Annotated in this window: 57 protein-coding genes and 2 tRNA genes (1 of these 59 running past the window's edge); 33 read left to right on the top strand and 26 right to left on the bottom strand. The window is 59.8% G+C overall.

The genetic code is table 11. The features are described from left to right. On the top strand, positions 1-287 hold the 3' portion of the coding sequence (locus tag CKW37_RS26725) for a phage portal protein (RefSeq protein ID WP_095159197.1). 751 nt of this gene lie to the left of the window's left edge; the window shows 287 of its 1,038 coding nt (coding positions 752-1,038); the start codon falls outside the window, past its left edge; the stop codon is at positions 285-287. Positions 288-315: 28 nt separating this feature from the next. Here CKW37_RS26725 and CKW37_RS33830 read toward each other — a convergent pair whose 3' ends face one another. The 6 genes from CKW37_RS33830 to CKW37_RS33075 all read right to left on the bottom strand — a co-directional run bounded on the left by CKW37_RS33830 (position 316) and on the right by CKW37_RS33075 (position 3,284). Then, on the bottom strand, positions 316-1,281 hold the full coding sequence (locus tag CKW37_RS33830; RefSeq protein ID WP_095159198.1) for a tyrosine-type recombinase/integrase: 966 nt from the start codon (positions 1,279-1,281) through the stop codon (positions 316-318). Positions 1,282-1,337: 56 nt separating this feature from the next. Next, positions 1,338-1,414: transfer RNA gene (locus CKW37_RS26735), tRNA-Arg, on the bottom strand. A 38-nt stretch (positions 1,415-1,452) separates the two neighbouring features. Continuing rightward, positions 1,453-1,827 carry a hypothetical protein gene (locus tag CKW37_RS26740; RefSeq protein ID WP_095159199.1) on the bottom strand — a complete coding sequence of 125 codons (375 nt, stop codon included), beginning with the start codon at positions 1,825-1,827 and terminating at the stop codon, positions 1,453-1,455. Continuing rightward, positions 1,824-2,282, bottom strand: coding sequence for a hypothetical protein (locus CKW37_RS26745; RefSeq protein WP_095159200.1), 459 nt, complete (start codon positions 2,280-2,282; stop codon positions 1,824-1,826). The genes CKW37_RS26740 and CKW37_RS26745 overlap by 4 nt, the downstream gene beginning before the upstream one ends. Before the next feature lie 200 nt (positions 2,283-2,482). Further along, on the bottom strand, positions 2,483-2,824 hold the full coding sequence (locus CKW37_RS26750) for a hypothetical protein (protein WP_095159201.1): 342 nt from the start codon (positions 2,822-2,824) through the stop codon (positions 2,483-2,485). A 247-nt stretch (positions 2,825-3,071) separates the two neighbouring features. Further along, complete coding sequence (locus CKW37_RS33075) at positions 3,072-3,284, bottom strand: hypothetical protein (RefSeq protein WP_095159202.1); 213 nt, start codon at positions 3,282-3,284, stop codon at positions 3,072-3,074. Positions 3,285-4,032: 748 nt separating this feature from the next. Here CKW37_RS33075 and CKW37_RS26760 point away from each other — a divergent pair. The 7 genes from CKW37_RS26760 (at position 4,033) to CKW37_RS26790 (ending at position 13,061) form a co-directional block, all read left to right on the top strand. Next, positions 4,033-4,338, top strand: a complete 306-nt coding sequence (locus CKW37_RS26760) for a DUF6388 family protein (RefSeq protein WP_095159203.1) — start codon at positions 4,033-4,035, stop codon at positions 4,336-4,338. Between the two features lie 252 nt (positions 4,339-4,590). Further along, the gene (gene tig / locus CKW37_RS26765; protein ID WP_095159204.1) at positions 4,591-5,904 is read left to right on the top strand and encodes a trigger factor; all 1,314 of its coding nucleotides are present in this window, start codon (positions 4,591-4,593) and stop codon (positions 5,902-5,904) included. 90 nt (positions 5,905-5,994) lie between these two features. Further along, positions 5,995-6,636, top strand: coding sequence for an ATP-dependent Clp endopeptidase proteolytic subunit ClpP (gene clpP, locus CKW37_RS26770; RefSeq protein ID WP_095159205.1), 642 nt, complete (start codon positions 5,995-5,997; stop codon positions 6,634-6,636). A gap of 109 nt (positions 6,637-6,745) precedes the next feature. Next, a complete protein-coding gene (clpX, locus tag CKW37_RS26775; RefSeq protein ID WP_095159206.1) occupies positions 6,746-8,029 on the top strand; it encodes an ATP-dependent Clp protease ATP-binding subunit ClpX in 1,284 nt (427 codons plus the stop codon). Positions 8,030-8,181: 152 nt separating this feature from the next. Next, entirely contained in the window at positions 8,182-10,578 is a 2,397-nt protein-coding gene (gene lon, locus CKW37_RS26780) for an endopeptidase La (RefSeq protein WP_095159207.1), read from the top strand. 147 nt (positions 10,579-10,725) lie between these two features. Continuing rightward, the gene (locus CKW37_RS26785) at positions 10,726-10,998 is read left to right on the top strand and encodes an HU family DNA-binding protein (protein ID WP_095159208.1); all 273 of its coding nucleotides are present in this window, start codon (positions 10,726-10,728) and stop codon (positions 10,996-10,998) included. A 191-nt stretch (positions 10,999-11,189) separates the two neighbouring features. Continuing rightward, entirely contained in the window at positions 11,190-13,061 is a 1,872-nt protein-coding gene (locus CKW37_RS26790; protein ID WP_095159209.1) for a SurA N-terminal domain-containing protein, read from the top strand. Between the two features lie 134 nt (positions 13,062-13,195). Here the strand turns inward: CKW37_RS26790 and fabI are convergent, their stop codons facing one another. From fabI to gloB, 8 genes are all read right to left on the bottom strand, one after another. Further along, positions 13,196-13,990 (bottom strand): enoyl-ACP reductase FabI, encoded by a 795-nt coding sequence (gene fabI / locus CKW37_RS26795; protein ID WP_095159210.1) that lies wholly within the window; start codon positions 13,988-13,990, stop codon positions 13,196-13,198. A 14-nt stretch (positions 13,991-14,004) separates the two neighbouring features. Next, positions 14,005-15,621 carry an ABC transporter ATP-binding protein gene (locus tag CKW37_RS26800; RefSeq protein ID WP_095159211.1) on the bottom strand — a complete coding sequence of 539 codons (1,617 nt, stop codon included), beginning with the start codon at positions 15,619-15,621 and terminating at the stop codon, positions 14,005-14,007. 1 nt (position 15,622) lies between these two features. Further along, positions 15,623-16,642: an ABC transporter permease gene (locus CKW37_RS26805; protein WP_095159212.1), complete on the bottom strand. Its 1,020-nt coding sequence runs from the start codon at positions 16,640-16,642 to the stop codon at positions 15,623-15,625. 1 nt (position 16,643) lies between these two features. Further along, entirely contained in the window at positions 16,644-17,717 is a 1,074-nt protein-coding gene (locus tag CKW37_RS26810; protein ID WP_095159213.1) for a microcin C ABC transporter permease YejB, read from the bottom strand. 1 nt (position 17,718) lies between these two features. Further along, positions 17,719-19,572 carry an extracellular solute-binding protein gene (locus CKW37_RS26815; protein WP_095159214.1) on the bottom strand — a complete coding sequence of 618 codons (1,854 nt, stop codon included), beginning with the start codon at positions 19,570-19,572 and terminating at the stop codon, positions 17,719-17,721. Beyond that, positions 19,569-21,398 (bottom strand): extracellular solute-binding protein, encoded by a 1,830-nt coding sequence (locus CKW37_RS26820; RefSeq protein ID WP_177454485.1) that lies wholly within the window; start codon positions 21,396-21,398, stop codon positions 19,569-19,571. The genes CKW37_RS26815 and CKW37_RS26820 overlap by 4 nt, the downstream gene beginning before the upstream one ends. 119 nt (positions 21,399-21,517) lie before the next feature. After that, complete coding sequence (locus CKW37_RS26825) at positions 21,518-22,948, bottom strand: transglycosylase SLT domain-containing protein (protein ID WP_095159215.1); 1,431 nt, start codon at positions 22,946-22,948, stop codon at positions 21,518-21,520. A 100-nt stretch (positions 22,949-23,048) separates the two neighbouring features. Then, positions 23,049-23,828 carry a hydroxyacylglutathione hydrolase gene (gloB, locus tag CKW37_RS26830; RefSeq protein WP_095159216.1) on the bottom strand — a complete coding sequence of 260 codons (780 nt, stop codon included), beginning with the start codon at positions 23,826-23,828 and terminating at the stop codon, positions 23,049-23,051. 79 nt (positions 23,829-23,907) lie between these two features. Between gloB and CKW37_RS26835 the strand changes: the two genes are divergently transcribed. From CKW37_RS26835 to CKW37_RS26860, 6 genes are all read left to right on the top strand, one after another. Next, positions 23,908-24,690 (top strand): class I SAM-dependent methyltransferase, encoded by a 783-nt coding sequence (locus tag CKW37_RS26835; protein ID WP_095159217.1) that lies wholly within the window; start codon positions 23,908-23,910, stop codon positions 24,688-24,690. Positions 24,691-24,698: 8 nt separating this feature from the next. After that, complete coding sequence (gene rnhA / locus CKW37_RS26840; protein ID WP_095159218.1) at positions 24,699-25,145, top strand: ribonuclease HI; 447 nt, start codon at positions 24,699-24,701, stop codon at positions 25,143-25,145. Between the two features lie 91 nt (positions 25,146-25,236). Next, positions 25,237-25,977 carry a DNA polymerase III subunit epsilon gene (gene dnaQ / locus CKW37_RS26845; RefSeq protein WP_256587880.1) on the top strand — a complete coding sequence of 247 codons (741 nt, stop codon included), beginning with the start codon at positions 25,237-25,239 and terminating at the stop codon, positions 25,975-25,977. Positions 25,978-26,064: 87 nt separating this feature from the next. Beyond that, entirely contained in the window at positions 26,065-28,314 is a 2,250-nt protein-coding gene (locus CKW37_RS26850) for an Orn/Lys/Arg decarboxylase N-terminal domain-containing protein (RefSeq protein ID WP_095159220.1), read from the top strand. A 58-nt stretch (positions 28,315-28,372) separates the two neighbouring features. After that, positions 28,373-28,942 carry an SPOR domain-containing protein gene (locus CKW37_RS26855; protein WP_095159221.1) on the top strand — a complete coding sequence of 190 codons (570 nt, stop codon included), beginning with the start codon at positions 28,373-28,375 and terminating at the stop codon, positions 28,940-28,942. 102 nt (positions 28,943-29,044) lie between these two features. Next, positions 29,045-29,470: a GTP pyrophosphokinase gene (locus tag CKW37_RS26860; RefSeq protein WP_095159222.1), complete on the top strand. Its 426-nt coding sequence runs from the start codon at positions 29,045-29,047 to the stop codon at positions 29,468-29,470. Between the two features lie 3 nt (positions 29,471-29,473). Here the strand turns inward: CKW37_RS26860 and CKW37_RS26865 are convergent, their stop codons facing one another. The 3 genes from CKW37_RS26865 to CKW37_RS32650 form a co-directional block, all read right to left on the bottom strand. After that, positions 29,474-30,163 carry an endonuclease gene (locus CKW37_RS26865; RefSeq protein WP_095159223.1) on the bottom strand — a complete coding sequence of 230 codons (690 nt, stop codon included), beginning with the start codon at positions 30,161-30,163 and terminating at the stop codon, positions 29,474-29,476. A 5-nt stretch (positions 30,164-30,168) separates the two neighbouring features. Continuing rightward, a complete protein-coding gene (locus tag CKW37_RS26870; RefSeq protein ID WP_095159224.1) occupies positions 30,169-30,393 on the bottom strand; it encodes a DUF1654 domain-containing protein in 225 nt (74 codons plus the stop codon). 94 nt (positions 30,394-30,487) lie between these two features. Continuing rightward, complete coding sequence (locus CKW37_RS32650) at positions 30,488-30,751, bottom strand: hypothetical protein (protein ID WP_143502145.1); 264 nt, start codon at positions 30,749-30,751, stop codon at positions 30,488-30,490. 87 nt (positions 30,752-30,838) lie between these two features. On the opposite strand from CKW37_RS32650, the gene CKW37_RS26875 reads away from it, so the two are divergent. Together CKW37_RS26875 and rbsK are read left to right on the top strand one after the other, a co-directional pair. Then, on the top strand, positions 30,839-31,855 hold the full coding sequence (locus CKW37_RS26875) for a LacI family DNA-binding transcriptional regulator (protein ID WP_095159225.1): 1,017 nt from the start codon (positions 30,839-30,841) through the stop codon (positions 31,853-31,855). Positions 31,856-31,864: 9 nt separating this feature from the next. Then, entirely contained in the window at positions 31,865-32,776 is a 912-nt protein-coding gene (gene rbsK, locus CKW37_RS26880; protein ID WP_095159226.1) for a ribokinase, read from the top strand. A 6-nt stretch (positions 32,777-32,782) separates the two neighbouring features. On the opposite strand, the gene CKW37_RS26885 is transcribed toward rbsK, so the two are convergent. Next, positions 32,783-32,983 carry a hypothetical protein gene (locus tag CKW37_RS26885; protein WP_095159227.1) on the bottom strand — a complete coding sequence of 67 codons (201 nt, stop codon included), beginning with the start codon at positions 32,981-32,983 and terminating at the stop codon, positions 32,783-32,785. Between the two features lie 176 nt (positions 32,984-33,159). Between CKW37_RS26885 and CKW37_RS26890 the strand changes: the two genes are divergently transcribed. Beyond that, positions 33,160-33,462 carry a hypothetical protein gene (locus CKW37_RS26890; protein ID WP_095159228.1) on the top strand — a complete coding sequence of 101 codons (303 nt, stop codon included), beginning with the start codon at positions 33,160-33,162 and terminating at the stop codon, positions 33,460-33,462. Positions 33,463-33,600: 138 nt separating this feature from the next. Continuing rightward, positions 33,601-33,921: an I78 family peptidase inhibitor gene (locus CKW37_RS26895; RefSeq protein WP_095159229.1), complete on the top strand. Its 321-nt coding sequence runs from the start codon at positions 33,601-33,603 to the stop codon at positions 33,919-33,921. 62 nt (positions 33,922-33,983) lie between these two features. On the opposite strand, the gene CKW37_RS26900 is transcribed toward CKW37_RS26895, so the two are convergent. Both CKW37_RS26900 and CKW37_RS26905 read right to left on the bottom strand, forming a co-directional pair. Continuing rightward, entirely contained in the window at positions 33,984-34,196 is a 213-nt protein-coding gene (locus CKW37_RS26900) for a cold-shock protein (RefSeq protein ID WP_003179963.1), read from the bottom strand. 156 nt (positions 34,197-34,352) lie between these two features. Continuing rightward, a complete protein-coding gene (locus tag CKW37_RS26905; protein WP_095159230.1) occupies positions 34,353-34,655 on the bottom strand; it encodes a hypothetical protein in 303 nt (100 codons plus the stop codon). A gap of 357 nt (positions 34,656-35,012) precedes the next feature. Here CKW37_RS26905 and thrS point away from each other — a divergent pair, with 357 nt between their 5' ends. The 9 genes from thrS (at position 35,013) to CKW37_RS26950 (ending at position 42,483) form a co-directional block, all read left to right on the top strand. After that, the gene (gene thrS, locus CKW37_RS26910; RefSeq protein ID WP_095159231.1) at positions 35,013-36,935 is read left to right on the top strand and encodes a threonine--tRNA ligase; all 1,923 of its coding nucleotides are present in this window, start codon (positions 35,013-35,015) and stop codon (positions 36,933-36,935) included. Next, a complete protein-coding gene (gene infC, locus CKW37_RS26915; protein ID WP_175651949.1) occupies positions 36,935-37,486 on the top strand; it encodes a translation initiation factor IF-3 in 552 nt (183 codons plus the stop codon). Before thrS ends, infC begins: the two co-directional genes overlap by 1 nt. A gap of 60 nt (positions 37,487-37,546) precedes the next feature. Next, positions 37,547-37,741 carry a 50S ribosomal protein L35 gene (rpmI, locus tag CKW37_RS26920; RefSeq protein ID WP_009394045.1) on the top strand — a complete coding sequence of 65 codons (195 nt, stop codon included), beginning with the start codon at positions 37,547-37,549 and terminating at the stop codon, positions 37,739-37,741. 28 nt (positions 37,742-37,769) lie between these two features. Continuing rightward, on the top strand, positions 37,770-38,126 hold the full coding sequence (rplT, locus tag CKW37_RS26925; protein ID WP_095159233.1) for a 50S ribosomal protein L20: 357 nt from the start codon (positions 37,770-37,772) through the stop codon (positions 38,124-38,126). Between the two features lie 107 nt (positions 38,127-38,233). Further along, a complete protein-coding gene (pheS, locus tag CKW37_RS26930) occupies positions 38,234-39,250 on the top strand; it encodes a phenylalanine--tRNA ligase subunit alpha (protein ID WP_095159234.1) in 1,017 nt (338 codons plus the stop codon). Between the two features lie 36 nt (positions 39,251-39,286). Beyond that, entirely contained in the window at positions 39,287-41,662 is a 2,376-nt protein-coding gene (gene pheT, locus CKW37_RS26935; protein WP_095159235.1) for a phenylalanine--tRNA ligase subunit beta, read from the top strand. Positions 41,663-41,665: 3 nt separating this feature from the next. Next, complete coding sequence (gene ihfA / locus CKW37_RS26940) at positions 41,666-41,968, top strand: integration host factor subunit alpha (protein ID WP_009394049.1); 303 nt, start codon at positions 41,666-41,668, stop codon at positions 41,966-41,968. Next, complete coding sequence (locus tag CKW37_RS26945) at positions 41,949-42,305, top strand: MerR family transcriptional regulator (protein ID WP_043213594.1); 357 nt, start codon at positions 41,949-41,951, stop codon at positions 42,303-42,305. The genes ihfA and CKW37_RS26945 overlap by 20 nt, the downstream gene beginning before the upstream one ends. A 101-nt stretch (positions 42,306-42,406) precedes the next feature. After that, a tRNA-Pro gene (locus CKW37_RS26950) sits at positions 42,407-42,483 on the top strand. Between the two features lie 82 nt (positions 42,484-42,565). Here the strand turns inward: CKW37_RS26950 and CKW37_RS26955 are convergent. Both CKW37_RS26955 and CKW37_RS26960 read right to left on the bottom strand, forming a co-directional pair. After that, positions 42,566-44,740, bottom strand: coding sequence for a DNA/RNA helicase domain-containing protein (locus CKW37_RS26955; protein WP_095159236.1), 2,175 nt, complete (start codon positions 44,738-44,740; stop codon positions 42,566-42,568). After that, complete coding sequence (locus CKW37_RS26960; protein WP_095159237.1) at positions 44,737-45,057, bottom strand: nucleotide pyrophosphohydrolase; 321 nt, start codon at positions 45,055-45,057, stop codon at positions 44,737-44,739. The genes CKW37_RS26955 and CKW37_RS26960 overlap by 4 nt, the downstream gene beginning before the upstream one ends. A gap of 213 nt (positions 45,058-45,270) precedes the next feature. Here CKW37_RS26960 and feaR point away from each other — a divergent pair, with 213 nt between their 5' ends. The 6 genes from feaR to CKW37_RS26990 all read left to right on the top strand — a co-directional run bounded on the left by feaR (position 45,271) and on the right by CKW37_RS26990 (position 53,237). Further along, positions 45,271-46,203 carry a transcriptional regulator FeaR gene (gene feaR / locus CKW37_RS26965; protein ID WP_095159238.1) on the top strand — a complete coding sequence of 311 codons (933 nt, stop codon included), beginning with the start codon at positions 45,271-45,273 and terminating at the stop codon, positions 46,201-46,203. A gap of 176 nt (positions 46,204-46,379) precedes the next feature. Next, positions 46,380-48,491 (top strand): PQQ-dependent dehydrogenase, methanol/ethanol family, encoded by a 2,112-nt coding sequence (locus CKW37_RS26970; RefSeq protein ID WP_095159239.1) that lies wholly within the window; start codon positions 46,380-46,382, stop codon positions 48,489-48,491. A 90-nt stretch (positions 48,492-48,581) separates the two neighbouring features. After that, on the top strand, positions 48,582-49,442 hold the full coding sequence (locus CKW37_RS26975) for a transporter (protein ID WP_095159240.1): 861 nt from the start codon (positions 48,582-48,584) through the stop codon (positions 49,440-49,442). Positions 49,443-49,650: 208 nt separating this feature from the next. Next, a complete protein-coding gene (locus tag CKW37_RS26980) occupies positions 49,651-51,669 on the top strand; it encodes a TonB-dependent receptor (protein WP_095159241.1) in 2,019 nt (672 codons plus the stop codon). 83 nt (positions 51,670-51,752) lie between these two features. Then, positions 51,753-52,193 (top strand): lysozyme, encoded by a 441-nt coding sequence (locus CKW37_RS26985; RefSeq protein WP_095159242.1) that lies wholly within the window; start codon positions 51,753-51,755, stop codon positions 52,191-52,193. Positions 52,194-52,361: 168 nt separating this feature from the next. Next, on the top strand, positions 52,362-53,237 hold the full coding sequence (locus CKW37_RS26990) for a LysR substrate-binding domain-containing protein (protein ID WP_095159243.1): 876 nt from the start codon (positions 52,362-52,364) through the stop codon (positions 53,235-53,237). On the opposite strand, the gene CKW37_RS26995 is transcribed toward CKW37_RS26990, so the two are convergent. The 4 genes from CKW37_RS26995 to CKW37_RS27010 form a co-directional block, all read right to left on the bottom strand. Next, complete coding sequence (locus CKW37_RS26995) at positions 53,228-53,533, bottom strand: type II toxin-antitoxin system RelE/ParE family toxin (protein ID WP_095159244.1); 306 nt, start codon at positions 53,531-53,533, stop codon at positions 53,228-53,230. The two genes, CKW37_RS26990 and CKW37_RS26995, sit on opposite strands and share 10 nt — an antisense overlap. Beyond that, on the bottom strand, positions 53,523-53,768 hold the full coding sequence (locus CKW37_RS27000) for a type II toxin-antitoxin system prevent-host-death family antitoxin (protein ID WP_095159245.1): 246 nt from the start codon (positions 53,766-53,768) through the stop codon (positions 53,523-53,525). Before CKW37_RS27000 ends, CKW37_RS26995 begins: the two co-directional genes overlap by 11 nt. A 128-nt stretch (positions 53,769-53,896) precedes the next feature. Beyond that, positions 53,897-54,730, bottom strand: coding sequence for a bifunctional allantoicase/(S)-ureidoglycine aminohydrolase (locus CKW37_RS27005; protein ID WP_095159246.1), 834 nt, complete (start codon positions 54,728-54,730; stop codon positions 53,897-53,899). Positions 54,731-54,862: 132 nt separating this feature from the next. Beyond that, positions 54,863-55,510 carry an START domain-containing protein gene (locus tag CKW37_RS27010; protein ID WP_095159247.1) on the bottom strand — a complete coding sequence of 216 codons (648 nt, stop codon included), beginning with the start codon at positions 55,508-55,510 and terminating at the stop codon, positions 54,863-54,865. Positions 55,511-55,521 lie beyond the last annotated feature (11 nt).

Consider the following 55,521-nt stretch of genomic DNA (forward strand, 5'->3'; position numbering starts at 1 on the left):
AGGACGGCATCCAGTTGCTGCCGATCAGTGAGGTGGCGGCGAAGGATGACTTTGCGGCGATCAAGAACATCAGCCGGGACGACCTGCTGGCTGCGCTGCGGATTCCGCCGCAGTTGATGGGGGTGGTGCCGCAGAACGCTGGGGGGTTTGGCTCGATTCGAGAGGCGACCGTGATTTGGGCGATCAACGAGCTGGAGCCGATCCAGGCGAGGTTGGCCCAGGTTAATGATTGGCTGGGGGAGGAGGTGGTGAGCTTTCAACCATTTGAGGTGCCGCCGAAGGAGTAAGCCAGCCGAAACCAGCGGCACAGGTTGGCTACGCTTCAATTGACGCTTTGATGTGAGCAATTAGCTTTCGGCGGCCGGGTATTGGGACAACCTTGAACATCGTCTGGCCGCTGTCCCGATTATCGTTGTAAAGGTCGGTGGTGCTCTGGCGCTTGTGGCCAAGGAGGGCTTTCGTATCCTGGCCTTGATCTCTGTACATGCGTTCAGAGAGTGAGCGGATTTCATGAAAGGTAGCAGGCATCTTGCCATCGCCCCAGGTCGACCTTGGCAGCGCCGAATCACGATCCGACGAGAATGCCGATGTTAGATAGTTCTTGTGGTATGCCTTTCCACAGCGTTTGGACACCAAGAGGTCGTTCCCCTCTTTGCCTGAGGCACATCGCTCAACGATCCTTCGAAGCGTAACCCGTGCAGCGTCAAGTCGGAGGTCCAAAGGTATGGCTTGGCGGACCCCTGTTTTCTGTTGGGTCACCAACAAATGGCCATCCACGACATGAGAAACCCTGAGCCTCACGATGTCGCCGATTCTTAGTCCTGTTACCAGAGCAATGTCGATCGCGTCTACGAGCCAAGACCGTCCACGCCTGATGCACACCCGGCGGATCTGGTGGAGTTGTTCGTAGGTGAGCCTTGATCGCCGCACCCGTGGGCGGGGGCGTTTGAGGTGCGTGACGGGGTTCAGTCCGACATGGCCAGCAATGATGGCCTCATTGAACATGTCATCCGCTTCAATGTGTAGGCGCAAAGCCAGGTGTTCCTTCCCCGAATCGAATACGGATCGAATTGCCGTGGCTACATCTACTGGGCGGATGGTCGAGATTTGGCGCTGGGCCCCACCAAGGATATCAACGAGCTTGGCTACCTGATGGAGCCGCCCCGATAGTGTCTTGGCCTTCAAAGTCCGAGTCGAGATTAGTTGGCTGAACTCTATTGCCCAATCGCTAAGCGTTAGCCGTGATGATGGAAGTGCAGAACAGCAATGGTGGCACAGCATGCAGCTACTCCGTCTATGAGTGAGCTGCCTATGCGGCAGTTGAGGTGCAGGGGATATGGTCTGTGCGGCAGGACTCGAACCCGCGGCCGTCCGCTTAGAAGGCGGATGCTCTATCCAACTGAGCTACGCACAGTTTGCAACTGGTGGGTCTACCAGTGGGCAGCCCTTAAATCATTCACTCGTTGGGTTGACGGGTCTGATGTTCAGACCTTCGCCTTGGGTCCACCCGAGGTTCTGGGCCATATCGGAATAGTCGACATACCCGAACTGAAAGGCAGCCTCATCCAGTGCGGCATTCATGCTGACGGCCTTAACTTTCAGCCCGTTGCTTTCCTCGCTGTCCTTCCAGACGTAGAACGTGTCCATGCTGTTCTTGGCTTTAGAGACAGCCCATGCGAGGGCCTTCTTTCCGCTGCCATCAAACTGTCTTCTGAGGTATTCCCAATCTGCAGCAAGCTCCGATTCTGTTGTGGGGTTAATCAGTGCCTGCACTTGGATTTGTTTGGCTCTGTAGCTTGCGGTAGCTGCTTTCTGCGCCTTACTCATGCTTTCGCCAATTCAGTTTCGTAGCCCAGCATGTCGATCATGTACGAAGTGCCTTGTTCGTCACTGACCGCTACGCCACGGAATCCGAGAATCTTTGCGGCGCGAGCGGCGAAGTGCTGCACCTCCCACGAAACGTCAGCCATGTCCTCTGGCTCGATCCTTTCCAGGTCAAAGACCTTGGCCTTCTCAGCAATCAGATCTTCTGCAGTGTCGGGATCTACTTCCAGGCGATCAGCCAGCTCAGCCACCAGACCATCCAACTTCTGGGCATCCTCATGGAAAAATAGGCGATCAGCATCAATGACCTCATCAGTATTAATGCTGATGGCATACGTGACATGGCTACCAGCCGTCATGACATAAACATGGCTAGCAAAGAACAGAAACTCACCGAAGCGACCGTGTTTGTCGATCGCGGTGATTTCGGTTGGACTGGTGTGATAGAGGTCGATCATCGCCGTTTCTCCTTGGCTCTGATCTCAGCTTATCCATATCATATGATATATGCAAGCTTGTAGATTCTGCCCTCTTCAATAGCAGGCTTTTGATGTCTGGCGGGGGTTAAAATTTATCGGTTTGGTATATGGAAAATCCCAGTTAATCCTACCTTTTTTGACGATGTCAAGCTACAGATTTCCACCGTTTTGCCCAGCATTTACGGGGGATTTCGCAGCGTTTCAGCACTCTCAGCAATTGCCGCCAAGACCTCCTCAGTGCTTGGCATTTTCATGCCCCACGTCGGCACGCTACCTGGGTGCATTCCCTGACAATCTGTGCTCACACCAACCACATTGGCCTCATTCAACTGGCGCCGCAGGTCGATGATCTGACGGTTCAGCCTCTCGTTGATTTCAATCAGTCGCTGGATGTCTTCATTCGCTTTGGCCAGGCGAAGCCAAACGTCCTCGCGTTCGTGTTTCAGAAGCACCACCTGGTGTCTGATCATCTCCTCGCGCGTGGGCACACCCAGTTCGAACCCTTTGTCATCAATCAGCACGGCCCGTTTCTCTCAATACTGTATGTCCAAACAGTATCAGCGATTTGACCGGTTCGCGAATCCGGCCGACGACCGACCACGGGTCAGGAATTTTAACCCGGCGCGCGCCGAACTCCCCCCGCCGCGCCGGCGGTCTAAATGTCCCGTTATTTCTGCACCCCTGCGCTCCAGTGAGGCCCTTGCGGGCTGTGGGTGATCTTGGGGGGGGGCAGGCGGTAGCATCCCTGCGGAACCCTGCGCAGGACGACTATTTGTGACCATTGTTCAGGACTTGAAAATGGTATGTCTGCACAGCCTCGAATAGGGACTCTGCCTCCACTCGAAGCCGTTCCACTTCCTCGGGATCAAGCACTCCTATCGCTTCTCTATATTTGCGTAGGCCGTTGATTGCCTTGGTCGCCAGTCGCTCGCTTTGCTTAGATAGCTCTTGAAGCTCTTGTTTCGTGTAGGGCTTTGTCATGGCGCTATCTCCCAAAGATGAGCACAGCATAGCTGCGAGCTGTGGGGGGATTTCAGGAAGGCCTTTCAAAAAAGGTAATTTCGGTTAGGAGGGGAGCGGTCTGGTGCTCAAGCCCTTTATCCGCAAGGCTTCCAGCGATTACCTCAAAAGGTAATTTGAGGTAAGGGGAAAGGTAATTTTTTCATAAGAGACTGATTTTAAAGGATTTTATTTTTCATCCTTACAACCCTCTTTAGAGGTAATCCAATTACCTTTCAATTACCTAAAAATTACCTTTTTCAAAATCGCTGGAGCCCCTGATTTACGTGGCTTCCAGAGCATTTTGAAAAACAAATTACCAAAATTACCTTTTTTTGATGGGTCAACATGAAACGGCGATTTCCTACCAACAGGGCGCCCGAGCAGTGACGCCCATGCACAGACTGGGAACAACCTGGGAACAAAAATGCTTGCACGGACCTCCTGCAAGCCCCTAGGATCGCGGCCCTCAAGCGATGCTGCTATTAGTTGATGAGTTCGAGTCTCTTCGTCCGCACCATCTTTAGTTTCGCCGCCTTCCGCTGAATGCCGCGAAACTTCAAAAAAAGGCCGCCTTGAGCGGCCTTTTTCTTTTTCCGTCCTTCGCTTCCTTTATTACTGCTGTTTGTTGCGGTTCCTGCCGGGTCCCATGACTAGCAAGACCTGAACAAAAGCTGATAGATTTCAGCCGGTTGACAAAATGCCGGTGAGTCGGCGGGCGGATGGAAAGATGATTGCGAAAGAGTCCCGGCAGGCGGTTGCGCTGGAGCGCTTCATTCAGGCCAATCCACAGTTGCTGGCGGAGATTGCCGCGCTGAGCGAGTCCGAGCAGCAGCAACAGATCCAGTGGGCATTTGAAGATGAAGCCCAAGAGCAGGGTATCGAGCCTTGGGAGCTGACCTTGCGTCTTATCGCCGAGTCGCCAGAAGAACTTCAGGTCATGCGCCTGGAAGTTCATCGCGAGGTGGCCGAGGCGTTGGGAATGAGCTGGGAAGAGTACTGCGATTTCAACGAGATCGATGGTCCTGCTTCCTGATACGTTGAATTGTTTCGCCGGAGAGTTGACGCAGATCCGCACAGCGCTCGCGAGTGGGGTGGAGAATCCTTGTTTCGCGGGCGTTGCAGGTCTGTTCCGCCGCTGTCCGGCCATTGTCGAAAATCATGAGAGCCGGCGCCATTTGCCTCCGGGTCGAACAGGGTGACTTCTGGTGTGTGAGCTACTAGAATGCTTGCCCTTGATTCTGGAGTCGGGTTTCGCCGGCTAACGTCTGTGCAACGAGGAATATCCATGCAAGTTTCTGTTGAAAATACTTCCGCTCTCGAGCGCCGCATGACCATCGGCGTTCCAGCCGAGCGCATCGAGACCGAAGTCAACAAGCGTCTGCAACAGACTGCCCGTCGCGCCAAGGTCCCAGGTTTCCGTCCTGGCAAGGTGCCAATGAGCGTGATCCGTCAGCGCTACGAAGATGCAGCCCGTCAGGAAGCCCTGGGCGACCTGATCCAGGCCACCTTCTATGAAGCTGTTGTCGAGCAGAAGCTGAACCCGGCTGGCGCCCCTGCCGTCGAGCCAAAAGTCTTCGAAAAAGGCAAGGACCTGGAATACGTCGCCACTTTCGAAGTCTTCCCTGAGTTCACTGTTGCCGGTTTCGACTCGATCGCTGTCGAGCGCCTGAGCGCCGATGTGACCGACGCCGACCTGGACAACATGCTGGAAGTGCTGCGCAAGCAGAACACCCGTTTTGAAGTGGCCGAGCGCGCTGCCCAGAACGAAGACCAGCTGACCATCGATTTCGTTGGCAAGATCGACGGCGAAGCCTTCGCTGGCGGTTCGGCCCAGGGTACCCAGCTGGTTCTGGGTTCCGGCCGCATGATCCCGGGCTTCGAAGAAGGTCTGGTTGGCGCCAAGGCTGGTGAAGAGCGTGTGCTCAACCTGACCTTCCCTGAGGACTATCAGAACCTGGACCTGGCTGGCAAAACCGCCGAGTTCACTGTTACCGTCAACAGCGTTTCCGAGCCGAAGCTGCCTGAGCTGACCGAAGAGTTCTTCGCTCAGTTCGGTATCAAGGAAACCGGTCTGGAAGGTTTCCGCACCGAAGTTCGCAAGAACATGGAGCGTGAACTGCGTCAGGCCATCAAGACCAAGGTCAAGAACCAGGTAATGGACGGCCTGCTGGCTGCCAACCCGGTCGAAGTGCCGAAAGCCCTGCTGGAAAACGAAGTGAACCGCCTGCGCGTTCAAGCCGTACAGCAGTTCGGTGGCAACATCAAACCTGAGCAACTGCCGGCCGAGCTGTTCGAAGAGCAAGCCAAGCGCCGCGTCGTGCTGGGTCTGATCGTCGCTGAAGTGGTCAAGCAGAACGAGCTGAAGCCAGACGAAGATCGCGTTCGCGAGCTGATCCAGGAAATGGCTTCGGCCTACCAGGAGCCTGAGCAGGTCGTGGCTTGGTACTACAAGAACGACCAGCAACTGAACGAAGTTCGTTCGGTTGTGCTGGAAGAACAAGTTGTAGATACTGTCCTGCAGAAAGCGACTGTGACCGACAAATCGGTCTCGTACGAAGAGGCCGTCAAACCAGCACAGGCACCTGCCGACGCTGAGTGATTTCCTCCTTCGTAGGAAAACCCCACAAGCCAGCCTTCGCGCTGGCTTGTGCGTATTCAAGCCACGACTATTTGGGAGTGAGTGCAGGACATGTCCCGCAATTCTTATATTCAGCAGAGCTCTGACATCCAGGCCGCAGGCGGCCTGGTCCCGATGGTTATCGAGCAGTCCGCCCGTGGCGAACGCGCCTATGACATTTACTCGCGCCTGTTGAAGGAGCGTGTGATCTTCCTGGTGGGTCCTGTAGAGGACTACATGGCCAACCTGGTTGTGGCGCAACTGCTGTTCCTTGAAGCGGAAAACCCGGACAAGGATATCCATCTCTACATCAACTCCCCAGGCGGGTCGGTGACTGCCGGTATGTCGATCTACGACACCATGCAGTTCATCAAGCCGGACGTCTCGACTATCTGCATTGGCCAGGCCTGCAGCATGGGCGCCTTCCTGTTGGCGGCCGGTGCCGCTGGCAAGCGCCACTGCCTGCCAAACTCGCGGGTGATGATTCACCAGCCGCTGGGCGGCTTCCAGGGTCAGGCGACCGATATCGAGATCCACGCCCAGGAAATTCTCAGCATCAAGGCGCGCCTGAATGAGCTGCTGGCTCATCACACGGGCCAGGAGCTGGAAACCATCAAGCGTGATACCGAGCGCGACAACTTCATGAGCGCCTCGCGCGCAGCCGAGTACGGCCTGATCGACTCGGTCTACGACAAGCGGCAACTGGTGTCCTGATCCCGGGTCCCCAGAGCAGGTAGGCGCGGAAAGCGCCTACCTGCGGACTTGAAAAAGCCCGCAATTGCCTTCATCTTGTGTTGCAAGCCTACCGGATTGGATCGATCGAATGACTGACACCCGTAACGGCGAGGACAACGGCAAATTGCTCTATTGCTCCTTCTGCGGCAAAAGCCAGCATGAAGTGCGCAAGTTGATTGCCGGCCCCTCGGTATTTATCTGCGACGAGTGCGTCGACCTGTGCAATGACATCATCCGTGAGGAGGTGCAGGAAGCCCAGGCCGAAAGCAGTGCGCATAAATTGCCTTCGCCGAAAGAAATCAGCGGCATCCTGGACCAGTACGTCATTGGTCAGGAGCGTGCGAAAAAGGTTCTGGCTGTAGCGGTATACAACCACTACAAGCGCCTGAATCAACGTGACAAAAAGGGCGACGAGGTTGAATTGGGCAAGAGCAACATCCTGCTCATCGGCCCAACGGGTTCGGGCAAGACCTTGCTCGCTGAAACCCTCGCTCGTCTGCTGAATGTGCCCTTCACCATCGCTGACGCTACCACGCTGACCGAAGCCGGTTATGTGGGCGAAGACGTTGAGAACATCATTCAGAAGTTGCTGCAAAAGTGTGATTACGACGTAGAGAAAGCCCAGATGGGTATTGTCTACATCGATGAAATCGACAAGATTTCGCGCAAGTCCGATAACCCGTCGATTACTCGTGATGTTTCGGGTGAAGGCGTGCAGCAGGCCTTGCTCAAGCTGATCGAAGGCACCGTTGCTTCGGTTCCACCACAAGGTGGCCGCAAGCATCCGCAGCAGGAATTCCTGCAGGTCGATACGCGCAACATCCTGTTCATCTGTGGTGGTGCATTCTCCGGTCTGGAGAAGGTCATCCAGCAGCGCTCTACTCGCGGCGGTATCGGCTTTGGTGCTGAAGTCCGTAGCAAGGAAGAGGGCAAGAAGGTTGGCGAGTCGCTGCGTGAAGTCGAGCCGGACGATCTGGTCAAGTTCGGTCTGATTCCTGAGTTCGTGGGTCGTCTGCCGGTCCTGGCAACGCTTGACGAGCTGGATGAAGCCGCATTGATGCAGATTCTGACCGAGCCGAAGAACGCCTTGACCAAGCAATATGGCAAGTTGTTCGAGATGGAAGGTGTGGACCTCGAGTTCCGCAGCGATGCGCTCAAATCGGTTGCCCGCAAGGCACTGGAGCGCAAGACCGGTGCTCGTGGCCTGCGTTCGATCCTGGAAGGCATTCTGCTCGACACCATGTACGAGATTCCTTCGCAGAAGGATGTCAGCAAGGTGGTTATCGATGAGAGCGTCATCGAGGGTACTTCGCAGCCGCTGCTGATCTACGAGAACAGCGAGCCGCAAGCCAAAGCCGCGCCAGACGCCTGAGTCCGGCAACGCAGCGAAACATGCAAGGGGCCTACGGGCCCCTTTGCTTTTCCTGTTGCAGAGCTTGTTTTTTTCCGGGGCTGCCCCCACATTAACCCCAAGCTCAAATTTCCATCGGATTACGGCCATATGGCCGCTGTAGAGGCGAAATCATGAAGACAACCCTCGACTTGCCTCTTTTGCCATTGCGCGATGTCGTTGTTTACCCGCACATGGTCATCCCGCTGTTCGTGGGACGTGAAAAGTCGATCGAGGCCCTTGAGGCCGCGATGACAGGTGAGAAGCAAATCCTTTTGCTGGCTCAGAAGAACCCCGCCGATGATGATCCGGGTGAAGACGCCCTCTATCGCGTCGGCACCATCGCTACCGTCCTCCAGTTGCTGAAACTGCCCGATGGCACCGTCAAGGTGCTGGTCGAAGGCGAGCAGCGTGGTTCGGTCGAGCGCTTTGTCGAGGTAGACGGTCATATCCGCGCTGATGTCGCCCTGATCGATGAGGTCGATGCGGCTGATCGCGAGTCCGAAGTTTTCGTCCGCAGTCTGCTTTCCCAGTTCGAACAATATGTGCAGTTGGGCAAGAAGGTCCCGGCTGAAGTACTGTCGTCGCTCAACAGCATCGATGAGCCGGGCCGCCTGGTCGATACCATGGCCGCCCACATGGCGCTGAAGATCGAGCAGAAGCAGGAAATTCTCGAAATCATCGACCTGGCCGCCCGCGTTGAGCATGTGCTCGCGTTGCTGGATGCCGAGATCGATCTGCTGCAGGTCGAGAAGCGCATTCGTGGCCGCGTCAAGAAACAGATGGAGCGTAGCCAGCGCGAGTACTACCTGAATGAGCAGATGAAGGCCATTCAGAAAGAGCTGGGTGATGGTGACGAAGGCCACAATGAAATCGAGGAACTGAAGAAGCGCCTCGAGGCTGCTGGCCTGCCGAAAGACGCGTACACCAAGGCTCAGGCCGAGCTGAACAAGCTCAAGCAGATGTCGCCGATGTCGGCTGAGGCTACCGTGGTGCGTTCGTACCTCGACTGGCTGGTGCAAGTGCCGTGGAAGGCCCAGAGCAAGGTCCGTCTTGATCTGGCCAAGGCCGAAGAAATTCTCGATGCCGACCACTACGGGCTGGATGAGGTCAAGGAGCGCATCCTTGAGTACCTCGCCGTGCAGAAGCGCGTGAAGAAAATTCGCGGTCCTGTGCTGTGCCTGGTGGGTCCGCCCGGTGTCGGCAAGACATCCCTGGCTGAGTCCATTGCCAGCGCCACCAACCGCAAGTTCGTGCGCATGGCCCTGGGTGGCGTGCGTGACGAGGCTGAAATTCGTGGTCACCGTCGCACCTATATCGGTTCGATGCCGGGCCGCCTGATCCAGAAGATGACCAAGGTTGGCGTACGCAACCCACTGTTCCTGCTCGATGAAATCGACAAGATGGGCAGCGACATGCGTGGCGATCCGGCCTCCGCCTTGCTGGAAGTGCTCGATCCCGAGCAGAACCACAACTTCAACGACCACTATCTGGAAGTCGACTACGACCTTTCCGATGTGATGTTCCTGTGCACGTCCAACTCGATGAACATCCCGCCGGCGCTGCTCGACCGGATGGAAGTGATCCGTCTGCCGGGCTACACCGAAGACGAGAAGATCAACATCGCGGTCAAGTACCTGCTGCCGAAGCAGATCAAGGCCAACGGTCTGAAGAAGGCCGAGCTGGAAGTCGACGTGGCGGCGATCCGCGACATCGTTCGCTACTACACCCGTGAAGCCGGTGTGCGTGGCCTGGAGCGCCAGATTGCCAAGATCTGCCGCAAGGTGGTCAAGGAGCACGCAGGGCAGAAACAGGTTGGGGTCAAGGTCGGTAGTGACCGCCTGGAACACTTCCTGGGTGTGCGCAAGTTCCGTTACGGCCTTGCCGAGCAGCAGGATCAGGTAGGGCAGGTCACCGGGCTGGCCTGGACCCAGGTGGGCGGCGAGTTGCTGACTATCGAAGCTGCCGTGGTACCGGGCAAAGGTCAGCTGATCAAGACCGGTTCGCTGGGTGATGTGATGGTCGAGTCGATCACCGCCGCGCAAACCGTGGTTCGCAGCCGGGCGAAGAGCCTGGGGATTCCCGCGGACTTCCACGAGAAGCGCGACACCCATATCCACATGCCTGAAGGTGCGACGCCCAAAGATGGTCCGAGTGCTGGTGTCGGCATGTGCACGGCCCTGGTTTCCGCGCTGACGCAGATTCCGGTGCGTGCTGATGTCGCCATGACAGGTGAAATCACGCTGCGTGGTCAGGTGCTGGCGATTGGTGGTTTGAAGGAGAAATTGCTCGCTGCTCACCGTGGTGGAATCAAGACAGTGATCATTCCGGAAGAGAACGTTCGTGATCTGAAAGAAATTCCTGACAATATTAAGCAGGATCTTCAGATTAAACCTGTCAAATGGATTGACGAAGTCCTCCAAATTGCGCTGCAATACGCCCCGGAGCCCTTGCCGGATGTGGCTCCTGAGATTGTCGCCAAGGATGAAAAACGCGACAGTGATTCCAAGGAACGAATCAGCACACATTAGTAAGTATTTAGCGGGGTGGCCTCGCTGACCGTTTTCAAGGTCCTTGTCGTAAAAGGCACTTAAGTGTCACAGGCCACTCGGCAGTTGTTTAAGCTTTTCCATTACATAGTTAGAAACAAACTCAATAGAGATATAAGGGGACTTAGAGTGAACAAGTCGGAACTGATTGACGCTATCGCTGCATCTGCTGATATCCCGAAAGCTGTTGCCGGCCGTGCGCTGGATGCAGTCATCGAATCTGTCACTGGCGCCCTGAAGGACGGTGACTCGGTGGTTCTGGTAGGTTTCGGTACCTTCTCGGTAACCGATCGTCCTGCTCGTACCGGCCGCAACCCGCAAACCGGCAAGACTCTGGAAATCCCTGCTGCCAAGAAGCCTGGCTTCAAGGCCGGCAAGGCGCTGAAAGAAGCCGTCAACTAAGACGTTCTCTTCAGGTTTTCGCCTGGCTGGAATGGCCCTCGCGGCCAGCCCGCTTGTGAAGCACGAGCGATCAACAATTCGCCTGCTTCGCGCGTTACGAGAAGGCGCATCCCCGGATGCGCCTTTCTTCTATCAGGACTCTACCCACGCTCCGCGGTTGTGCTTTTGACACAGCCGTTTCTGGGGGACGCATGCTGCAGAATATCAGGGACAATTCACAAGGTTGGATTGCCAAGACCATCATCGGTGTCATCGTGGTACTGATGGCGCTGACCGGCTTTGACGCCATCTTCCAGGCCGTCAACCACAACAAGGATGCTGCCAAGGTCAACGGTGACACCATCAGCCAGAACGAGCTGAGCCAGGCTGTCGACACGCAACGTCGGCAACTGATGCAACGACTGGGCAAGGACTTCGACGCCTCCCTGCTTGACGACAAGATGCTGCGCGAAGCTGCGCTCAAGGGCTTGATCGAGCGGCAACTGCTGCTTCAGGGCGCCCGCGATGCCAAGTTCTCCTTCTCCGAAGCCGCGCTGGATCAGGTGATCCTGCAAACGCCCGAGTTCCAGGCGGACGGCAAGTTCAGCCCCGAGCGTTTCGACCAGGTCATTCGTCAACTGGGCTATGGCCGTCTGCAGTTCCGCGAAATGCTCGCTCAGGAAATGCTGATTGGCCAACTGCGCGCTGGTCTGGCGGGCAGTGGTTTCGTTACCGACTCGCAAGTTGAAGCGTTCGCTCGCCTCGAAAAGCAGACCCGTGATTTCGCTTCGCTGACCTTCAAGGCCGACCCTGCAGCGAGCAAGGTCACCGATGAACAGATCAAGGCGCATTACGACGAGCACGCCAAGGAGTTCATGAGCCCGGACCAGGTGGTCATCGACTACATCGAGCTGAAGAAGTCCGCGTACTTCGACCAGGTCAATGTCGACGAAAACGAGCTTCAGGATCTGTACCAGAAAGAAATCGCCAACCTCGCCGAACAGCGCCATGCCGCGCACATTCTGGTGGAAGTCAACGACAAGCAGGACGAGGCCAAGGCCAAGGCCCGCATCGAAGAAATCCAGCAGCGTCTGGCCAAGGGTGAAGACTTCGCGGCGCTGGCCAAGGAGTTCTCGCAGGATCCTGGCTCGGCCAACAGCGGTGGTGACCTGGGTTACGCCGGCAAGGGCGTCTACGATCCAGCCTTCGAAGACGCGCTGTATGCGTTGAACAAGGGTCAGGTTTCCGCGCCTGTGCGTACCGAGTTCGGCTTCCACCTGATCAAGCTGGTGGATGTGCAGGCGCCAGAAGTGCCGACCTTCGCCAGTCTGAAGGACAAGCTGAGCCGCGAGCTGAAGACCCAGCAGGTCGAGCAGCGCTTTGTTGAAGTCACCAAGCAACTGGAAGACTCGGCGTTCGAAGCCTCTGACCTGGCCCAACCGGCCCAGGACCTGGGCTTGAAAGTGCAGACCTCGCAGCCTTTCGGCCGTGAAGGTGGCGACGGCATTGCTGCCAATCGTCAAGTGATCCAGGCAGCGTTCAGCCCGGAAGTGCTGGACGAGGGCTCCAACAGCTCGGCTATCGAGCTGGACCCGGAAACCATTGTGGTTATCCGTGCCAAGGAGCATCGCAAGCCTGAGCAACTGCCATTGGAAGCCGTTTCCGATGCCATCCGTGCTCACCTGGCTCGCGAGCAGGCCACTGCCGCGCTGAAAGCCAAGACCGAGGCCCTGATGGCTGGCCTGAGCGATGGCAAGATCGCTTACCAGCCGGTGCAGGACGGTCAGGCGTGGAAGGTCCAGGAAGCGGTCTCCCGCAGCCAGGACGGTATCGATCCGGTTGCTCTGCAGGCGCTGTTCCGCATGAGCAAGCCTGAGGCCAAGGACAAGCCGGTTTACTCCAGCGTCATCCTGGCTGACGGTAGTGTCGTTGTGCTGCGCCTGAACGGCGTCAACGAAGGCACTGCGGCGAGCGAAGAGGAGAAGGGCCAGTACCGCCGCTACCTCGCTTCCCGTGCCGGCCAGCAGGACTTCGCGGCTTACCGCAAGCAGCTGGAAGCCAACGCGGAAATCACGCGTTACTGAGTGCTGTTGCGCTATTGAAAAAGGCCGCTGATGCGGCCTTTTTCATGTCTGCGGAACATGCAGCGCGTGCCCCGATTGGTTATTTACGGGCAAAAGAAAAGGCCGCATCAGCGGCCTTTTCCGTTCCCGGAGAATTACTCCGAGATGTCGCCCATGGCGGTGGTGTTGAAGCCACCGTCCACGTACATGATTTCACCGCTGACACCCGACGCCAGGTCGGAGCAGAGGAACGCGCCGGCGTTGCCGACTTCCTCGATGGTGACATTGCGGCGCAGTGGGGTCTGCGCTTCGTTGGCGGCCAGCATTTTGCGGAAGCTCTTGATGCCGGAAGCCGCCAGGGTGCGGATCGGGCCGGCGGAAATGGCGTTGACGCGTGTGCCTTCCGGGCCGAGGCTGCCGGCCAGGTAGCGTACACCGGCTTCCAGGCTGGCTTTGGCCATGCCCATGACGTTGTAGTTCGGCATGGTGCGCTCGGCGCCCAGGTACGACAGGGTCAGCAGGCTGCCATTGCGGCCTTTCATCAGTTCACGACCGGCCTTGGCCAGGGCGACGAAGCTGTAGGCGCTGATATCGTGGGCGATGCGGAAGCCTTCGCGGGTGGTGACTTCGGTGAAGTCGCCGTTGAGCTGGTCGCCCGGCGCGAAGCCTACGGAGTGCACGATGCAGTCCAGGCCGTCCCACTTCTTGCTCAGAGCTTCGAAGACGCTGGCGATGTCGTCATCGTTGGCAACGTCACAAGGGAAGCACAGCTCTGGGTTGGAGCCCCAACCAGCGGCGAACTCTTCGACGCGGGCCTTGAGCTTTTCGTTCTGGTAGGTGAAGGCGAGTTCTGCACCCTCGCGATGCATGGCGGCAGCGATGCCGGATGCGATGGACAGCTTGCTTGCGACACCGACGATCAGTACGCGCTTACCAGCGAGAAAACCCATGTGTTGTTCCTCATTCAGGTTATATCGACAGCTGTGGGAGCCAGGAAAGCGGCCTCCAGCAACTGCTGTGTGTAGGGATGTTGTGGTTCGGCGAAAATACCCGCAGCCGGACCTTGTTCCACCACCTGACCCTGCTTGACCACCATCAGTTGGTGGCTCAGCACCTTGACCACCGCCAGATCGTGGCTGATGAACAGGTAAGTCAGGTTGTACTTGGTCTGCAGCGCACGCAGCAGTTCCACCACCTGGCGCTGAACGGTCCGGTCGAGCGCCGAAGTGGGCTCGTCCAGCAGTATCAGCGCCGGTTTCAATACCAGTGCACGGGCAATGGCAATCCTTTGTCGCTGGCCTCCGGAAAACTCGTGAGGGTAGCGGTGCCGGGTTTCCGGGTCCAGACCTACTTCCCTCAGTGCCTCCATGATGGCTTCTTCCTGTTCCGCCTCCGTGCCTATCCGATGAATGCGCAGGCCCTCTCCGACGATGTCACCCACGCACATGCGCGGGCTCAGGCTGCCGAAGGGGTCCTGGAAGACCACCTGCATCTGCCGCCGCAGCGGCCGCACCTGTTGTTGCGTCATACAGTCCAAGGCCTGGCCCTCGAAGCGGATGGCGCCCTTGCTGGCGATCAACCGCAGGATTGCCAGACCCAGCGTAGACTTGCCGGAACCACTTTCGCCCACGATGCCCAGGGTCTGACCCTGAGGCAGGCTGAAGTTGATGCCGTCCACTGCCTTGACGTAATCGACGGTCTTGCGCAGGAACCCCTTCTTGATCGGGAACCAGACGCGCAGGTCCTCGACCTCCAGCAGCGGCGGGCCAACCGGGTTGGCGGCAGGCGTGCCGCTAGGCTCGGCGCCGAGCAGCATTTGCGTATACGGATGCTGCGGAGCGCGAAACAGTTCGTCACACGACGCCTGTTCGACGATGCAACCGCGCTGCATGACACATACGCGGTGTGCAATTCTTTTCACCAGGTTCAAATCGTGACTGATCAGTAACAGCGCCATGCCCAGCTTTGCCTGCAAACGCTTGAGCAATTCGAGGATTTTCAGTTGGACGGTGACGTCCAGGGCAGTGGTCGGCTCATCGGCGATCAGCAGTTCCGGCTCGTTGGCCAGGGCCATGGCGATCATCACCCGTTGCCGCTGGCCACCGGACAGCTCGTGGGGCAGGGCCTTGAGGCGCTTGGCCGGCTCGGGAATGCCGACCAGCTCCAGCAATTCCAGGGTCCGCGCGGTCGCTTCCTTGCCACGCAGCCCCTTGTGCAGCATGAGCACTTCGTTGATCTGCTTCTCGATGTTGTGCAGCGGGTTCAGCGAGGTCATCGGTTCCTGGAAGATCATCGCGATGCGGTTGCCACGGATGTGGCGCATCTTCTTCTCATCCAGGTGCAGCAGGTCTTGGCCCTCGTAACGAATGCTGCCGGAGGGGTGGCGTGCCAGCGGGTATGGCAGCAGGCGCAGGATCGAGTGCGCGGTGACCGACTTGCCCGAGCCGCTTTCGCCGACCAGGGCAAGGGTCTCGCCGCGGCGGATATCGAAGCTGATGTTTTCCACCACTCGTTGCTGCTGCGAGCCGGTGACGAACTCGACGGCAAGGTCGCGTACTTCGATCAAGGTGTCCTTGTTCATTTCATTTCCTCGGGTCGAAGGCATCGCGGGCGGACTCGCCGATGAATACCAGCAGGCTGAGCATCACGGCCAGGACGGCGAAGGCGCTGATACCGAGCCAGGGCGCCTGCAGGTTGGACTTGCCCTGGGATACCAACTCGCCCAGGGATGGCGAGCCGGCCGGCAGGCCGAAGCCGAGGAAGTCCAGTGCGGTCAGGGTGCCAATGGCGCCAGTGAGAATGAAGGGCATGAAGGTCATGGTCGAGACCATGGCGTTCGGCAGGATGTGCCGGTACATGATTGCGGCGTTCTGCATGCCCAGCGCCCGCGCGGCGCGGACATATTCCAGGTTGCGTCCGCGCAGGAACTCGGCGCGGACCACGTCCACCAGGCTCATCCAGGAGAACAGCAGCATGATCCCCAGCAACCACCAGAAGTTGGGCTGGACGAAGCTGGCGAGAATGATCAGCAGGTAGAGCACCGGCAGGCCTGACCAGATTTCCAGGAAGCGCTGCCCGGCTAGGTCCACCCAGCCGCCATAGAAGCCCTGCAATGCACCGGCAATCACGCCGATGATGGAGCTGAGAATGGTCAGGGTCAGGGCGAACAGCACCGAGATGCGGAAGCCGTAGATCACTCGCGCCAGCACATCGCGGCCCTGGTCGTCGGTGCCCAGCCAGTTCTGCGCGGACGGCGGGGCGGGCGCCGGGACTTTCAGGTCGTAGTTGATGCTCTGGTAGCTGAACGGGATCGGAGCCCAAAGCACCCAGCTCTGCTTCTTCTCCAGCAGGTCGCGGATGTACGGGCTCTTGTAGTTGGCTTCCAGCGGGAATTCGCCGCCGAAGGTGGTTTCCGGGTAGCGCTTGAACGCCGGGAAATAGAACTCGCCGTCGTAGCGCACGACCAGCGGTTTGTCGTTGGCGATCAGCTCGGCGCCGAGGCTCAGTCCGAACAGGATCAGGAACAGCCACAGTGACCACCAGCCGCGGCGGTTGGCCTTGAAGCGCTCGAAGCGGCGGCGATTGAGAGGGGACAGGTTCATCTCATTGCTCCCGGCTTTCGAAGTCGATACGTGGGTCGACCAGGGTGTACGTCAGGTCGCCGATCAGTTTCACCACCAGGCCGAGCAGGGTGAAGATGAACAGTGTGCCGAACACCACCGGGTAATCGCGGTTGATAGCGGCCTCGAAGCTCATCAGGCCCAGGCCGTCGAGGGAGAAGATCACCTCGACCAGCAGCGAGCCGGTGAAGAAGATGCCGATGAAGGCCGAAGGGAAGCCGGCGATCACCAGCAGCATGGCGTTGCGGAACACATGGCCATAGAGCACGCGGTTCGGCGTCAGGCCCTTGGCCTTGGCGGTGACCACGTACTGCTTGTTGATCTCGTCGAGGAAGCTGTTCTTGGTCAGCAGGGTCATGGTGGCGAAGTTGCCGATGACCAGCGCAGTGACCGGCAGTGCCAGGTGCCAGAAGTAATCGATGATCTTGCCGGTGGTGCTCAGCTCGTCGAAGTTGCTCGACGTCAGCCCCCGTAGCGGGAACCAGTCCAGGTAGCTGCCGCCGGCGAACACGACGATCAGCAGGATGGCGAACAGGAACGCGGGAATGGCGTAGCCGACGATGATCGCCGAACTGGTCCAGACGTCGAAGTGGCTGCCGTGGCGGGTGGCCTTGGCGATGCCCAGAGGGATCGACACCAGGTACATGATCAGCGTGCTCCACAGCCCGAGGGAAATGGACACCGGCATCTTCTCGGCGATCAGGTCGACCACCTTGGCGTCGCGGAAGAAGCTGTCGCCGAAGTCCAGGCGGGCGTAGTTCTTGATCATGATCCACAGGCGTTCCGGCGCCGGCTTGTCGAAGCCGTACATGCGCTCGATTTCCTGGATCAGGGCCGGGTCGAGGCCCTGCGCGCCGCGGTAGTTGGAGCCGGCAACCGAGACTTCCGCACCGCCGCCGGCGATGCGGCTGGTGGCGCCCTCGAAGCCTTCGAGCTTGGCGATCATCTGTTCCACCGGGCCGCCGGGTGCGGCCTGGATGATGACGAAGTTGATGATCAGGATGCCGAGCAGGGTGGGAATGATCAGCAGCAGGCGCCGCAGGATGTAAGCCAGCATGTCACTGCTCCCCGTTCGCGGATGCCGCATCACTCGGCGGTGTGACCGGGATGGCCGGCTTCACCTCTGGCTTGATCCACCAGGTCGTGATGCCGATATCGTACTTGGGCGGCGTTTCCGGGTGGCCGATGTGGTTCCAGTAGGCCACGCGCCAGGTCTTGATGTGCCAGTTGGGGACAACGTAGAAGCCCCACAGCAGCACGCGATCAAGGGCGCGGGTGTGGGCCACCAGGCTCTGCCGCGAGTCGGCGTTGATCAGCGATTCCACCAGGCTGTCGACGGCCGGGTCCTTGAGCCCCATGAAGTTGCGGCTGCCGGGGTTGTCGGCGCTGCTGCTCTGCCAGAACTCACGCTGTTCGTTGCCCGGCGAGTTGGACTGCGGGAAGCCGCCGACGATCATGTCGAAGTCCCGCGAGCGCAGGCGGTTGATGTATTCCGCGACGTCGACCCGGCGGATGTTCAGGGTGATGCCGAGGTCGGCGAGATTGCGTTTGTAGGGCAGCAGGATCCGTTCGAACTCGGTCTGCGCCAACAGGAATTCGATGGTCAGCGGCTTGCCCTGGGCATCGACCATCTTGTCGTTCTCGATACGCCAGCCGGCCTCCTGCAGCAGCTTGTAGGCCTGGCGCTGCTGTTCGCGGATCATCCCACTGCCGTCGGTTACCGGGTTTTTGAAGGCTTCGCTGAACACCTGTTCGGGGACTTTCCCACGCAACGGCTCAAGGATTTTCAGCTCTTCCGGGCCCGGCAGGCCGCTGGCGGCCATTTCGGAGTTCTCGAAGTAGCTGCCGGTGCGGGTGTAGGCGCCGTTGAACAGTTGCTTGTTGGTCCACTCGAAGTCGAGCAGCAGGCTCAGTGCCTGACGAACCCGCACATCCTGGAATACCGGGCGGCGCAGGTTGAAGACGAAGCCTTGCATGCCGGTCGGAGTGCCGTTGAGGATTTCTTCGCGGATCAGGCGTTTTTCCCGCACCGCCGGAATGTTGTAGGCGGTGGCCCAGTTCTTCGCGCTGGTTTCGAACCAGTAGTCGAACTGGCCGGCCTTGAGCGCTTCGAGGGCGACGGTGTTGTCGCGGAAGTAGTCGACGGTGATGGTGTCGAAATTGTAGAAGCCGCGGTTGATGGGCAGGTCCTTGCCCCAGTAGTCCTTGTCGCGCACAAGGCGGATCGTGCGGCCGGCTTTTACGTCGGCGACACGGTACGGACCGCTGCCGACCGGGACTTCCAGGCCGCTCTTGGTGAAGTCACGGCCTTCCCACCAGTGTTTCGGCAGGACGGGCAGTTGGCCGAGGATCAGCGGCAGCTCGCGGTTGTTGCTGTGCTTGAACTTGAACAGCACCCGCAGCGGGTCTTCGGCGACGACTTCGGCCACGTCGGCGTAATAGCCGCGATACATGGGGGCGCCGTTCTTGATCAGGGTGTTGAAGGTGAACACGACATCTTCCGCGCGGATCGGCTTGCCGTCGTGAAAGCGCGCTTCGGGGCGCAGGTAGAAGCGTACCCAACTGTTGTCCGGGGCTTTCTCGATCTGTCGTGCGACCAGTCCGTATTCGGTGAAGGGTTCGTCGAGGCTGGCGCGGGCGAGGGTGTCGTAGATCAGCTCGATGTTGTCTGCCGGGACGCCCTTGCTGATGAACGGATTGAGGCTGTCGAAGCCGCCAAAGCCGTTCTGGCGGAACGTGCCGCCTTTGGGTGCGTCGGGGTTTACGTAGTCGAAATGCTTGAAGTTGGCCGGGTACTTCGGCGCTTCGTTGTACAGGGTCACGGCGTGCTGCGGCGCGGCCAGGGTCGACAGGCTCAGGCTGGCCAGCAGCAGGCCGCCGAGCAACTGGCGCAGACGAGGCATTGGCATCATTGGGCGTTCTCCGAAGGCGTGAGCCACCAACTATTCAGCCCGAGGGTGTAGGGCGGCGTGGCGACGAAGGCGAACCGGTTGCGGTAGGCCAGGCGGTGATAGTCGAGGTACCAGTTGGGAATCATGTAGTGCTGCCAGAGCAGTACGCGGTCCAGGGCGCGGGCGGCGGCCACCTGGTCATCGCGGCTCTGGGCGGCGAGCAGGGCTTCGAGCAGGTGGTCGACCACCGGGCTGCTCACGCCAGCGTAGTTCTTGCTGCCTTTGGTCGTCGCCTGGCTGGAGTGAAAGTACTGCCACTGTTCCAGGCCCGGGCTGAGGGTCTGGGTCAGGGTCATCAGGATCATGTCGAAGTCGAACTGATCCAGTCGCTGTTTGTACTGGGCGCGGTCGACCGTGCGCAGGCGTGCGTCGATGCCGATGCTGGCGAGGTTTTCCACGTAGGGCTGGAGGATGCGTTCCAGGTTCGGGTTGACCAGCAGGATTTCAATTTTCAGTGGTTGGCCGTTGCTGTTGAGCAGGCGCTGCCCGGACAGCTTCCAGCCCGCCTGGCCGAGTAGCTCCAGGGCCTGGCGCAGGTTGTCGCGGCCGATGCCTCGGCCGTCGGTGCGGCTGACGCTGTAGGGTTGGGTCAGCAGTGCGGCGGGAAGCTGGTCGCGGTAGGGCGCCAGCAGCAGCCACTCCTTGCCCACAGGCAGGCCTTCGGCGCTGAATTCGCTGTTGGGGTAGAAGCTGGTGGCGCGTCGATAGGCGTTGCTGAACAGCGCGCGGTTGGTCCATTCGAAATCCAGCATCAGGCCCAGCGCCTGGCGCACGCGGCGGTCGGCGAAGGCGGCGCGGCGGCTGTTCATGAACAGGCCTTGGGTCTGGGTCGGGATCTGGTGCTTGATCTGCGCCTGGATGACCTCGCCACGGCGCACGGCCGGGAAGTTGTAACCGTTGGCCCAGTTTTTCGCCTGGTGCTCGATGTAGATATCGAATTCGCCGGCCTTGAAGGCTTCGAAGGCCACATCGCTATCGCGGTAGAACTCGTACTCCACGCGGTCGAAGTTGTACTTGCCGCGGTTGACGGCGAGGTCCTTGCCCCACCAGTCCTTGGCCCGCTCGAACACCAGGCGTCGCCCCGGCTGCACCTGGGTGATGCGATAGGGGCCGCTGCCCAGCGGCGGCTCGAAGGTAGTGGCCTTGAAGTCGCGGCCGTTCCAATAGTGCTGGGCGAGCACCGGCATCTCGCCCAGGCGCAGGATCAGCAAGGGGTTGCCGGCGCGCTTGAAGACGAAGCGAATGCGCTGCGGGTTGAGAATGTCGACCCGCTGCACTTCCTGAAGGTTGGTGCGGTAGATCGGGTGACCGTCCTTGAGCAGGGTGCGGTAGGAGAACGCGACGTCCGCCGCGGTGATGGGGCTGCCATCGTGAAAACGGGCTTCGGGGCGCAGGTTGAACACCACCCAACTGCGGTCCTCGCTGTACTCCACCGAGCGGGCGATCAGGCCGTAGCTGGACGTCGCCTCATCGCCGGAGGGGTCGTACTGGCCGGTGCCGACCATAAGGGTTTCGTTGAGCTCACTGACCCCGTACTGCAGGAAGTTCGGCGTGGTTACCGGACTGCTGCCCTTGAAGGTGTAGGGGTTGAGGGTATCGAAGGTGCCGAATGCCATGGCCCGCAAGGTGCCTCCCTTGGGAGCTTGCGGGTTGACCCAGTCGAAGTGGGTGAATCTGGCAGGGTACTTGAGCGTGCCGAACTGGGCGTAACCGTGACTTTCGGTGATGGTCGCGCCCGCGGGAAAGCTCAAGGCCAGGCTGAGTGACAGCAGGAGGGGACGTATCAAGTCGGCGATCCGATCCAGGCGGCTTGGGCTTTATTGTCCCTACAGTAACAGCTTGTATCAGCAGGAAAAAGGGCGCATCCCCAGACGTCAACGCACCGCTCCATGGCGGTGCGTTCCACTTAATGAGGCAGATAGACAGTGAGGGTCTGGCCGGGCTTCAGCGCCTGGCCGCTGCGCGGGTTCCAACGCTTGAGGTGCTGCATTTCCACGTTGAAGCGTTTGGCGACCAGATACAGCGAGTCACCCTTGCGAACCTTGTACTGGGTTGCGCGTTTTTTCGCATCAGCGGCGGAGAGTGAGGCGACCGTGGTGGCGGGCTGAACGCTTTGCATGACCAGGGTCTGGCCGGGCTTGAGGCGGTTGCCGCTGAGCTTGTTCCAGCGCTGCAGGTCGTTGACGCTGACGCGGTTGGCCTTGGCGATGCTGCCCAGGCTGTCGCCGCGCTTGACCCGGTAGCGGGTGCTGCGGGCCGGTGCCGAGGCTTCCGCCAGGGCGGCTTCGAACACTGCGGATTTCGGCCGCAGGGTGAGCAGTTCTTCGGGTCTCATGTTCGACAGGCTGGTGGTGAGCAACTGCGCCTTGGCAGTGGGCACCAGCAGTTGCTGCGGACCGTCCACGGTCATGCGCTTCTTGAAGGCCGGGTTGAGCTGGAACAGTTCGTCTTCGTCGATCTCGGCCAGGGCCGCGACCCGGGACAGGTCAACACGGTCCTTGATCGCGACGGCTTCGAAATAGGGTTCGTTGGCGATCGGGTTGAGGTTCACTCCGTAGGCCTGCGGGGTCAGGACCACTTGCGACAGGGCCAGCAGCTTGGGCACGTAGTCGCGGGTTTCCTGAGGCAGGGGCAGGTTCCAGTAGTCGGTGGGCAGGCCGAGGCGCTCGTTGCGCTCGATGGCCCGGCTGACGGTGCCTTCACCCGCGTTGTAGGCCGCCAGAGCCAGCAGCCAGTCACCGTTGAACATGTCGTGCAGGCGGCCCAGGTAGTCGAGGGCGGCGTTGGTCGACGCGGTGATGTCGCGACGGCCGTCGTAGAAGTTGGTTTGACGCAGGTTGTAGTGGCGGCCGGTGGACGGGATGAACTGCCACAGCCCGACGGCGTGGGCGCGAGAGTAGGCCATGGGGTTGTAGGCGCTCTCGATGGCCGGCAGCAGTGCCAGTTCCAGCGGCATGTCGCGCTCTTCGAGGCGTTCGACGATGTAGTGGATGTACAGGCTGCCGCGATCACCCGCGGTTTCGAGGAAGGTCGGGTTGCTGGCGAACCACAGGCGCTGCTGCTCGATACGCGGGTTGACGTTGATGTCGTCCTGCAACTGGAAGCCCTGGCGAATGCGCTCCCAGACGTCCTGCGGCGCCTGCTCGACCGGCTTGGCCTGGACGAACACAGGCTTCTGCTTGATACGAGGCTGGACGTGCATGCGAACGCTTTCGGCGTCGCCCATTTGACTGGTGCTCTGGCAGCCCACGAGAGTGGCTGACAGGCCGAGCGCGATGGCCTGTGCCAGGCGCGTCAGGGCGACGGATTTGAAGGTTCTGCGGCAAGTGGACGACATTGGCTGGGATAAAGTTCCGGGCGAAAATGTCGGGCGATTCTAGAAAGCGCCCCACACTCGGTCAACCTTTCAGAACTGCACGGTCATCAAGCGGCAATCCTTAGAACGTATCCTTCCAGGCCCGCAAGCCAGCAAAAACAGCACTTGGCGTAGGGTTTATAGCCCCTGTCCGTTCGTCTGCTTTTTCTTTAACGGATGTTTCCCCGGTGCGTAAAAAGGGGTTGGTGAGCCTTTCCAGCGCGATGGTTGATGGCAACGTGATGCGATTTTCCGCACGCAAGCGGGTAACTTCCTCGAATCGCTGGGCAACATGCGGGTTTTCCGGCTCAACGGCGCGAGCGAAGCGCAGGTTGCTCAAGGTGTATTCATGAGCGCAGAAGACGAGGGTCGCCTCAGGCAGCGCCGCCAGCCGTTGCAGCGAGCCGTGCATTTGCACCGGCGTGCCTTCGAACATCCGGCCGCAGCCGGCGGCGAATAGCGTGTCGCCGCTGAACAGAAGGGGCGTTGGCGTGCGCTCGGTGAAATAGGCAATGTGTCCGAGGGTGTGGCCGGGTACCGCGAATACCTGGAAGTCCACGCCCAGCACCTGGACCTCGGCATTGTCCTCCAGGGCCACGTCGCGGGCCGGGATCTGCTCGTGGGCCGGGCCGCAGACCCGCGCGCCAGTGGCGGCCTTCAGCGCTTCGACACCGCCGACATGGTCATGGTGATGGTGGGTGATGAGGATGTCCTCGAGGCGCCAGTCCGGGTGGTTTTCCAGCCAGGCCAGCACGGGTGCCGCGTCGCCCGGGTCGACCACCGCGCAGCGACGACTGGCGGGATCCTGCAACAACCAGATGTAGTTGTCGCTGAAAGCGGGCAAGGCTTCTATCTGTATCATCGAGCGATTCGCCAAACGTGGGACAAGGGTGCATCTTAGTAGCTATGTGCTCTGTCGAGAACCTTCCAGGGAGATTGCAATGACCGATCAAGCCTTCGCCCAGGCCGATCCGGAGTGGCTCGAACTGATCAGCCAAGCCCGTGACTGGTTCGCCGGGCCCTTGGGACAACTGATGCTCAAGGAGGAGCAACGTCTGCTGGAGGAAGAACTGGGGCGCTATTTCGGTGGCTACCTGGTGCATTACGGGCCCAGTGCCGAGCCGCCGCCGACTGCGCCGCAGGTGCAGCGTAATGTCCGTCTCGGCGCGCCGTTGCCCGGAGTGGAGATCGTCTGTGAGGAGCAGGCCTGGCCGCTCAGCGAGCATGCCGCCGATGTTGTCGTGTTGCAGCACGGGCTGGATTTCTGTCTGTCGCCCCACGGCCTGCTGCGTGAAGCGGCGAGCAGCGTGCGTCCTGGCGGTCACTTGCTGATCGTCGGGATCAATCCCTGGAGCAGTTGGGGCATGCGCCGGGTGTTCGCTCATGATGCGTTACGCAAGGCGCGCTGCATCTCGCCTTCGCGGGTCGGCGACTGGCTTAACCTGCTGGGTTTCGCGCTGGAGAAACGCCGTTTCGGGTGCTATCGTCCGCCGCTTGCTTCGCCGGCCTGGCAAACCCGGTTGGCGGGGTGGGAACGCGTTGCCGGGCGCTGGCAGAGTGCCGGTGGCGGGGTCTATCTGCTCGTGGCGCGCAAGATGGTGGTCGGCCTGCGGCCCCTGCGCCAGGCGCGTCGCGAACCGATGGGCAAGCTGCTGCCGCTGCCGCTGGCCAAGGTCAACCGCCAGTCTCCCCACCCCGAAGGCAGAACCTTCAACGATGAATAAGGCTGTACATGAGCGATAGCGTCGAGATCTACACCGATGGCGCCTGCAAGGGCAATCCTGGCCCTGGCGGCTGGGGCGTCCTGATGGTTTGCAAGGGCGTCGAGAAAGAGCTCTGGGGTGGCGAGCGCGACACCACCAACAACCGCATGGAGTTGATGGCGGCGATCAAGGGCCTGGAGGCATTGAATCGTGAATGCGAGGTGCGGCTGGTAACCGACTCGCAGTACGTCATGAAGGGCATCACCGAGTGGATGACCAACTGGAAGAAGCGCGGCTGGAAGACCGCCGCCAAGGAGCCGGTGAAGAACGCCGACCTCTGGAAGCTTCTCGATGAGCAGGTCAACCGGCATAAGGTCACGTGGCAATGGGTTCGCGGGCATATCGGCCATCACGGCAACGAGCGTGCCGATCAGTTGGCCAACCGCGGCGTTGACGAGGTACGCGGCGTTCGCTGACAAGCGCCGCCGATGAATCCGGGACGCGACGGCGAAGGTGGGGTAAGATTCGCCGCTTTGAGCAACACGGCAGGAGATCACCGACGTGGATTTGCAAAACAACAGGTCGGTCGTCCTCGATACCGAGACCACCGGTATGCCGGTCACCGACGGTCACCGGATCATCGAGATCGGCTGCGTCGAACTGGTTGGCCGGCGGCTGACGGGGCGTCACTTCCACGTTTACCTGCAGGGGGACCGTGACAGCGACGAGGGCGCCATCGGCGTCCACGGCATCACCGACGAATTCCTCAAGGACAAGCCGCGCTTCGCCGAAGTCGCCGACGAATTCTTCGAGTTCATCCAGGGTGCGCGGCTGATCATCCACAACGCGGCGTTCGACGTTGGCTTCATCAACAACGAATTCGCCCTGCTCGGCCAGCAAGACCGCGCCGACATTTCCCAGCATTGCGAAATCCTCGACACCCTGGTGATGGCGCGTGGTCGCCACCCGGGCCAGCGCAACAGCCTCGACGCGCTTTGCAAACGCTACGGCGTCGACAACTCGGGCCGTGAACTGCACGGCGCGTTGCTCGACTCCGAGTTGCTCGCCGATGTCTTCCTGACCATGACCGGTGGCCAGACCAGCCTTTCGCTGGCGGGCCACGATGGTGAAGGCGAGGGCGGGTCTGACCAGGGCAGCGAGATTCGCCGTTTGCCGGCCACACGCCAGGCGGGACGAATCATCCGCGCCAGCGCCGCTGAGCTGGAAGGCCACGTGGCGCGTCTTGGCGCCGTCGCTAAGTCAGCGGGCGGCCCCGCCCTCTGGCAGCAACTGGCCGAGGCCAACTGAGGCATTTTCCGCGCGCCATGGCGGCAACCTTCTACCCTGAGATGAACGGCCCACGGGGCCTGTCGCAGGAAGAAGGTAGCGCCGCCCATGTACAAGGACCTCAAGTTCCCCGTTCTTATCGTTCATCGTGACATCAAGGCCGACACCGTGGCCGGCGACCGCGTGCGCGGCATCGCTCAAGAACTCGCGCAAGACGGTTTCACTATCCTCAGCGCTACCGATTACGCCGAAGGCCGGCTGGTTGCCGCGACTCATCATGGCCTCGCTTGCATGCTGATCGCCGCCGAAGGGGCTGGCGAAAACACCCACCTGCTGCAGAACATGGTCGAACTGATCCGCCTGGCGCGCTCACGTGCGCCGCATTTGCCGATTTTCGCCCTCGGTGAGCAGGTCACCCTGGAAAATGCCCCGGCCGATGCCATGAGCGAACTGAACCAGTTGCGCGGCATTCTCTACTTGTTCGAAGACACCGTGCCCTTTCTCGCCCGCCAGGTCGCGCGGGCGGCACACAATTATCTGGACGGTCTGCTGCCGCCGTTTTTCAAGGCGCTGGTGCAACACACTGCCCAGTCCAATTATTCCTGGCATACCCCGGGGCACGGTGGCGGGGTGGCTTACCGCAAGAGTCCGGTGGGGCAGGCGTTTCATCAGTTCTTTGGGGAAAATACCCTGCGCTCGGACCTCTCGGTATCGGTGCCGGAGCTGGGTTCCCTGCTGGATCACACCGGCCCCTTGGCGGAAGCGGAGGCCCGCGCGGCACGCAATTTCGGCGCCGACCATACCTTCTTCGTAATCAACGGCACCTCGACCGCGAACAAAATCGTCTGGCATTCCATGGTCGGTCGCGACGATCTGGTGCTGGTGGACCGCAACTGCCACAAGTCGGTGTTGCACGCGATCATCATGACCGGCGCCATTCCGTTGTACTTGTGCCCGGAGCGCAATGAACTGGGCATCATCGGGCCAATTCCGCTCAGCGAGTTCAGCGCCGAGTCGATCCGCGCGAAGATTCTCGCCAACCCGCTGGCCCGTGGGCGCGAGCCGCGGGTGAAGATGGCGGTGGTGACCAACTCCACCTATGACGGCCTGTGCTACAACGCCGAACTGATCAAGCAGACGCTTGGCAAAAGCGTTGATGTGCTGCACTTCGACGAGGCCTGGTACGCCTATGCGGCCTTCCATGAATTCTTTGCCGGGCGCTACGCCATGGGTACATCGCGCGGCGCTGACAGCCCGCTGGTGTTCAGCACCCACTCAACCCACAAGCTGCTGGCGGCTTTCAGCCAGGCGTCGATGATCCATGTGCAGAATGGCGGCAGCCGGCAACTGGATCGGGATCGCTTCAACGAAGCCTTCATGATGCATATCTCTACCTCGCCGCAATACAGCATCCTCGCCTCGCTGGATGTGTCCTCGGCAATGATGGAGGGGCCAGCGGGCCGTTCGCTGCTCCAGGAAATGTTCGACGAGGCGCTGAGTTTTCGTCGGGCCCTGGCCAACCTGCGTGAGCACATTGATGTGCAGGATTGGTGGTTCAGTGTCTGGCAGCCGCCGCGGGTCGAGGGGATTCACCGCATCGCCACCGAGGACTGGTTGCTCGAACCCCAGGCGCAGTGGCACGGGTTTGGCGACGTCAGCGAGGACTATGTGCTGCTCGATCCGATCAAGGTAACGCTGGTCATGCCTGGCCTGGATGCGGGCGGCAGCCTTGATCGCCAGGGTATTCCCGCTGCGGTGGTCAGCAAGTTTCTCTGGGAGCGTGGGTTGGTGGTGGAGAAGACCGGGCTGTATTCCTTTCTGGTGCTGTTCTCGATGGGCATCACCAAGGGCAAGTGGAGCACGCTGCTCACTGAGCTGCTGGAGTTCAAGCGCAACTACGACGCCAACACCGACCTGCTGCAAAGCCTGCCCTGTGTCGCCGCTCAGGATACGCAGCGCTACCGCGGCATGGGCCTGCGTGACCTCTGCGATCAACTGCACGCCTGCTACCGCAGCAACGCCACCGCCAAACAGCTCAAGCGCCTCTACACCCGTCTGCCGGAGGTGGCGATGAAGCCCGCCGACGCCTACGACAAGCTGGTTCGCGGAGACGTCGAGGCGGTGCCCATCGATCAATTGTTAGGGCGTATTGCTGCGGTGATGCTGGTGCCTTATCCGCCGGGCATTCCGCTGATCATGCCGGGCGAGCGTTTCACCGAAGAAACCCGCTCGATCGTCGACTATCTGGCCTTTGCCCGGGCGTTCGACAGCGGTTTTCCCGGCTTCGTTGCCGATGTGCACGGCTTGCAGCAACAGGAAGAGGGGCGCGTCTACACCGTGGACTGCGTCAAGGAGTAGCGGACCCTGGCAACGGCCAGATGCTAGAATCCGCCGCTTGAATTCAGGAGGTAGACGCGTGCGCAAAGTGGCGATGGTAATGGCGGTGCTGGCCCTGGCCGGTTGTGACAACGATGCCGAGCGAGTGCACAAGCAGGTCGCCGAGCATCTGCAGAACCCCAAGACGGCCAAGTTCGCCAACGTGCGCTTCAACAAACAGGGCGATATCTGTGGCCAGTTCCGCGGCAAGGACGACACCGGTACCTTCCTGCCGTATCGCAGTTATGTGGCGATCAAGGAAGGCACGGACTACCGCATCATCATTGACGAAACCGGCAGCGACCTGCGTATTCGTGAGATCTGCGGCGGCGCCGACCTTCAGCGCCGTGCCGATGCCCTGGCCGCCGAACCTGCTCCGCAAGGCTGGGACGTGGAAATCATTCAGGGCCCGAACATGGGTGCGCTCAGCGACATGACCGCGCGCCTGATCGAGAAGGGCATTCCTTCCTCGGTGGTCTACCGCGACGGCAAGCCAGTGGTGCTGTTGGGGCCTTTCGCAGACAAGGCCGAGGCTGAAGCCAGCAAAAACGATGTCATGGCACGCCTGGGTACCGATTCGGTGGTCATCCAGCACGACGCTCCTCGCTGAATCGCTATTGCGGCGCTCTGCGACCGGTACTTGCGCGTTTGTCGGGCTATGCTCTGGAAGAGGGGTTCCATCGACGAATGCAGCAACGGTGAGGAGGGGGCCATGTCCACGCTGGAGCGAGCCATTACGGTTGCAGCCCGGGCCCATGAAGGGCATTGGGATAAAGGGGGCGCCGCATACATCCTGCATCCATTGCGGGTGATGCTGCGGGTATCGACCACTGAACAGCGGATCGTCGCGGTGCTGCACGAAGTCCTGCAGGAGTCGCCCATGACCCTGTCGGATCTGGCGCGCGAGGGCTTCGCCCTGAAGATCCTTGCGGCGGTCCAGGCCCTTAGCCAGCGTAGCGACGAAAGCTATGAAGATTTCGTCGTCAGGGTCGGCTCCGATCCGCTGGCGCGGACGGTGAAGCTGGCGGATCTGGCCGACGAGAGCGATGCCTCGCGGATTGCCATCCCTGGCCCCGCCGACATCGCTCGTTTGCAGCGTTACCAGCAGGCCAGCGCCTACCTGCAGGCGCTGAACTGAGTTTCAGCCGCAGGCCTTGAGGTTCACCGGGCCGACGAACTCGTTGCCGCGGCCCATCACGCAGGCCACGCGCTGGTTGCGCTGAAGCTCCCAGGCCTGGGCGGGGTAGGTCTTGTTCCAGGCTTCATACAACTGCCGGTCCTGCTTGGACAGGCGCAGGTTGTACTGCTTGCTCATGTAGAAATAAGTACGCGCGATCATTCCGCGAATGGAAGGCCGCGGCATGACCTTTTTCGCTTTGAAATCGACCTGGGTCAGGCATGAGCCATATTGCCCGGCCTGCTCCGGCAGCCAGCCGAAGCTGAAGTTGCTGCGGTCGCCATTCACCTCGCCGATGCTCGGCACCAGGTTGTGCAGGTCGGCCTCGGCGCGCTGATAGACCGTATCGTTGCGTGAGCAATTCTTGCGCCCGCCATCCTGCCAGCATTGGCGCTGATGGCCGATCTGCCAGGCCGGAACGATATGTTCCCATTCAATGCGTGATGCCCGGTTGGCGTTCTTGCGCGGTACATAACCACAGCCGGCCAGGTCGACTTTGTTGCCGGTGTACTTGCAGCCGCAATAGAACTCGGTGGACTGCGGCGCATACAGGCGCCAGGCGACTTTCTTGGCTTCGGTAAAGGTGCGTGGTGCGTCGGCTTGGGCGCTGATACTGAACAACAGGCAGGTAGCTGCCAATACAGTGAATCTCATCCGGGTCAGTCTTCCTTCGGCACAGTCCAGAACAACTGCACACCGCCGTCATCACGGTGGGCGAGGGTAACGTTGTCGTTCTCGGCAATTTCTTCGAGCAGGGTTTCCCAGTCGGAGGTCGATTCATGTTCGAGGCGGAAGATCAGTGCGGCCCTGGCGCGCTGCGCGGTAGGTGCGTTGATGATTTTCTGGATCCGGACGCCCAGTTGCTCATAGCTGCTGACAGACATGGATGCTGAGGATGAGGTGGCCACGAAAGTGTTTCCCTTGTTTTTGCTGTATGCGCATACAGTATTTTACTGTAAGGCATTTCGCAACAGATCGTCAGTTAAAGAGCGCATGTGACCGCGCCGCGCCATGTTTGCTGCGCAGTGGTGAAAATAAATTCAGAGGGTTTTCGAGGGTCGGCTGTTCTTCGCGGAACTGGCCTTCGGATGGCTTCTTTGCGGGGTTGGAACTCGGCTTCAGTTTCGGAAAGCCGAACGCTTGTAACAAATTGTTCGGTTTTCCGACAGGGTTGAGCGACAATTCCGAAACTCTCGTGCCTGCCTCACGCGTTTCGGCGAATTTGACAAGGCCATATTGCATTCGCATAGTTGGCTATCGCAAACGTTTGCTATCTCATAAAAATCACGACTTATCGCAGCCGGTGTGCAGACCGGCGGAACTGAAAGCATGGCAACCATTAAAGATGTAGCGGCGCTGGCCGGTATTTCCTACACCACCGTGTCCCACGTGCTGAACAAGACCCGGCCGGTCAGCGAACCTGTACGGCTGAAAGTCGAAGCGGCAATCGCCGAGCTCGATTACGTGCCCAGCGCCGTGGCGCGCTCACTCAAGGCCCGGAGCACGGCCACCATCGGCCTGCTGGTGCCCAATAGCGTCAACCCGTATTTTGCCGAGCTTGCCCGTGGCATCGAGGATGCCTGCGAGCGTAACGGTTATTGCGTGATCCTCTGCAACTCCGATGACAACCCGCAAAAGCAGCGCAGCTACCTCCGCGTGTTGCTGGAAAAACGCGTCGACGGCCTGGTCGTCGCTTCAGTGGGCGAGGAGCGTGACCTGCTCGACAGCCTGGCCTCCGTGCGCACGCCAATGGTGATCGTTGACCGCGCGCTGGACGGCGTGGATGCCGATCTGGTGCGGATCGATCATGAGCAGGGCGCTTATCTGGCGACTCGCCATCTGCTTGATTTGGGGCATGTAGATATTGCCTGTATCAATGGCCCGGCCAATACCAGCGTCGCCAAATTGCGCCTTGCGGGTTTTCGTCGAGCCCTGCGGGAGGCGGGTGTAGGGCTGCGTGACGGGCGGGTACTGGATGGTGACTTCACCAGTCTTGGCGGGTATGAGGCCGCGGCCCAATTGCTGAGTCGGGACCGGCCTACTGCCATTTTCGCCGCTAACGATTTGATGGGTATAGGTGTGTTGCGAGCAGCCGCGGAGCGCAGCATCAGTGTCCCCGGCGAGCTGTCGGTGATTGGATTCGACGATATCCAGATGTGCCCGTACGTGTATCCGGCACTGACCACTGTCGGGCAGTCCATTCGCGAGCTGGGGGAAATGGCTGCGGCGTTACTGCTGCGGCGTATTGTTGGGTCGGGTTCTGCGGCATTGGAGCAGCGCATCATTGCGCCGAAAATCGTTCTGCGCGAGTCGACCGGGCCGAGTCCGGACTTGTTCAGTGGTTGAGGGCTTGTCATGCACGCGAAGGTAGTAGTGGTCGGAAGTCTCAACATGGATCTGGTCACGCGTGCTGAGCGCCTGCCGCGAGCGGGCGAGACGCTGGCGGGGGAGTCGTTCGAGACGGTGCCAGGCGGCAAGGGCGCCAATCAGGCGGTAGCGGCGGCGCGGCTGGGTGCGTCGGTGGCGATGGTCGGTTGTGTTGGTGACGATGCCTATGGCCAACAGTTGCGCGGTGCGTTGCTGACGGAGGGCATTGACTGTCTGGCGGTGGAGGTGGCGGCCGGTGTGTCCAGTGGTGTTGCCCTGATCATGGTGGATGCGGCCAGCCAGAACACCATTGTTGTTATCGCTGGGGGCAATGGCCGGCTGCTGCCGGCCTCGGTCCAGCGTTTCGAGGCTTTATTACGCGACGCTGAGGTGATTGTTTGCCAGATGGAGGTCCCGCCGCAGACGGTTGAGTATGTGCTGGCGCGCGGGCGTGCATTGGGGAAGGCGGTGATTCTCAATCCGGCTCCGGTCAAAGGCCCCTTGCCGGTGGAGTGGTTCGCCACTATCGACTACCTGATTCCGAATGAAAGCGAGGCGTCGGCGTTGACCGGCTTGCCGGTGGACGACCTGCCGTCGGCACAAGCGGCGGCCGATCACCTTATCGCGCTCGGCGCGGGCAAGGTCATCGTCACTCTTGGGGCGCAGGGTGCGCTGCTCGTCAGCGGGGAGGGCAGTGAGCATTTTCCCGCCCCGGTCGTGGCGGCGGTGGATACCACAGCGGCGGGGGATACCTTCGTTGGTGGTTTTGCCGCGGCATTGGCGCAGGGGCGGAGCGAGCGCGAGGCGATTGTCTTCGGTCAGCGGGCCGCAGCGATTTCCGTCACTCGTCCCGGCGCGCAACCGTCGATTCCTTCGCTGGCTGAGGTCGGGAATTTGTAACCTGGGTTACGGGTGCCCGGCAGCGGTGTCATGCCGGTAGCGTTCGAACACTTGGTCGACGAACCCGCGGGCGGCGTCGCTGCCCATTTCCTTGACCAGCAGGTCGAGTGCAATGAGGGTCAATTCTTCCGCTGTGCCCGGGCTGTAGGCGCTCTGGCCTTCGGGCCATTTCACCTTGATGTCGGCATCGATGCTGTGGCTGGTCATGGAGTTCTCGAAACGGCCCGTACTGTTGAGGGGGGAAACGCTGGGCCACTGGCGTTTCGGCAAGGCATGGTCGCAAGCCTTCAGTTAATCATGTCCGCTCGCGCGCGGCTCTGCGACTTAGGCATAACGATGGCGGCGTGGCAAACTAACGGTATTTTCGTTGGCAGGAAAGCACTATGCAGATCGACCTGAACGACCCGAACCAGTTCACTCTGGAGCAGGTGCGCCAATTGATCGCCAGTGGCAACGGCGCGATCCACAATCAACTGCGGGTCGATCGTGCCGGGCATGCCTGGCTCTCCAATGTGGTGGGTGGCGCGCAACTTGATGGTCTGTTGTTTCGTCTGGAAACCTGGTCCGCCGGATCGGGTTGCGTAGGAAGTGTGGCTGCGGAGGACGAGCGTTGGGTTCAGCAGGTATTCAAGGCGCTGCGGGACAACTGGCCTACGCCCGCAAGCGACTACATCGACCTGTACTGAGAGCTGTCATGGCGCAAAATCCGGACACTATTGGCATTTCCCCTTCAAGAACGAGTCAGGCAGACTGACCCGCTTTGCAACAACTGGCATCAAGTGCTGTCGGATCCGGCAGCATTCCCGTATCCCTAAGGAGGATTCATGTTCCCCATGCGTGCATCATTGGTGAGCCTGCTGGCTGCCGTCATTCTGGTCGGTTGCAGCAGTGGTGGTACTGCGTCGAAAGCGCCTGAAGTTGCTGCTGCACCTAATCAGGACGGTCGTTGTGAGGCCAGTGGCGCAGCATTCGCCGTGGGCAAGCCGGCTTCTGCCGAGCTGCTGGAGCAGGCGCGCAAGGCGAGCGGCGCGCAGTTGGCCCGCGTGCTCAAGCCGGACGATGCCGTGACGCTTGAGTACCGCTCCGAGCGCTTGAACCTTCACGCTGATGAAAAAGGGGTGATTGCTCGCGTCAATTGCGGCTGATCCCGAATTGCGGACACAAAAAACCCGTCGCAAGCGACGGGTTTTTCAATTCGGCAGAGTTATTACTCTGGACGAACCTGTGCAGCCTGCATGCCCTTCTGGCCTTTTTCGGCTACGAAGGATACGGTCTGACCTTCTTTCAGCGACTTGAAGCCGTCGCTTTCGATGGCCTTGAAGTGTACGAACAAGTCGTCGCCGCCACCTTGTGGAGTGATGAAGCCGAAGCCTTTTTCATCGTTGAACCATTTGACAGTGCCGGTTTGGCGATTGGACATGGGTGTATCTCCAGGAATCTTGATTTTTTTCAGTAGTGCGGTGTCGCCGAGAGCCACAGGGTGCACCCCGACATCATAGTCTAATTCTCAGCGTGTGGTGACTTTTAGCTTCAGCTAATGCTGATCTGGCGCAAATATTTGAAAGAATCGGCCTCATTACTTCGGCGCGCATGCCGTTTTCACGGCGTTTTGGGCGCGGCTGATCAATTGCGGGTCCACGCCAGTCTTGCTATCCAGTTGCAGGATTTCCTCGGTGGTAAAGTTCTTCTCGATGGCATTTGCGCCACATTTGCAGTGCTGATCGGCTTGCGTGAGGCTGACTCCCTGCCCTTTAGCAGCCTCTACGCATTGGTCCATGTAGTCGCCTTTCTTGCCAGCGGGCCACGAACCGGCATTGGCCCCCACAGGAAGCATCATGGCTCCGGCGGCAGCCAGGGCCAGAAGAGTCTGAAATCGCATAACCAGGCACTCCTTGGTAATCGGGTCTCATGAAGAGTAGGTCGCTTCAGTCACTCTGAGCGGAAAAAATCCGCAGGAGTTCACTCCCGAGGTCTTTTTCCAAATATTTCCGCTTGTTGGCTGTCCAGTCCGTCGTCTGCGCTGATGCTTGTGCTAGCATGCCGGGCGCGGGATAGCTGAACGCTTGCCCCGCATTTATTTCTGTTCCAGTCACTCTGGTTCGTTCCCCTGGCAGGCATCCGACTTCTGCCACTGTGAGGCAGGCTTTCCGTCAGGAAAGACAGGGGCGAATCGCGTACTGGCTCATCCCAACCCACGTGACCTTTGGTAGGGGTCACCACTAGGAGAGGAGGCGCCATGCCCGTAATTACTCTTCCCGATGGCAGTCAACGTACGTTCGACAAGGCGGTTACCGTCGCTGAGGTCGCCGCATCCATTGGTGCCGGTCTGGCCAAGGCTACTGTGGCCGGCAAGGTCGACGGCAAGCTGGTCGACGCGTGCGACCTGATCGAACACGATGCCCGTCTGCAAATCATTACGCCCAAGGACGAAGAGGGGCTGGAAATCATTCGCCACTCGTGCGCCCACCTGGTCGGCCATGCGGTCAAGCAGTTGTACCCGACGGCAAAAATGGTGATCGGTCCGGTCATCGACGAAGGCTTCTATTACGACATTGCGTACGAGCGTCCCTTCACGCCTGAAGATATGGCGGCGATCGAACAGCGTATGCAGCAGTTGATCGACACCGACTACGACGTCATCAAGAGGGTCACCCCGCGTGCCGAGGTGATCGAAGTGTTCAAGGCTCGCGGCGAAGACTACAAGCTGCGCCTGGTCGAGGACATGCCGAATGAACAGGCCATGGGCCTGTACTACCACGAAGAATACGTCGACATGTGCCGTGGCCCGCACGTGCCGAATACCCGCTTCCTCAAGTCGTTCAAGCTGACCAAGCTGTCTGGCGCCTACTGGCGCGGTGATGCCAAGAACGAACAGCTGCAGCGCGTCTATGGCACTGCCTGGGCGGACAAGAAGCAGCTGGCGGCGTACATCCAGCGTATTGAAGAAGCCGAAAAGCGCGATCACCGCAAGATCGGCAAGCGCCTCGGCTTGTTCCATCTCCAGGAAGAAGCGCCGGGCATGGTGTTCTGGCACCCGAACGGCTGGACCCTGTACCAGGTTCTGGAGCAGTACATGCGCCAGATCCAGCGTGAAAACGGTTATCTGGAGATCAAGACGCCGCAAGTGGTTGATCGCAGCCTGTGGGAAAAGTCCGGTCACTGGGCCAACTACGCCGACAACATGTTCACCACTCAGTCGGAAAACCGCGATTACGCGGTCAAGCCGATGAACTGCCCGTGCCACGTGCAGGTGTTCAACCAGGGTCTGAAAAGCTACCGTGAGCTGCCGCTGCGCCTGGCCGAATTCGGTGCTTGCCACCGTAACGAGCCCTCGGGTGCACTGCATGGCATCATGCGCGTGCGTGGCTTTACCCAGGATGACGCGCATATTTTCTGCACCGAAGAGCAGATGCAGACCGAATCGGCGGCATTCATCAAGCTGACGATGGACGTCTATTCCGACTTCGGCTTCCAGGACATTCAGCTCAAGCTGTCCACTCGTCCGGAAAAACGTGTTGGCTCCGACGAGCTGTGGGATCGTGCCGAGGCTGCGCTGGCCGCCGCGCTGGACAACGCTGGTCTGCCGTTTGATCTGCAGCCGGGCGAAGGTGCTTTCTACGGTCCGAAGATCGAGTTCTCGCTCAAGGATTGCCTGGGTCGTGTCTGGCAGTGCGGTACGCTGCAACTGGACTTCAACCTGCCGATCCGCTTGGGCGCGGAGTACGTTTCCGAAGACAACGGTCGCAAACATCCCGTCATGTTGCACCGAGCCATTCTCGGTTCGTTCGAGCGCTTCGTCGGTATTCTCATCGAGCACTATGAAGGTGCGTTCCCGGCTTGGCTCGCGCCAACCCAGGCGGTGATCATGAACATCACCGACAAGCAGGCCGAATTCGCTCAAAAAGTGGAAAAAACCCTCACTGAAAGCGGATTCCGTGCCAAGTCTGACTTGAGAAATGAGAAGATCGGCTTTAAAATCCGCGAGCATACCTTGCTCAAGGTTCCCTATCTCTTGGTTATCGGAGATCGGGAAGTCGAAACGCAAACTGTCGCTGTGCGTACCCGTGAAGGTGCTGACCTGGGCTCTATGCCCGTCGCACAGTTCGCGGACTTGCTTGCGCAAGCGGTTTCCCGGCGTGGTCGCCAAGATTCGGAGTAATTACTATTAAGCGTGAAATGAGACAGGATAAACGAACTGCACCGAAGGCCCCGATCAACGAGAATATCTCGGCACGCGAGGTTCGGTTAATTGGTGCTGACGGCGAGCAGATTGGCATCGTCTCGATTGATGAAGCGCTTCGTATCGCTGAAGAAGCGAAGCTGGATCTGGTAGAAATTTCTGCAGACGCGGTACCGCCCGTCTGCAAGGTCATGGACTACGGCAAGCACCTCTTCGAGAAGAAGAAGCAAGCCAACGAGGCCAAGAAAAACCAGAAGCAGATTCAGATTAAAGAAATCAAGTTTCGTCCAGGGACGGAAGAAGGGGATTACCAGGTAAAACTACGCAACCTGGTACGTTTCCTTAGTGATGGGGACAAGGCCAAGATTTCCTTGAGATTTCGTGGTCGTGAGATGGCTCACCAGGAGCTGGGCATGGAACTGTTGAAGCGGGTCGAGGTTGACCTTGCCGAATACGGTACCGTTGAGCAGCATCCGAAGATGGAAGGACGCCAACTTATGATGGTCATCGCCCCCAAGAAAAAGAAATAACCACCAGGGCACGGCAGGCCTTGCGGTTATGTTTATCCACTGAATGCGGAGTATCCGAACATGCCAAAAATGAAAACCAAAAGCGGTGCCGCGAAGCGTTTCCTGAAAACTGCTTCCGGCTTCAAGCACAAGCACGCTTTCAAGAGCCACATCCTGACCAAAATGTCGACCAAGCGTAAACGTCAACTGCGTGGTAGCAGCTTGCTGCACCCGTCGGACGTTGCAAAAGTCGAGCGCATGCTGCGCGTACGTTAATTTCGGTCAAAGATAGAGGAAGTTACTCATGGCTCGTGTAAAGCGTGGCGTCATCGCTCGTAAGCGTCACAAGAAAATTCTGAAACTGGCTAAAGGTTACTACGGTGCACGCTCGCGCGTATTCCGTGTTGCCAAGCAAGCGGTCATCAAGGCGGGCCAATACGCCTACCGCGACCGTCGTCAGAAAAAACGTCAGTTCCGCGCTCTGTGGATCGCCCGTATCAACGCTGGTGCTCGTATCAACGGTCTGTCCTACAGCCGTCTGATCGCCGGTCTGAAAAAGGCGTCCATCGAGATCGACCGTAAGGTTCTGGCTGATCTGGCAGTGAACGAAAAAGCGGCGTTTGCTGCGATTGTCGAGAAAGCTAAAGCCGTTCTGGCTTAAGTACCCACGACAATCATTCGCCGCTGAATCCGGCGGCGAATGTTAAACGTCATAAATAGGGGAAGAGCCTGTAAGCTCTTCCCCTATTTCGTATCTGGAGTCTGTACATGGAAAACCTGGATGCGCTGGTCTCTCAAGCCCTGGAGGCTGTGGAGCGCGCCGAAGACATCAATGCCCTGGAGCAGATCCGGGTTCAATTCCTTGGCAAGAAAGGCGAGCTGACCCAGGTGATGAAGACCCTGGGCAACCTGCCTGCTGAAGAGCGTCCGAAAGTCGGCGCCCTGATCAACGATGCCAAGGAACGCGTTACCGAAGTGCTCAATGCGCGCAAGACCGCCTTCGAAGAAGCCGAGCTCAGCGCTCGCCTGGCGGCTGAGTGCATTGACGTGACCTTGCCGGGCCGTGGCCAGACCTCCGGTGGTTTGCACCCGATCACCCGTACCCTCGAGCGCATCGAGCAGTTCTTCACCCATATCGGCTACGGCATTGCCGAAGGCCCTGAGGTCGAAGACGACTATCACAACTTCGAAGCGCTCAACATTCCCGGCCACCACCCGGCGCGGGCAATGCATGACACCTTCTATTTCAATGCGAACATGCTGCTGCGTACCCACACCTCGCCGGTGCAGGTGCGGACCATGGAGTCCTCGCAGCCGCCAATTCGTATCGTCTGCCCGGGCCGCGTCTATCGTTGCGACTCGGACCTGACGCACTCGCCGATGTTCCACCAGGTCGAAGGCCTGCTGGTCGATCGCGACATCAATTTCGCCGACCTCAAAGGCACCATCGAAGAGTTCCTGCGGGTGTTCTTCGAAAAAGAACTGGCGGTACGTTTCCGTCCTTCGTTCTTCCCCTTCACCGAGCCTTCGGCTGAAGTCGATATCCAGTGTGTGATGTGCAGTGGCAAAGGCTGCCGCGTCTGCAAGCAGACCGGCTGGCTGGAAGTCATGGGCTGCGGCATGGTTCACCCGAACGTGCTGCGCATGTCTGGCATCGACCCCGAAGAGTTCTCGGGCTTCGCCTTCGGCATGGGCGCCGAGCGCCTGGCCATGCTGCGTTACGGCGTCAACGATTTGCGCCTGTTCTTCGACAACGACTTGCGGTTCCTTGCGCAATTTCGCTAGGTCGCGCACCCGTAACGAATCTTTCAGGAGAGCAGGATGAAATTCAGTGAAAAATGGCTGCGCGGTTGGGTCAACCCGCAGGTTTCCCGTGACGAGCTGGTAGCTCGCCTGTCGATGGCCGGACTTGAGGTCGACAGCGTGACTCCGGCCGCTGGCCAATTCAGCGGTATCGTGGTGGGCGAGGTGCTGAGCACCGAGCAGCATCCAGATGCCGACAAGCTGCGCGTTTGCCAGGTGAGCAACGGCAGTGAAACCTTCCAGGTCGTGTGTGGTGCACCAAACGTGCGCCCAGGCCTGAAAATCCCGTTCGCCATGATCGGCGCCGAACTGCCTGGCGACTTCAAGATCAAGAAGGCCAAACTGCGCGGCGTCGAGTCCAACGGCATGCTGTGCTCGGCTTCCGAACTGCAGATCAGCGACGACAATGACGGTCTGCTGGAACTGGCGGCTGATGCTCCGGTTGGTCAGGACATTCGTGAATACCTGGACCTGGATGACGCCAGCATCGAGGTCGACCTGACCCCGAACCGTGGTGATTGTCTTTCCCTGGCGGGTCTGGCACGTGAAGTTGGCGCGCTGTATGCCGCTCCGGTCACCCGTCCAGTCGTTCCTGTTGTGGCGGCGGTCCATGATGAGGTCCGTCCGGTCGACGTGCTGGCGCCAGCCGCTTGCCCACGTTACCTGGGGCGAGTGATTCGCAACGTCGACCTGTCGCGTCCGACCCCGCTGTGGATGATTGAACGCCTGCGTCGCGCCGACGTTCGCAGCATCGACGCCGCTGTCGACATCACCAACTACGTGATGCTCGAGCTGGGTCAGCCGCTGCACGCTTTCGATCTCGCCGAAATCAACGGTGGCATTCGCGTGCGCATGGCTGAAGAGGGTGAGAAGCTGGTTCTGCTGGATGGTCAGGAAGTCACCTTGCGTGCCGACACCCTGGTCATCGCAGACCACAGCCGTGCCCTGGCCATTGCGGGTGTGATGGGTGGCGAGCACAGCGGCGTGTCCGCTACAACGCGTGACATTTTCCTGGAAAGTGCGTTCTTCGAGCCGATTTCGGTTGCTGGCAAGGCTCGTTCCTACGGCCTGCACACCGATGCCTCGCACCGTTACGAGCGCGGCGTTGACTCGCAACTGGCTCGCGAAGCCATGGAGCGTGCGACTGGCCTGCTGCTTGAAATCGTCGGTGGTGAAGCCGGCCCGGTCATCGAGACACTGAGCGAGCAGCACCTGCCACAGGTTGCGCCGATCACTCTGCGTGCCGAGCGGGTGACCCAGATGCTGGGCATGGAAATGCCTGATGCTGAAGTTGAGCAACTGCTCAACGCGCTGGGCCTGAAAACCACCGCCGGAGAAGGGCAGTGGCAGGTCGAAGTGCCAAGTCACCGCTTTGATATCAGCCTGGAAGTCGACCTGATCGAAGAGCTGGGTCGCCTGTACGGTTACAACCGCCTGCCGGTTCGCTACCCGCAAGCGCGTCTTGCTCCGCAGGCTCGCGCGGAGTCCCGCAGCGAGCTGCCAATCTTGCGCCGTCTGTTGGTTGCCCGTGGCTATCAAGAAGCGATCACCTATAGCTTCATCGATCCGAAGCTGTTCGAACTTTTCAGCCCTGGCGTCGAGCCGCTGCTGCTGGCCAACCCGATCTCCAACGACATGGCGGCCATGCGTGCGTCCCTGTGGCCGGGTCTGGTCAAGGCGTTGCAGCACAACCTGAACCGCCAGCAGGATCGCGTGCGTCTGTTCGAGAGCGGTCTGCGTTTCGTTGGTCAGCTCGACGGTCTGCAACAGCAGCCGATGCTGGCAGGTGTGGTGTGCGGTAGTCGCCTGCCGGAAGGTTGGGCAAATGGTCGCGATGGCATCGATTTCTTCGACGTGAAAGCGGATGTGGAAGCGCTGCTGAGCTCGTCGGGTTCGTTGGGTGACTTCACCTTCGTTGCCGGCAAGCATCCTGCGCTGCATCCTGGCCAGACCGCACGCATCGAGCGCAATGGTCATGAAGTGGGTTATCTGGGTGCGCTGCATCCTGAGCTGGTCAAGACTCTCGGCCTGGACCGTACTGTCTACGTCTTCGAGCTGGTGCTGGATGAAGTAGTGGAAGGGCGACTGCCGAAATTCCACGAACTGTCCAAGTTCCCGGAAGTGCGTCGTGACTTGGCCCTGGTGGCAGGTCGTGATGTGGCGTCGAACACCGTCCTGGAAGTTATCCGTGATAACGCGGGTGAGTGGCTCACGGACCTCAGGCTGTTTGATGTCTATCAGGGAAAAGGCATTGATCCTGATAGAAAAAGCCTGGCCGTCGGCTTGACCTGGCAGCATCCATCGCGCACTCTTAACGACGATGAGGTGAATGCCACTACCCAGAATATCCTCACCTCGCTCGAACAAAGGTTGAACACCACGTTAAGGAAATAGCGGATGGGTGCTCTGACGAAAGCTGAGATGGCAGAACGGCTGTACGAGGAGCTGGGCCTGAACAAGCGAGAGGCCAAGGAATTGGTCGAGCTGTTCTTTGAGGAAATCAGGCACGCTCTTGAAGACAACGAGCAGGTCAAATTGTCCGGTTTCGGCAATTTCGACCTGCGCGACAAGCGCCAGCGTCCGGGACGCAACCCGAAAACGGGTGAAGAAATCCCGATCACTGCACGTCGCGTCGTCACCTTTCGTCCAGGGCAGAAACTGAAGGCCCGGGTTGAGGCTTATGCTGGAACCAAGCCATAACGACGAACTCCCGCCTATCCCGGGAAAACGCTACTTCACCATTGGTGAAGTGAGTGAGCTTTGTGCGGTAAAACCGCACGTGCTGCGTTACTGGGAGCAGGAGTTTCCTCAGCTCAACCCGGTCAAGCGCCGTGGAAACCGTCGCTATTATCAGCGCCAGGATGTGCTGATGATCCGTCAGATCCGCGCCTTGCTGTACGACCAGGGCTTCACCATCGGCGGTGCGCGCTTGCGGCTGTCCAGTGATGAGGCCAAGGACGACACCACCCAATACAAACAACTGATCCGGCAGATGATTGCCGAGCTGGAAGATGTGCTGGTGGTTCTGAAGAAGTAATCCTGAGTTGAATGCGGAAGGTGTTGTGAAAAATAATCCTTCCAAAATTCAAAAGGTTAAGGTAGATTCTTCATCGTTCTCAGCAGTATCGAGAGCATCGTCGGGGCGTAGCGCAGCCCGGTAGCGCACTTGCATGGGGTGCAAGGGGTCGAGTGTTCGAATCACTCCGTCCCGACCAAAATACCTCAATAAAAAGGCCAGTTCTTATCGAACTGGCCTTTTTGTTTTCAGAGACTTTGTGAGCCTGAGCCGTTTCAGCGTCAGCCAAGAACCTTGACGAACTCTCCGACGACCTTGTAGCTCGACAGCAGATCATCCTTCAACTCGATCGTTTCGAACGCCGTGTCGTAGGACCTTGGGATCAACAAGATCCTGCTGTGGCGCCAGCCACTTTCATCCTCTGCTTTGACGCTCTGGTACTCCTTGACGGTGTAGTGAGCGCCACCCGCTTCATCTTGCTGCTCCACCAGGACGATCTTGCCATTGCGGCTTCCGCCACTTTCCAGGCGAAACAGGCAAGTGGCCCCGTCCGCAATGATGGTGTTCATGGACTCGCCAACGACCGTGCAGGCGAAATAGCTGTCGTCTAGTCCGGGTTGTTCAACAACCTCAATCCATTTCTCTGGCTCGGCCTCTTGAGCCTCGCTGAAACCTCCAGCGGCGGCGTGCAGATTGTATAAAGGCACGGCGTTTACATAAGGAACCAGCGTCTCTGGTTTCTTGACCAGTTGGATCGGCTGGTGGGCCGGGACATGTTGTGCCAGGTAGTCGCGCAGGTCCTTATTGCATGCGTAAACGAACGTGCCCCTGATGCCACGGAGCATGATGGTTTTATAGATATTGAGGATGTATTTCTTCAGTGCGGCAGGGTGCTTGATGCCGTTCTTTCCGTTCTTGTCGAAGTACTGTTTCGCATCGATGGTGATTTCGCCGCGTTCTTTGTCGAAGCCGATCTCGTTTCCGAAAATGATTGCTGCGTAGTTCAGGTCATAGCCTTGGGTCGTGTGGATGCAACCCACCTCCATTTCGGAGTTCTTGGCGTTGATCCAATCGGTATTTTTGCTATTCCAGCGCAACTGGATGCCTTCGATTTCGATATCGAACGCGTTGCTGTCTTTCTTGGACGCCCATGGCCAGGAGTAGCCAGCGATCAGTCGGGAGAGACCGAACTGGCGGTTTCTGTCCTGGGTAACCCGGATCATCTCGGCGATGCTGTCGAACAAGACCAGTTCGTAGTTCTTCGGAGAGAACAGGTTCCCCGCTGGCAGATCGACGTTCAACAGGTTGTTCAGAAACGTTACATACGGATTTCCCGCGCGAACACGGAACTGCGACACCAGTTTCTGAACTTGCGTCGTGCCAAGTGCTTTCAACTGGGCGAAGTCTTCAGCGTTGGCATCCGACGGTTTGACTGACTGGCTTTCGTCGTAGAAGAAGATGGCTTTGCCGGCTTGCTTGCAAACCCAATGCACTTCGCTGCAGGTGTGCTTATCGAATCCCAGTGCTTCGGACGCTTTGTCGAATGCACCGAAGTACGAACCCAGATTGACCCGTTTGCGCAGGCGGTGGGACTCATCCACAAGGACAATGTCGTAGGCCTGATTGGCCAGCTCAGACGGGCCAATGACCATCTTGGGATCAAGCCCTGCAACGTTCTTGAAGGCTTTCTTCAGGGTCTGCCTGAACGACGCCATGGGCACGACCAGCGCCATTTTCGGCGTTCCAAAGCGCAGCTTCAGACGCACTAGCAGATCACGTAATTCGGCTTCTTCAGCATCGAAATCATGAAGATTCAGCCTGTCGACATCGGATTGAAGGAGCTTGAACAGGAAAATCGCCAGGATGGATTTTCCGGTTCCCGCGCCGCCCTGAATAATCAGGGTCTTGGTGTTTTCATCCAGCAGGGCATGAAGAATGCCGAGCAGCCCTTGGCGTTGATCGGACGAAAGTGATTTGTAGGGCGAGTATTTGAACAAGTCCGAGTTGTCGATGGACTCCAGGGAGTGTTGCACCAGGCCGTCGCCACGCAGCGTGTTCCAGGTCTCCTTGAAGATCTCGGTGTACAGCTCGTTTCGCTGGTAGTAGTTGTGATCCACCAGACCAAGGTTGCTGTTGAGCAGCGAATACTTGCCGTCTGCGGCGATGTATTTGATCAGCGTGGATTCAATGTCGAGGGTCGCCGACTTGTTGAAGCGGTCACTGCTGATCAGGTGAACCGAGCGAAGCAGGTTTTTCTCGTCGTGCTTCAGGTGAGCATTCATTCGCGTGAGCGTATCGGTGGTTTCACCGATATACGCCTGCTTTCTGGCTTCGTCGCTGAGGATGTAGACCAGCGGCCAGTAGCCGGCCGCGTAGGCGTTGCCGCGGATATCCTGTTCCAGGGCTTTTCGAGAGAAGGTGTAGCGGTTCACTTCAACAAGGTGTTTTGTACTCATAGCTCCGTGTACTTCTTGGCAGTTCCTTTGGCCTTGCTTACCGGGTACTTGCTGTCATTCAGTTTGATCTTGTCCAGGATAATCTGCTGCACGTCCAGGTCATACGCATCGGCCAGCAGCAGGGCATAGGCAAACACATCGGCCAATTCTTCCTTGACCTTCTCGACGTTCGCTTCTTCAGCGGACTTCCACAGGAAAACCTCCAGCAACTCGCTCGACTCGATGCTCAAGGCCAGCGCCAGGTCCTTGGGGTTGTGGAATTTCTTCCAGTCCCGCGCATTACGGAACTCCCGCAGTTTTTTCAGTGCCTCTTCCATAATTCAGTCTTGCCGAGAGAGAAATGCGGCCATGATTGCTCACGAAACACAGCGAAACAAGGCTATGGGAAACGCTCGCCAGGATAATCCCGAGTTGACGCGTAGGCTTTTATGAATGAGCCTGTCTCCCGAATCACCCGTTTGCGCACCTTCAGCTTGCCCTCCTGTAATTTAGATAATATGTTAATAAAAAAATAACCCACCGGAGGCACCATGTTCCTGCCATCGAGCGAGCAGATTGGATTCGAACGCTGGTGCCACTCCTTGCGTAGCATCTGCGGCAATTTCAGTACCCTGCCTTCCAGTCTCACCCGTCACTTCATCGGCGAAATCCACAGCCAGACCATTGGCGCACTGGATACCGCGCACATCCGCACGAATGCCCGGTTGATCAGCCGCGAGCTGATCGGCGTAGACAGCGATGACAGTCATTGCTTCCTCATCTACCAACGCAGCGGTCGCCAGCGGATCCGCCAGGCCGGCATGGAAGTGGAACTGGGCCCGGAGGACATCGCGCTGGTGGACTCGGCGCGGTTGTTCGAGATCGAGCCGCTGGGGCTGGTGGAGAATGTCTCGGTGCATCTCTCCCGGGATATCGTCACTCGCCAGTTCAAGGGCGATAACCTCTTCGGAAAACTCTCACGAAATAATGTCTCCAGTCGCATGGTGCGCTCGCTGGTGCAGTCGATCGGCATGCTCGGCGACGGCGCCGCCAATGGCGAGGATGGCCAGGCGATCCAGAGTGCGCTGGTGAGTCTGGTGCTGCCGGCGATGTCGGGCCAGGCAGAAGGGCAGGAGCATCTGCTGCAGAGCAATAGCCTGTTTTCCACCGCCCTGAGACTGGTGGATGAGTCGCTGCAGGATATCGACCTCGGGCCGGCCTATCTTGCCGATCAGTTGCACACCTCGGTGCGCAGCCTTTACCGATTGTTCGAAGAGCACGGTGAAAGTGTGTCGCGCTATATCCTTCGCACGCGCCTGAGCAAAGTGGCCCATGACCTGTGCAGCCATCCCTTGCGCAGCCAGTCGATCACGCAGATCGCCTTCAAGTGGGGCTTTGTCGATGTGGCCCATTTCAGCCGGGCGTTCAAGCGTCAGTTCGATGTTTCGCCCCGCGATTACCGGGCCCATGCCTTTCAGGAGTGAGCCCTTCGTTACTGGCAGAAAATGCCAACTGGATTGGCGGTCACAGTCAAGCGCAGCCCTCCCGCAAAACTTCTAATACTCCTACATAGCGCAAGCTCTGCTATTGCGTGACCCGCGGGGGCGGCCTGCCTCGCGGGTTCATAAAAACAATAATGCGTCGCTGGAGTCCGAAACACATGAAAACCCTCTTTCTGCTGGCGGGTCTCCCGTTATTGCTGTCCTCCTTGCATGCCTCGGCTGTGGACAGCACGCACCCTGCCCAGGTCGATGCGAAACGCCTGACAAACGCCAATCTCGAACCCGGCAACTGGATGAGCCACGGTCGTACCTACGACGAGCAACGCTATAGCCCGCTCAATGCCGTCAACGACAAGAACGTCAGTCAGCTCGGCATGGCGTGGACCACGCGCCTGGATATCGATAGCGGCACCGAAGCCACGCCACTGGTGGTCGACGGAGTCATGTACACCACCGGCGCCTTCAGCATCGTCTATGCGATGAACGCGGCCACCGGCGAAATGCTGTGGAAATACGATCCGAAAGTCCCGCCCGAAAACCTCAGTCAGGGCTGCTGCGGTCCGGTCAACCGCGGTGTTGCGGTGTGGAACGGCAAGGTTTACGTCGGCAGCTTCGACGGTCGATTGATCGCTCTGGATGCAGCCAGCGGCAAGGAAGTCTGGTCGGTGGACACCATCCTCGACCGCTCCAAGAGTTATTCCATCACCGGCGCTCCGCGCATCGTCAAAGGCAAGGTGCTGATCGGCAACGGCGGCGCCGAGTTCGGCGTGCGCGGCTATGTCACCGCCTACGACGCCGAGACCGGCAAGGAAGCCTGGCGTTTCTACACCGTGCCGGGTGATCCCAAGCTGCCGCCGGAAAACCCGGCCATGGCCATGGCTCTCAAGACCTGGACCGGTGACGGCTGGGTGAAGTGGGGCGGTGGCGGCACGGCCTGGGACTCCATGGCCTACGACGCGGACCTCGATTTGCTGTACATCGGCACCGGCAACGGTTCGCCGTGGAACTACCAGTTCCGCAGCCAGGGCAAGGGCGACAATCTGTTCGTTTCGTCGATCCTGGCGCTGCGTCCGGACACCGGCGAATACGTCTGGCACTACCAGGTCACCCCGCAGGACCGCTGGGACTACACCGCGACCCAACACATGATCCTTGCCGACATCAAGGTCGACGGCCAGGTCCGCAAGGTGTTGATGCAGGCGCCGAAGAACGGCTTCTTCTATGTGCTGGACCGTACCAACGGCAAGCTGATCTCGGCGAAAAACTATGTGCCGGTGAACTGGGCCAGCGAGATCGACCTGAAGACCGGCCGCCCGGTGCTGACCGGCGCCGCGGACTACTCCAAGGAGCCGAAAGTCGTACAGCCAAGCTTCCTTGGCGGGCACAACTGGCACCCAATGTCCTACAGCCCCAACACCGGTTATGTCTACATCCCGGCCCAGCACACCCTAGCCGAGCTGAAGGCCGCGAAGGAGCCGATGTTCTTCCCGAACAAATCGGTCTTGAACTTCGGACTGGACGTACCTGATCTGCCGGAAGATCCGAAAACCTTCAAGCAGATCCGCGATTCCTGGACCGGTGAGCTGATCGCCTGGGACCCGGTGAAGCAAGCGCCAGCCTGGAAACAGGAATATGCCAGCGCCGGCAATGGCGGCACCCTGGCAACGGGCGGCAATCTGGTATTCCAGGGCACCGCGGACGGTCGGGTGGTGGCCTACAGCGCCGACAAGGGCGAGAAACTCTGGGAGCATCGCGCCAACTCCGGCGTGATGGCCGGACCGATTACCTACACCGTGGGCAACGACCAATATGTGGCGTTTTCCGTAGGTTGGGGTGGGATTCTTCCGCTGCTGACGGGCTCGCTGACCAACAAGGCCAAGGTGCAGTCGGAATCGCGGATTATCGCCTTCAAGCTCGGGGCGAAGGGCGAATTGCCGCCGCCGCGTCAGGCGCCGGTGTTCCCCAATGTTGACCTGGAGTTGACGGCGACCCCCGAGCAACTGGTTCAGGCACGCAGCATGTTCAACGGCCTGTGCGCGGGTTGCCATGGCCTCAACGCGGTCGCCGGCGGCGTGGTCCCGGACCTGCGCTACCTGACCAAGGACAAGCACGCGGCGTTCCCGGCGTTCGTCAGCGGAGCGCTGATCCAGCGCGGCATGCCGAACTTCTCCGACATCCTCAAGCGCGAGGACATGGAGTTGATCCGCCAGTACCTGGTCAAGCGCACCCATGACCTGCAGGCCGACCTGAAAGCCAGCGTCGCGCAGTAAACCCACCGTCACCCAACCTGCCTTGGTGGCCCCTGAAAAGGGGCCGCCCGGGATTCTTCACGCCAACAAAAACAACAACGAGAGTTCCCCATGAAGATCATCAGCCCCTCGATTCTGACGGCCGGCCTGGCTCTGTTCGGCGTCTCCCTGTCCGCCCTGGCCGACGTCAAGCCCGACCCGGGCGACTACACCGCGCTGCCCAAGGGCACCGACGTGGTCGTGCTCTATCAGCAGAACCCGCGTGGTGACAAGGTCTACTCCGGCGGCAAGAAAGTCGCCGACGACCTCGACCTGGACATGACCGTCGGCGTCCTGCGTCTGATCCACTTCACCGATTTCTTCGGCACCGGATACACCTGGGACCCGCAGATCGTCATCCCCTTCGGCCAGCAGGACATCGGCGCCAGCCACAGCAAAACCTCGGGCCTGGGCGACATCACCTTCGGCGGCACCCTGTGGACCATCGGCGACCTGGAGCGCAACGAGCACCTCGGCTGGTCGGTGTTCTTCACCGCGCCAACCGGCAGCGACAAGAACCAGGGCTTCGCCCTCAGCAACAACCGCTGGGCCGTGGACTTCCAGGTGGGCTACATCAAGGGCCTGACCGACAAGATCAGTTGGGACGTGATCGCCGAAGCCGAGTTCTATGACGACCAGCGCTCCACCGACGCGAAAAAGGACACCCTGCTGCAACTGCACAACCACCTGCGCTACAACTTCACCCAGGACACCTATGCCGCCATCAGCTACCGGCACAACTGGGGCGCGCGCGAAACCCTCGACGGCCAGACCCTGGCCACCAGTCGCAACAACGGCACGGTCGGGTTCACCGTCGCGACCATGGTCGGCAAGCAATTGCAGTTGATGGGGCAGGTGATGCACGACACCACGGTGCGTGAAGGGGTGAAGATCGATAATTCGTTGCAGTTCAGGGCGGCGTATTTCTATTGAGTCGGATTGGGGCCGCTTTGCGGCCTCAATTTCCATCAATCTCCTACTTTCGAGTGACCCACCTTAGTACCGCGCACTTCTAACTCCTGCTTAGTAGCCGTATGCCTATCAATTTTCGTATGGTCCGGCCTGACAAGCGTCCAGCCCAGGTGCCAATGCGGAGCCGGCACCCTGGAAAACTTCCTCGCGGGACCCAGTGGAACACTCCATGAAGAACAACGAGCGGCAACGGGCCGCACATCGCCGCGCAGCATTCGGCGCACTCTTGCTGACCACCACCGCCGCCCTGGCGGATTCCTCCGTCGAAGTCGAACCGGTCGAAATCACGGCCACTCGCACCGGTGACCAATGGGCCCAGGCCGCACTGTCGGCCAGCGTCGTTGATGCCGCCGACAGCCGCGGCGACCAGGCACTGACCCTGGGCAACATGCTCTCCGCCGTGCCCGGCGTAGTCGTGCAGAGTCGTTACAACGCCGCCCAGGGCCTGCGCCCGGCGATCCGCGGTTTCGGTTCGCGATCCAGCTTCGGCGTGCGCGGCATTCGCGTGCTGGTGGACGGCGTGCCGCTGACCATGCCCGACGGCCAGACCGAACTCGACGGCCTCGATATCGGCCTGGTGGAGCGCATGGAAGTCCTCCGCGGTCCCGCCGCCGTGCTCTACGGCAACGGTGCCGGCGGCGTGCTGGCGATCAACACCCGTGAACCGGGCGATCATCCGGGCGTTGCCGCTGACTTCAGCCTCGGCAGCTACGGCTATCGCCGACAAAGCATCGAGGCCAGCGGCACCGAGGGCAATTTCGGTGCCCTGGTGGCCGTCAGTTCGACGACGATGGACGGCTACCGCGACCACGCCACCAGCGAAGCCAACAACCTCACCGGCAAACTGCGCTGGTGGGGCGACAACGGGCGCTTGGCCTTGACCATGCATGCGCTCGATAACCGTTCGGAAGATCCCGGCGGACTGACCCTTGCGCAGGTTCGCGCGGATCGCAATCAAGCGCGTCCGCAAAGCCTGAGCTTCGATTCCGATGAGCGCATCAGGCAACAGCGGCTGTCGCTGGTGTGGGACGGCGAGGCCGTGGGCGAGGATACCTATCAGCTCCGCAGCTACGTCGGTCAGCGCGACTTCACCAACCGCCTGCCGCTGGCCGCCAACGGCCAGACCAGCTACGAGCGCCTGTTCGGCGGGGTAGGCGGGCATTACAGCCATGTCGCCAATTGGTTCGGCCTGAATCACAAGCTGACCTTCGGCGCCGACCTGGAATCCCTGCGTGACGACCGCGACCGCAACAACAACATCATCGGTGGCGAAAAGGGCGCACTGACCTCACGCCAGCGAGAGGAAGCCACCAGCCTCGGCCTGTTCGCGGAAAACCAGACCGAACTGACCGAAAACTGGGTGCTCAGCCTCGGCCTGCGGCATGACGCCGTGCGCCTGAGCGTCGACGACCGCTTCCTGCGTGACGGCGACGACTCCGGTGATCGCACCCTGCGCGACCTCAACTACAGCGCCGGCCTCAGCTATCGCCTTGACCCGAACCACACCGTCTACGCCCGCGTCGCGACCTCTTTCGAGACCCCGACTGTCGCCGAAATGGCCAACCCGAGCGGTGGCGGTTTCAACAGCAGCCTGGAACCCGCCGAAGCGCTCAACCAGGAAATCGGCTTCAAAGGCGAGACCGCCCACTGGCGCTACGAAGCGGTGGTCTACCGCATCGACACTCGCGACGAACTGGTGCCCTACGTCGATGGCCGCACCTTCTACCGCAACGCCGGCTCCACCCGCCGCGACGGCCTGGAACTGAGTGCCCGCTGGCAGCCCGACGATCACTGGCAACTGAGCACCGCCTACAGCCTCAACGACTACAGCTATCGCAGCTTCGACGGCGCCGACGGCAAGCGCCTTCCGGGTATTCCGGTGCAGACCCTGTTTGGTGAACTGAGCTACAGCCGCGACAACTGGTATGCGCGCCTCAACACCTCGGTCTACGACCGCCAGTACGCTGACAGCGCCAACACCGCGCGGATTGGTGGCTACGCGGTGGTCAACCTGCGGGCGGGCATCCAGCTCAAGGGCTGGGCGGAGAATGTGGAGCCCTACGTGGGTCTGGATAACCTGACCGACCGGCGCTACTACGACAACCTGCGGATCAATGACAGCGGCGGCCGCTACTACGAACCCGCCCCCGGTCGGACCGGATATGTGGGCGTAAAAGTCCGATTCTGAGTGAAGGCTTAGTGCTATCACGGCGGCGATGAGTGAAGTAGTCTTGGGCAATATTGTCCTCACTTTTTGCAAGGAGCTCGGATATGCGACTGTCCTCGACTGGTCTGGATTTGCTCAAGCGCCGCACCGGCTTGACCCTCGATGCTCGTCAGGACCCCGCGGGCCTGTGGTTTATCGGTTATGGGCACTATGGCGATGTCCATGCGGGCATGACCATTACCCAGGCCGAGGCGGAGGCCAAGTTGGAGCATGAGATTGGCCGCTACGAGACCCAGTTGGCCGGCATGCTTCAGGTCCCGGTGAGCCAGGGCCAATGGGATGCGCTGCTGTTACTGGTGTTTGACTATGGGCTGATGCGTATTCGTAGCTCGATCTTGATCCGCCTGGTCAATTCTGGAGATGTCGAGCGGGCCGCCGATGAGTTCCTGAAATGGATTCAAATACGTGGACGGCCTGATATGCAGATGGCGAGACGGCGTGCGGTTGAGCGGGAGATGTTTCTTCAGCGATCACAGGTCGCTTGAGGCCGGCGAGGGCAGTACGGTCGGTACTGCCCTTTGTTTTATCCGCGAATGACTTGGTCGAAAGCTGCACCCTGATTGCGTCGGTGGACGATAGACACGAACCCGCGTTGCCCCACCTCGCGGTGCGTGTTAGAACCTTTCCACCTCATTCGCATTCCAAATACCACCATGCCCCCCATTCCAAACCCCACTAGAACCCTTTTCGACCTCGACCTCCTTCGCGCGGTGGTCGTGGTCGCCGACTGCGGCAGTTTCACCACGGCGGCCTCCCGCCTGCATTCCACCCAATCCACCATCAGCCAGAAGGTCCGCCGCCTTGAGGAGATGGTCGGTCATCGCCTGCTGGAGCGTGGCAACCGCGAGGTTTTACCCACCGATGCGGGGCAGACGCTGTTGGGCTACGCCCGGCATATGCTGGCGCTGAACGATCAGATGGCGGAGGCGCTGGCGGGGGCGACGGTGGGGGTGACGGTGCGCTTGGGGGTGCCGGAGGATTTTGTTGGGGGGCGGACGACAAATGTGTTGTCGGCGTTCAATCGCAAACATCCGCAGGTGAAGCTGGAGGTGACCAGTGGCCTGTGCCGGGATATCAGCCAGAGCTACGAGAACGGCGAGCTGGACCTGGTGTTGCTGAAGCAGCGGCGCAATGGGCGCGAAGGGGTGGTGAGCTGGCCGGAGGAGCTGGCCTGGATCGACAGTGCGAAGAACCCGGCGCTGCAACTGGATCCGATCCCGTTGGTGACGTTTCCGCCCCGTGGTCTGTACCGGGACGAGATCATCAGCGCCGTAGAGAGTCTGGGGCGGCGTTGGCGGATTGCTTTCACCAGTTCGAGTCTCAGCGGGATTCAGGCGGCGGTGGCGGATGGCATGGGCATCAGCCTGCTGCCGCCGCGCGCAGTGAGCGGGGATCATCGGGTGCTCGGGGTAGCCGACGGGCTGCCGGTGGTGGACAGCTATGAAATCGTGATCGTGCATCGGCCGACGGCGGAGCCGATGGTGAAAGAGTTGGGCGCGGTGCTGGGGCGGTTGCTGGATCAGCAGTGAGCGGCTGTGCAGCGCTCACGTGTCTTGGCGGACAGGTAAGCTTCGCCGCGCTCGCGCTTGCCGACGGAGACTACTACAACGACCACTCGGTCATCTTCGACGCGGTAAACCAGGCGATAGCCAGAGGCTTTGAGTTTGATCTTGTAATGGCTCGGCATGTCGCGCAGCGCATCAGCCTGAACGCGGGGTGATTCGAGGCGTTCTCTGAGCTTCTTTTTGAGTTGGTCGCGAAGGGTATGCCCAGGCTTTTCCCATTCCTTCAGCGCTGAAGGGACGAACTCAAGGCTATAGGTCATCCAGATTCACCGGGATGGTTTCTTCTCCTGCGCGGGCCTTGGCGATTTCTACCAGTTCCAGGTCTTCAAGGCGCTCCATCATTGATTCGTAGAGCTCAGCCGGAACCATATAGCCCATGACGCGGTTATGGTTGAGCACCGCCACTGGCATTCCAGAAGCATTTGCCAGGACTGCGGAGGGATTTTTCTTCAGTTCTGACACGCTGACCGCGACGTCGGCAAGAATGTTTTGCATATTCAGGTCCTCAATTCAGGTCGATATTCTGGTCTTCTGTGTTTTTCCAGGCAAGCACTCATTCGCCCACAAAAAAGCCCGCCGGGGAGGGCGGGCTTTTTCTGTTCAGGCTGCGAGAGTCGCGAGCATTAACGCTTGGGGTTCAGCGTCAGGTGCACGTTGCGGTTCACATCCTTGTACAGCAGGTAGCGGAACGGGCCAGGGCCGCCGGAGTAGCAGGCTTGTGGGCAGAAGGCGCGCAGCCACATGAAGTCGCCGGCTTCCACTTCGACCCAATCCTGGTTCAGGCGGTACACCGCTTTACCTTCCAGGACGTACAGGCCGTGTTCCATGACGTGGGTCTCAGCGAACGGAATGGTGCCGCCCGGCTGGAAGGTCACGATGTTGACGTGCATGTCGTGGCGCATGTCGGCCATGTCGACGAAGCGGGTGGTGACCCACGCGCCATCGGTGCCCGGCATCGGAATTGGAGCGATGTCCTGTTCGTTGGTGACGAACGCTTCCGGGTGCGGCAGGCCTTCTACGGTTTCGTAGTGCTTGCGGATCCAGTGGAAGGTGACATTGGCGTTGCTGTTGTTGCGCAGGCTCCACTCGGCAGTCGGCGGGATGAAGGCGTAGCCACCCGGTTTCAGGGTGTACGGCTTGCCTTGCAGGGTGATGTCGACTTCACCTTCGACGACGAACAGTACCGCTTCGGCGTTCTTATCCAGCTCAGGACGCTCGCTGCCGCCTTCCGGGGCAACTTCGACGATGTACTGGGAGAAGGTTTCAGCGAAACCGGACAGCGGGCGGGCAATGACCCACATGCGCATCTTGTCCCAGAACGGCAGGTGGCTGGTGACGATGTCACGCATCACGCCTTTGGGGATGACCGCGTAGGACTCGGTGAACATCGCACGGTCTGTCAGCAGCTCGGTCTGAGCCGGGTGCCCGCCGTGAGGGGCGAAGTAGGTTTTGGACATGGGAAGTCTCGGGGGTGTTTGTTGTTGTGTCCGCGGGACCGCCGGTGAGGGCGGTTCTACCGGGCTTGCGCTCCTACAATAGGAACAATGCTTCGCATCCACAAATTAAATGTTGGAATTCGTCGTATTCATTTACTGAATGGGCTCCGTTGACTCGTCCGTTGAGTGGATGCCTTGGCGTTCGGCCACGGCGCGCAAGGTCTTCAGGGTGATGGTCGGGGCATCGATAACGAAGCGGTTGGCCAGCCAGGCGGGGATGTCGCCGGCGGGTTCGGCCTGCAGTTCGTAGGTGACTTCGGTTTCCCGTTCGCCCTTGGGAATCATCCTCCAGGTGCCTTGCAACTGGGTGACACGGATTTGTCCGGATTCCCGCGGCACCATGCCGGGCACGGCCGAGAGGTGGCGGATCAGGCTGCCGTCGTCGCTCCGCTCGGTCTGCACCTTGAGCACCATGTCGCGGGTGGCGGCGGGCCAGGGCAGGGCGGTGGTGAGGTAGACCCAGGTGTTGTCGTCCTCGACCTTCAGCAGGCGCATGTCGGCGCAGGCGTACAGCCATTTGCAGGCGACACGGAGGTTTTCCTGGAGGTCGCTGAGGGTGCGCACGTCGGCCTTGATCAGGGCGACGCCCCGGAAGCTTTGGTAGTTGGAGTGGGGGACGTCTTGCAGGTAGACCTGGATGCCGTCTTCGTTGCTGGCCAGGTGCCAGGGCTCGGCGGCCTGGGTCGGCAGGGACAGGAGGATAAGCAGCAGGGTGGTCGTGAGGCCAGGGAGGCGGGGCATGGTGGGGATCC

It is taken from the genome of Pseudomonas sp. Irchel 3E13 (assembly GCF_900187455.1).
GTDB lineage: Bacteria > Pseudomonadota > Gammaproteobacteria > Pseudomonadales > Pseudomonadaceae > Aquipseudomonas.

What these genes read in the sequence shown, in the direction of transcription:
- CKW37_RS33830 (WP_095159198.1), bottom strand. Translation starts at nt 1,281, where the DNA reads ATGCTGTGCCACCATTGCTGTTCTGCACTTCCATCATCACGGCTAACG.
- CKW37_RS26740 (WP_095159199.1), bottom strand. Translation starts at nt 1,827, where the DNA reads ATGAGTAAGGCGCAGAAAGCAGCTACCGCAAGCTACAGAGCCAAACAA.
- CKW37_RS26745 (WP_095159200.1), bottom strand. Translation starts at nt 2,282, where the DNA reads ATGATCGACCTCTATCACACCAGTCCAACCGAAATCACCGCGATCGAC.
- CKW37_RS33075 (WP_095159202.1), bottom strand. Translation starts at nt 3,284, where the DNA reads ATGACAAAGCCCTACACGAAACAAGAGCTTCAAGAGCTATCTAAGCAA.
- CKW37_RS26760 (WP_095159203.1), top strand. Translation starts at nt 4,033, where the DNA reads ATGATTGCGAAAGAGTCCCGGCAGGCGGTTGCGCTGGAGCGCTTCATT.
- tig (WP_095159204.1), top strand. Translation starts at nt 4,591, where the DNA reads ATGCAAGTTTCTGTTGAAAATACTTCCGCTCTCGAGCGCCGCATGACC.
- clpP (WP_095159205.1), top strand. Translation starts at nt 5,995, where the DNA reads ATGTCCCGCAATTCTTATATTCAGCAGAGCTCTGACATCCAGGCCGCA.
- clpX (WP_095159206.1), top strand. Translation starts at nt 6,746, where the DNA reads ATGACTGACACCCGTAACGGCGAGGACAACGGCAAATTGCTCTATTGC.
- lon (WP_095159207.1), top strand. Translation starts at nt 8,182, where the DNA reads ATGAAGACAACCCTCGACTTGCCTCTTTTGCCATTGCGCGATGTCGTT.
- CKW37_RS26790 (WP_095159209.1), top strand. Translation starts at nt 11,190, where the DNA reads ATGCTGCAGAATATCAGGGACAATTCACAAGGTTGGATTGCCAAGACC.
- fabI (WP_095159210.1), bottom strand. Translation starts at nt 13,990, where the DNA reads ATGGGTTTTCTCGCTGGTAAGCGCGTACTGATCGTCGGTGTCGCAAGC.
- CKW37_RS26800 (WP_095159211.1), bottom strand. Translation starts at nt 15,621, where the DNA reads ATGAACAAGGACACCTTGATCGAAGTACGCGACCTTGCCGTCGAGTTC.
- CKW37_RS26805 (WP_095159212.1), bottom strand. Translation starts at nt 16,642, where the DNA reads ATGAACCTGTCCCCTCTCAATCGCCGCCGCTTCGAGCGCTTCAAGGCC.
- CKW37_RS26810 (WP_095159213.1), bottom strand. Translation starts at nt 17,717, where the DNA reads ATGCTGGCTTACATCCTGCGGCGCCTGCTGCTGATCATTCCCACCCTG.
- CKW37_RS26815 (WP_095159214.1), bottom strand. Translation starts at nt 19,572, where the DNA reads ATGATGCCAATGCCTCGTCTGCGCCAGTTGCTCGGCGGCCTGCTGCTG.
- CKW37_RS26825 (WP_095159215.1), bottom strand. Translation starts at nt 22,948, where the DNA reads ATGTCGTCCACTTGCCGCAGAACCTTCAAATCCGTCGCCCTGACGCGC.
- gloB (WP_095159216.1), bottom strand. Translation starts at nt 23,828, where the DNA reads ATGATACAGATAGAAGCCTTGCCCGCTTTCAGCGACAACTACATCTGG.
- CKW37_RS26835 (WP_095159217.1), top strand. Translation starts at nt 23,908, where the DNA reads ATGACCGATCAAGCCTTCGCCCAGGCCGATCCGGAGTGGCTCGAACTG.
- rnhA (WP_095159218.1), top strand. Translation starts at nt 24,699, where the DNA reads ATGAGCGATAGCGTCGAGATCTACACCGATGGCGCCTGCAAGGGCAAT.
- CKW37_RS26850 (WP_095159220.1), top strand. Translation starts at nt 26,065, where the DNA reads ATGTACAAGGACCTCAAGTTCCCCGTTCTTATCGTTCATCGTGACATC.
- CKW37_RS26860 (WP_095159222.1), top strand. Translation starts at nt 29,045, where the DNA reads ATGTCCACGCTGGAGCGAGCCATTACGGTTGCAGCCCGGGCCCATGAA.
- CKW37_RS26865 (WP_095159223.1), bottom strand. Translation starts at nt 30,163, where the DNA reads ATGAGATTCACTGTATTGGCAGCTACCTGCCTGTTGTTCAGTATCAGC.
- CKW37_RS26870 (WP_095159224.1), bottom strand. Translation starts at nt 30,393, where the DNA reads ATGTCTGTCAGCAGCTATGAGCAACTGGGCGTCCGGATCCAGAAAATC.
- CKW37_RS32650 (WP_143502145.1), bottom strand. Translation starts at nt 30,751, where the DNA reads ATGCAATATGGCCTTGTCAAATTCGCCGAAACGCGTGAGGCAGGCACG.
- CKW37_RS26875 (WP_095159225.1), top strand. Translation starts at nt 30,839, where the DNA reads ATGGCAACCATTAAAGATGTAGCGGCGCTGGCCGGTATTTCCTACACC.
- rbsK (WP_095159226.1), top strand. Translation starts at nt 31,865, where the DNA reads ATGCACGCGAAGGTAGTAGTGGTCGGAAGTCTCAACATGGATCTGGTC.
- CKW37_RS26885 (WP_095159227.1), bottom strand. Translation starts at nt 32,983, where the DNA reads ATGACCAGCCACAGCATCGATGCCGACATCAAGGTGAAATGGCCCGAA.
- CKW37_RS26890 (WP_095159228.1), top strand. Translation starts at nt 33,160, where the DNA reads ATGCAGATCGACCTGAACGACCCGAACCAGTTCACTCTGGAGCAGGTG.
- CKW37_RS26895 (WP_095159229.1), top strand. Translation starts at nt 33,601, where the DNA reads ATGTTCCCCATGCGTGCATCATTGGTGAGCCTGCTGGCTGCCGTCATT.
- CKW37_RS26900 (WP_003179963.1), bottom strand. Translation starts at nt 34,196, where the DNA reads ATGTCCAATCGCCAAACCGGCACTGTCAAATGGTTCAACGATGAAAAA.
- CKW37_RS26905 (WP_095159230.1), bottom strand. Translation starts at nt 34,655, where the DNA reads ATGCGATTTCAGACTCTTCTGGCCCTGGCTGCCGCCGGAGCCATGATG.
- thrS (WP_095159231.1), top strand. Translation starts at nt 35,013, where the DNA reads ATGCCCGTAATTACTCTTCCCGATGGCAGTCAACGTACGTTCGACAAG.
- rpmI (WP_009394045.1), top strand. Translation starts at nt 37,547, where the DNA reads ATGCCAAAAATGAAAACCAAAAGCGGTGCCGCGAAGCGTTTCCTGAAA.
- rplT (WP_095159233.1), top strand. Translation starts at nt 37,770, where the DNA reads ATGGCTCGTGTAAAGCGTGGCGTCATCGCTCGTAAGCGTCACAAGAAA.
- pheS (WP_095159234.1), top strand. Translation starts at nt 38,234, where the DNA reads ATGGAAAACCTGGATGCGCTGGTCTCTCAAGCCCTGGAGGCTGTGGAG.
- pheT (WP_095159235.1), top strand. Translation starts at nt 39,287, where the DNA reads ATGAAATTCAGTGAAAAATGGCTGCGCGGTTGGGTCAACCCGCAGGTT.
- ihfA (WP_009394049.1), top strand. Translation starts at nt 41,666, where the DNA reads ATGGGTGCTCTGACGAAAGCTGAGATGGCAGAACGGCTGTACGAGGAG.
- CKW37_RS26945 (WP_043213594.1), top strand. Translation starts at nt 41,949, where the DNA reads ATGCTGGAACCAAGCCATAACGACGAACTCCCGCCTATCCCGGGAAAA.
- CKW37_RS26955 (WP_095159236.1), bottom strand. Translation starts at nt 44,740, where the DNA reads ATGAGTACAAAACACCTTGTTGAAGTGAACCGCTACACCTTCTCTCGA.
- CKW37_RS26960 (WP_095159237.1), bottom strand. Translation starts at nt 45,057, where the DNA reads ATGGAAGAGGCACTGAAAAAACTGCGGGAGTTCCGTAATGCGCGGGAC.
- feaR (WP_095159238.1), top strand. Translation starts at nt 45,271, where the DNA reads ATGTTCCTGCCATCGAGCGAGCAGATTGGATTCGAACGCTGGTGCCAC.
- CKW37_RS26970 (WP_095159239.1), top strand. Translation starts at nt 46,380, where the DNA reads ATGAAAACCCTCTTTCTGCTGGCGGGTCTCCCGTTATTGCTGTCCTCC.
- CKW37_RS26975 (WP_095159240.1), top strand. Translation starts at nt 48,582, where the DNA reads ATGAAGATCATCAGCCCCTCGATTCTGACGGCCGGCCTGGCTCTGTTC.
- CKW37_RS26980 (WP_095159241.1), top strand. Translation starts at nt 49,651, where the DNA reads ATGAAGAACAACGAGCGGCAACGGGCCGCACATCGCCGCGCAGCATTC.
- CKW37_RS26985 (WP_095159242.1), top strand. Translation starts at nt 51,753, where the DNA reads ATGCGACTGTCCTCGACTGGTCTGGATTTGCTCAAGCGCCGCACCGGC.
- CKW37_RS26990 (WP_095159243.1), top strand. Translation starts at nt 52,362, where the DNA reads ATGCCCCCCATTCCAAACCCCACTAGAACCCTTTTCGACCTCGACCTC.
- CKW37_RS26995 (WP_095159244.1), bottom strand. Translation starts at nt 53,533, where the DNA reads ATGACCTATAGCCTTGAGTTCGTCCCTTCAGCGCTGAAGGAATGGGAA.
- CKW37_RS27000 (WP_095159245.1), bottom strand. Translation starts at nt 53,768, where the DNA reads ATGCAAAACATTCTTGCCGACGTCGCGGTCAGCGTGTCAGAACTGAAG.
- CKW37_RS27005 (WP_095159246.1), bottom strand. Translation starts at nt 54,730, where the DNA reads ATGTCCAAAACCTACTTCGCCCCTCACGGCGGGCACCCGGCTCAGACC.
- CKW37_RS27010 (WP_095159247.1), bottom strand. Translation starts at nt 55,510, where the DNA reads ATGCCCCGCCTCCCTGGCCTCACGACCACCCTGCTGCTTATCCTCCTG.